The organism is Streptomyces polygonati (assembly GCF_042650325.1).
GTDB lineage: Bacteria > Actinomycetota > Actinomycetes > Streptomycetales > Streptomycetaceae > Actinacidiphila > Actinacidiphila polygonati.
The window spans coordinates 251,474-309,144 of sequence record NZ_JBHSBB010000009.1 but is presented as its reverse complement, the minus strand read 5'-3'; the positions used below and the strand labels follow the sequence as shown (position 1 = coordinate 309,144).

The window sequence follows — 57,671 nt, the reverse complement described above, 5'->3', positions numbered from 1 at the left end:
CAACTACGCCTACGGGATGAGCGAGGACGAGAAGCCCTCGGGCGGCTTCGACGGTCCGACGACCGCCTCGGTGGTCGACGGCCTGACCGCGCGCACCAGCACCCAGAGCAACATCTACTTCGACATCGACGACTCGATCGCCCACTCGGGCTTCTACTCGGCGACGTTCACCATCTCCTACTTCGACCAGGGGTCCGGCTCGTTCGCCGTGCACTACGACAACGGCTCCTCCGACCCGTACAAGTCCACCTCCAGCATCCCGCTGACCGGGACCAACACCTGGAAGACCGCCACCGTGAGCGCCTCGGACGCCTTCTTCGGCGGCTCCGAGCACTCCGGCGCCGACTTCCGGCTCCGCAACGGCGGCGGTCAGGTGACGGTGCACAGCGTCACCGTGAAGATCAGCGGTGACGGCGTGCCCGACGCCGTCCACTTCGCCCCGCCCGTGACGATCACCTCCCCGGCGGCCGGCGCGACCGTCACCTCCACCCCGACCGTCTCGGGAACCGCCGAGCCGGACGCCACGGTGACCGTGAAGGCCGAGGGGACGACGCTCTGCACCACACCGGTGGCGGACGACGGCACCTGGACCTGCGCCTCGTCGGCCACGCTGGCCGCCGGAGCGCACACCCTCACCGCGAGCGCCGCCGACGTAACCGGCAGCAGCGCGGCGGCCGCCTCCGCCGCGGTGACCGTGCAGTGACCGACCGCTGACCGATCGCACACGTCAGCGCGACTCCCCAACGGCCGGGGCCCCGCCCACCCGGGGCCCCGGCCCGCTGCGCCGGACGCACTGCCGACACATATGACTTGCCGGGCTCGGTACGATTCGAAGGTACGGCGGCCGTCGCGGCCGTCCGTCACCCGTCACGTATCACCCATGTCAGGAGCAGACCGGTGTCAGACCTCCGTGTGATCATCAAACGCGATTCCGCCGAACCGGAAGAGCGAGTGGTCACGACGGGCACGACCGCCGCCGAACTGTTCCAGGGCGAGCGCTCCGTGATCGCCGCCCGGATCGCCGGCGCGCTGAAGGACCTCGCGTACGAGATCGCCGACGGCGACGAGGTCGAGCCGGTGGAGATCACCAGCCAGGACGGCCTCAACATCCTGCGGCACTCCACCGCGCACGTGATGGCCCAGGCCGTCCAGGACATCTTCCCGGACGCCAGGCTCGGCATCGGCCCGCCGATCAAGGACGGCTTCTACTACGACTTCGACGTCGAGAAGCCGTTCACCCCCGAGGACCTCAAGGCCATCGAGAAGCGCATGCAGGAGATCCAGAAGCAGGGGCAGCGCTTCGCCCGCCGGGTGGTGACCGACGACGACGCCCGCGAGGAGCTCGCCGCCGAGCCGTACAAGCTGGAGCTCATCGGCATCAAGGGCTCATCGGCCGGCTCCGAGGACGGCGCGGACATCGAGGTGGGCGGCGGCGAGCTGACCATCTACGACAACCTCGACCCGAAGACCGGCGACCTGTGCTGGAAGGACCTCTGCCGCGGCCCGCACCTGCCCACCACACGCGCCATCCCGGCCTTCAAGCTGATGCGGAACGCCGCCGCCTACTGGCGCGGCAGCGAGAAGAACCCGCAGCTCCAGCGGATCTACGGCACCGCCTGGCCGACCAGGGACGAGCTCAAGGCCCACCTGGAGTTCCTGGCCGAGGCCGAGAAGCGCGACCACCGCAAGCTCGGCGCCGAGCTGGACCTGTTCTCCTTCCCGGACGAGCTGGGCTCCGGCCTGGCGGTCTTCCACCCCAAGGGCGGGGTGATCCGCAAGGAGATGGAGGCCTACTCGCGGATGCGCCACGAAGAGGCCGGCTACGAGTTCGTCAACACCCCGCACATCAGCAAGGCCAAGCTCTTCGAGACCTCCGGCCACCTGCCGCACTACGCCGAGGGCATGTTCCCCCCCATGGAGTTCGAGGGGCAGGACTACTACCTCAAAGCCATGAACTGCCCGATGCACAATCTGATCTTCGACGCGCGCGGCCGCTCCTACCGCGAGCTGCCGCTGCGGCTGTTCGAGTTCGGCACGGTCTACCGCTTCGAGAAGTCCGGCGTGGTGCACGGCCTGACCCGGGCCCGCGGCTTCACCCAGGACGACTCGCACATCTACTGCACCAAGGAGCAGGTGCCCGACGAGCTGGACTCGCTGCTCACCTTCGTGCTGAACCTGCTGCGGGACTACGGGCTGAACGACTTCTACCTGGAGCTGTCCACCCGCGGCGACTCCGACAAGTTCATCGGCTCGGCCGAGGAATGGGCGGAGGCCACCGAGCAGCTGCGCCAGGCGGCCGGCAAGCAGGGCCTCGAACTCGTCATGGACCCGGGCGGCGCGGCCTTCTACGGTCCGAAGATCTCGGTGCAGGCCAAGGACGCCATCGGGCGCACCTGGCAGATGTCCACGATCCAGGTCGACTTCCAGCAGCCGGCCCGCTTCCACCTCGAATACACCGCGGCCGAAGGCTCACGGCAGCAGCCGGTGATGATCCACCGGGCGCTGTTCGGCTCCATCGAGCGCTTCTTCGCGGTGCTGCTGGAGCACTACGCGGGCGCCTTCCCGGCGTGGCTGGCCCCGGTCCAGGCGGTCGGCATCCCGGTCGGCGACGCGCATGTGCCCTACCTCCAGGAGTTCGCCGCCGAGGCGAAGCGCAAGGGGCTGCGGGTCGAGGTGGACGCGTCCTCGGACCGGATGCAGAAGAAGATCAGGAACCACCAGAAGCAGAAGGTGCCGTTCATGATCATCGTGGGCGACGAGGACATGACCGGCGGCACGGTCTCCTTCCGCTACCGGGACGGCACCCAGGAGAACGGCATCGCCCGTGACGCGGCGCTGGCCAAGCTCGTCGACGTGGTGGAGCGCCGGGTCCAGGTCTGAGCCCGGCCAGGTCCCCGCGGCCCCCGGCTCGCTGCTCGCTCAGCGCGCCGGGGGCCGTTCGTCGTCGCGGGTGAAGATCTGGATCAGCCAGGAGGAGAACGCACCGGTGACGGCGCCCAGCAGCGCGAGGCCGCCGAACATCATGAAGCTCGCGATGGTGCGGCCGCCCGCGGTGACCGGGGTGACATCGCCGAAGCCGACCGTGGACAGCGTCGAGCACGCCCACCAGACCGAGTCGCCGAAGGTGCGGATGGTGGAGCCGGGGGCATCGCGCTCCAGCTGGTAGACAGCGAGCGCGCCCGCGAAGCCCAGCAGGACGGCGCTGACGCCCGCGTAGGCGATGACCCGGCTGTAGAGGCTCAGCAGCGGCCGGTCCAGCCGGGCCTGGACGGCGTCGTAGAGCCGGACCATCCGCAGCGGACGCAGCAGCGGCAGCGCCACCACCACCGTGTCCAGCAGATGGTGGCGCAGATAGGACGGGCGCAGCGGGTGGCCGCCGAGCCGCCAGCGGACCACGTAGTCGAGGACGAACAGCGCCCAGGTGGCGAAGATGACGGCCAGCCAGAAGGCGCGCCAGCCGTCCGGCAGGCCCCGGGCCAGGACGTGCACGGTGTAGGAGCCGAGGAAGACCAGCGAGGCCACGAACAGCGGGATCTCGGTCCGGGCGATCCACCGGGACAGGCGGCTGTCGGCGTCCATCCGGTCAGGATCGTCGCAGCTTCCCGCGCGGGGCCCGCCGACACGCTTCCGTGGGGTGAAGTCCTATGCTTCTCGGCATGACGAGTGAGCCGGAACACCAGAACGGGGTGGGGGAGCCGGACGCCTTCCAGCGGCTGTGGACCCCGCACCGGTTGGCGTACATCCAGGGTGAGAACAAGCCCACCGGCCCGGGCGCCGGCGACGGTTGTCCGTTCTGCGCGATCCCGGCGAAGTCGGACGAGGACGGCCTGGTCATCCACCGCGGCGCGCAGGTGTACGCGGTGCTCAATCTGTACCCGTACAACAGCGGGCACCTGATGGTGGTGCCGTACCGGCACGTCGCCGACTACACCGAGCTGGACACGGCCGAGACGGTGGAGCTGGCCGAGCTGACGAAGCACGCGATGACGGCGCTGCGGGCGGCGTCGGGGGCGCACGGCTTCAACATCGGGATGAATCAGGGCGCGGTGGCGGGGGCCGGGATCGCCTCGCATCTGCACCAGCACGTGGTGCCGCGCTGGGGCGGGGACATGAACTTCATGCCGGTGGTGGGGCACACGAAGGTGCTGCCGCAGCTGCTGGCGGACACCCGCAAGATCTTGGCTGACGCCTGGCCGGAGTAGCCGTCGGCCCAGCGACTCGCGGTCGTCGCCGGATCTTCCACCGGTGGCGGGCCGGTCGCGCGGTTCCCCGCGCCCCTGATGTGACCGGCCTTCGCGACCAAGGCTCACCACCCAGGGGCGCGGGGAACCGCGCGACCAGCCACGACGGGGCGCACCCGGATCGCGCACCCCGGGCGGGCAGCCCTACGCGTCGTAGGCGTCGGCCTTCCGCGGCTCCACGCCCTGGACCATGCCGCCCAGGACCATCGAGCGGTTGGTGAACTGTGAGGTGTCCACGCCGTTCTCCTGCATGACGTGGATCGCGGCCCCGTGCACGGCCCGCAGGACCGGGGTGGCGGCGCGCAGCGCGTCGTCGGCCATGAAGCGGTGCTGCCAGGGCTTGTCGGCCCAGGTGTGGCGCAGTCCGAAGGGCTCGGGCAGCTTCAGGGAGCCGCCGAGGTAGTTCAGGATCCCGGGGAAGCGGGTCAGCGGCGCGCGGGCGGCCAGGCGTACGACCTCACCGGTGTCGATCAGCGGCAGCGATACGGTCTTGGTCTCCCAGAACTTCACCGGCTTGGTGATGGTCTTCTCCTTGGCCGGCGGCCCGGAGGTGAACAGGCCGTCGATCGGCCCGAGGGCGTGCCCGGTGACCTCGACCCGCAGGGTGTGGGCCAGGACGGTGACCGTGACCATGAGGGTGATGACCAGATTGCCGTCCCAGAGCACGAACTGGATGCCCAGGTAGTGGCGGCTGCCCTTGCCGAACTGCTGCTCGTTGCATATCCGCTGGATCTCGAAGTCCTTGACGGAGTAGCCCTCGACCTCCGAGCCGCTGGGGCGGGAGATCTTGCCGGCGCCCGCGCCGGTCGGCACCACGACCCAGTGGCGTATCGAGGCCTTGGGGAAGCCGCCGGTGTGCAGCGGACCGCGTTCGAGCATCCGCAGCCGGTCGTGGATGGCGCGGATCACGTCCCAGCTGCGGAACGGGTGGATCTCGGCCAGGCCCTCGCGGGGGACGAGCTCCTCGGCCATGTGCCAGGAGCCCCAGCGGCTGCCCATGCCGAGTATGCCCTTGGGGCCGGCGTAGAAGACCACGTTGCTGTTCTGCTCGGCGGACAGCTTGGCCAGGCTCTGCCGCAGCGACTCGGCGCGGATCTGGTCGGGATTGCGGGGGACCGCCTGGGGGATCTTGGCGCCGACGCCGCTGCCCTTGACCAGGCCGTCCCAGCGGTCGCGCAGATCCTTGGCGGTGCGCTCGCAGATCCGCTTGGACCAGTACCAGCCGATGACGGGGGCGATCATCACCACCCGGAAGTACTCGTGCCAGAAGCCGGTGAAGGGCGGCCGGATGGCCAGCAGCACGGCGAAGCCGACCGCGACGGCGAGCACGATGCCGCCGAAGGCGCCGGCGCCCTTGCGCTTGCCGCTGAGCGCCGACAGCGTCTTGCGCAGCTGGAAGGCGCCCAGCCACACCAGGACGCCCGGCAGGAAGAGGACGCCGAAGACGATCATCAGGACCGACAGCCGGTCGTCACGCTCTTTGCGGATGCGGTTGGCGGCCAGGCAGTGCTCGACGACCGACTGGGGCTCCACACCGAAGGACTGGACGAGCTCGTTGCGCGAGGCGCCGAGCATCCGGGTCTGGACCGCGTGCGCCCACGCCTCGCCGAGATTGGGCTGGAACAGCGACATGCGGGGCGCCGAGACGGCCGCGCCGTCGTTGATGCCCACCAGGGCCTCGACGGGGGAGTCCCGATACGCCGCCGAGGCGAGCGCCTGGGTGGCGGCGGTGCCGCCGTCCATGCCCGTCAGCGGGACCTGCGCCCCCGGGCTGAAGTCGAACCCGTTCGTCACCGCGGCCCCCAGCCGGTCCGATTCCGCCCACTGCCTGCCAGCATTCCTACAGTGCTTCCGACCGGCCCATTCCCCACAGACCGTCACATCACACGTTCGGAGCACCCACCACATTAGCGGCGCGGCGGCCCGCGAGGTGGCCGCGAGCCGCCGATTGGCCGGTGGAGGATGCCGATCTGCCGTGCGGAGGCGCCGAGTTGGGGCGTATCCCGCCAGGGGCTGACGTATTTTCGGCCGTTCACCCCGCCCGCCGGGTCTCCTCCTGTCGCGGCTTCGCGGCGAGCCCCGCGGGCATGGGGCTCGTGGCGGGTGTAGTGCCCGCTGAACCGTCCGGTGCCGGGGGGGAGGGGGGAGAGAGCGGGCGCAGGTGCACCGCGCGGCGGCCGATCCCGATCCCGGGAACGCCGGCGCGGACCACCGACCGGCCGGGACCGCCCGGGCCGTCGTCGCACGGGGGTCTTTCGACCCTCCCGTCCCCGCCGCGGCCCGTCCGTACACGGGCGGGGAGCGGTGGAGGCGGTGCCACAGGTGTTCGGCGACCGGGGGCTGGCTACGATGGGCCATCCGGCGGCCGGCCAGGTCGCCACGCTCCACCGCTGTGCTCGTCGTCCCACCGCTCCACCTCGTCGTCCGTCGCCGCCCGCCGTCGCCTTTCGTCATCCCCCGGCGGGGTGCGTCGCCGTTCGTTCCGATCCACCGACCCGTCGGGAAGGCCATGCTGAACAAGTACGCGCGTGCGTTCTTCACGCGTGTTCTCACGCCGTTCGCCGCGTTTCTCATCCGCAGGGGGGTCAGCCCGGACACGGTGACCCTGCTCGGTACCGCGGGAGTCGTCGCGGGCGCGCTGGCCTTCTACCCCAGGGGCCAGTTCTTCTGGGGCACCGTGGTGATCACCCTGTTCGTCTTCTCCGACCTGGTCGACGGCAACATGGCCCGCCAGATGGGCCGCTCCAGCCGCTGGGGCGCCTTCCTGGACTCCACCCTGGACCGGCTCGCCGACGCGGCCGTCTTCGGCGGCCTGGCCCTGTGGTACGCGGGCCACGGCGACGACCAGGTGCTGTGCGCGGTGTCCATCTTCTGCCTCGCCAGCGGCCAGGTGGTCTCCTACACCAAGGCGCGCGGCGAGGCGATCGGCCTGCCGGTGAACGTCAACGGTCTGGTGGAGCGCTCCGAGCGGCTGGTGATCACCCTCGTGCTGTGCGGACTGTCCGGCTTCCACCGGACGTTCGGGGTGCCCGGCATCCAGTGGCTGCTGCCGGTCGCGCTGTGGGTCGTCGCGGTGGGCAGCGCCGTCACCCTGGTCCAGCGGGTGGTCACGGTCCGCCGGGAGTCCGCCGAGGCGGACGCCGCGCTGGCCCGTGAGACCGCGGACCACGGGAGCGGCGTGTGAGGGAACGCGGACCGGGGGAGCGGCGCGTGCGGGAACGCCAGTTGGAGGAACGCCTCACCGACGGCCTTTACGGACTCGGCTGGAGCGCCGTCAAGACGCTCCCCGAGCCGGCCGCCCGGGCGTTCGGCCGCCGCGCCGCCGACCTGGCGTGGCGGCGGCGCGGCAAGGGCGTCCAGCGGCTGGAGGCGAATCTGGCGCGCGTGGTGCCGGACGCGACCCTCGAGGAGCTGCGGGAGCTGAGCAGGCAGGGCATGCGCTCGTACCTGCGCTACTGGATGGAGTCCTTCCGGCTGCCGACCTGGAGCAAGGACCGTATCCGGGCCGGCTTCGACCCCCTCGACGTCCGCTATCTGACCGACGGGCTGGCCGCCGGACGCGGGGTGATACTCGCGCTGCCGCACATGGGGAACTACGACCTGGCCGGCGCCTGGGTCACCACCAAGCTGGAGACGCCCTTCACCACCGTCGCCGAGCGGCTCAAGCCGGAGACGCTCTACGACCGGTTCGTCGCCTACCGCGAGGGCCTGGGCATGGAGGTGCTGCCGCACACCGGCGGCGCCGCCTTCGGCACCCTCGCCCGGCGGCTGCGGGCCGGCGGCCTGGTCTGCCTGGTGGCCGACCGGGACCTGTCGGCCGGCGGCGTCGAGGTGGACTTCTTCGGCGAGCGGACCCGGATGCCGGCCGGCCCGGCCATGCTCGCCCAGCAGACCGGCGCGCTGCTGCTCCCGGTCACCCTCTGGTACGACGAGACCCCCGTCATGCGCGGCCGGGTCCATCCGCCGGTGCCGGTGCCGGACGGCGGCGACCGCGCGCACCGCAACCGGGTGATGACGCAGGCGCTGGCCGACGCGTACGCCTCCGGGATCGCCGAGCACCCGCAGGACTGGCACATGCTGCAGCGCCTGTGGCTCGCCGACCTCACCCCCCGCCCGCCCGCGGCCGGCGGGGCCGCGCCGCCGGTGGCCACCCCGGTGGACCCCGAGGGGGCGGACCCGGGCAGCGGCAGCGGCCGTTCCCCCGACCCCGCAGCCGACCCCGCGTCAGACCGCTCCTCCGACCGCCCCTCCCACCGCCCCGGATCGGAGAACCGTTGAGGATCGGGATCGTCTGCCCGTACTCCTGGGATGTCCCCGGCGGCGTCCAGTTCCACATCCGCGATCTCGCCGAGCATCTGATCGGCCTCGGGCACGAGGTCTCGGTGCTCGCCCCCGCCGACGACGAGACACCGCTGCCGCCCTACGCGGTCTCGGCCGGACGGGCCGTACCGGTGCCGTACAACGGCTCGGTGGCCCGGCTCAACTTCGGCTTCCTGTCCGCCGCGCGGGTCCGGCGCTGGCTGCACGACGGGAACTTCGAGGTCGTGCACATCCACGAGCCGACCTCGCCGTCGCTCGGCCTGCTCGCCTGCTGGGCCGCGCGGGGCCCGATCGTGGCCACCTTCCACACCTCCAACCCGCGCTCGCGGGCGATGATCGCCGCGTACCCGATCCTGCAGGCCGCGCTGGAGAAGATCCGGGCCCGGATCGCGGTCAGCGAGTACGCCCGGCGCACGCTGGTGGAGCACCTCGGCGGCGACGCGGTGGTCATCCCCAACGGGGTCGACGTGGACTTCTTCGCCCGCGCCGAGCCGCGCGCGGAGTGGCAGGGCGACACGATCGGCTTCATAGGGCGGATCGACGAGCCGCGCAAAGGCCTGCCGGTGCTGATGAAGGCGCTGCCGAAGATCCTTGCCAGCCGTCCCGGGGTCCGGCTGCTGGTGGCCGGCCGGGGCGACACCGAGGAGGCGGTGGCGTCGCTGCCCGCGCGGGCCCGGGACCGGGTGGAGTTCCTCGGCATGGTCAGCGACGAGGACAAGGCGCGGCTGCTGCGCAGCGTTGACCTGTATGTGGCGCCCAACCTGGGCGGCGAGAGCTTCGGGATCATCCTGGTCGAGGCGATGTCGGCGGGAGCGCCGGTGCTCGCCAGCGACCTCGACGCCTTCGCCCAGGTCCTCGACCAGGGCGCGGCCGGTGAGCTGTTCGCCAACGAGGACGCCGACGCGCTCGCCGAGGCGGCGGTGCGGCTGCTCGGCGACCCGGTCCGCCGCGCCGAGCTGAGCGGGCGGGGCCGGGCGCATGTGCGCCGCTTCGACTGGTCGGTGGTCGGCGGCGACATCCTCGCGGTGTACGAAACGGTCACCGACGGCGTGGCCCGCGTGGTGACCGACGAGCGCACCAGCTTCCGGGCGCGCTTCGGCCTGGCCCGGGACTGACAGCGGGGCCGCGACCCGCTGCCCGGGACCGACGCCGGGCCCCGGCCCGCCCTCCGCCCGGTACCGGACCGGCCGTCCGGCCCGCCGGGGGCCCGGCCGCCGCCGCGGGCAGGGGTAGCCTTCCGCCCGTGAGCACCATCATCTGGGTCGCGGTGGCGATCATCGCGATCGGCCTGTATCTGAGCTGGACCGCCGGGCGCCTCGACCGGCTGCACGCGCGGATCGACGCGGCCCGGGCCGCCCTGGACGCGCAGCTGCTGCGACGCGCCTCGGTGGCCCAGGAGTTGGCGACCGCCGGCGTACTCGATCCGGCCGCCTCGATCGTGCTCTACGAAGCCGCGCACGCGGCCCGGCAGGCGGACGCCGAGCAACGCGAAGTGGCCGAGAGCGAGTTGAGCCAGGCGCTGCGGGCGGTCTTCCCGGAGGTCGCGGCCGTCGCCGAGGTACGGGAGGCGCCCGGCGGCACCGCGGCCATCGGCGAACTCACCCAGGGCGTACGGCGGGTGCCGCTGGCCCGGCGCTTCCACAACGACGCGGTACGCGCCGCCCGGGCGGTCCGCAGGCACCGGGTGGTGCGGTGGTTCCACCTGGCGGGCCACGCCCCCTTCCCGCTGGCCTTCGAAATGGACGACGAACCGCCCGCCGCGCTGACCACCGAGGGCGGCGCGACCGCGTTGTGAGCCACCCGGGGAGCCACTCGCGGCGGATTGGCCCTTTCCGCTCCCGGCCGGTGGACGCAGGATGGTAGGAAAGGCTTTTTCAGCCAGGAGCAGCCAGGAGTGAGGTCACCGTGTCCACCACACCGTCCACCAGCACGACCCCCGAGACCGGCACCGCGCGGGTCAAGCGCGGCATGGCCGAACAGCTCAAGGGCGGCGTGATCATGGATGTCGTCACCCCTGACCAGGCCAGGATCGCCGAGGACGCCGGCGCGGTGGCCGTCATGGCGCTGGAGCGGGTGCCCGCCGACATCCGCAAGGACGGCGGGGTGGCCCGGATGTCGGACCCCGACATGATCGAGGGCATCATCGCCGCGGTCTCCATCCCGGTGATGGCCAAGTCCCGTATCGGCCATTTCGTCGAGGCCCAGGTCCTCCAGGCGCTCGGCGTCGACTACATCGACGAGTCGGAGGTGCTCACCCCCGCCGACGAGGTCAACCACGCCGACAAGTTCGCGTTCACCACCCCCTTCGTCTGCGGTGCCACCAACCTCGGCGAGGCGCTGCGCCGGATCACCGAGGGCGCGGCGATGATCCGCTCCAAGGGCGAGGCCGGCACCGGCAATGTCGTCGAGGCGGTGCGCCACCTGCGCCAGATCAAGGGCGAGATATCCCGGCTGCGCGGCCTGGACCACAACGAGCTGTACGCCGCCGCCAAGGAGCTGCGTGCCCCGTACGAACTGGTCAAGGAAGTCGCCGAACTGGGCAAGCTGCCGGTCGTGCTGTTCTCCGCCGGCGGCGTGGCCACTCCCGCCGACGCCGCCCTGATGCGGCAGCTCGGCGCCGAGGGCGTCTTCGTCGGCTCGGGCATCTTCAAGTCCGGCGACCCGGCCAAGCGCGCCGCGGCCATCGTCCGCGCCACCACCTTCTTCGACGACCCCAAGGTGATCGCGGACGCCTCCCGCAACCTCGGCGAGGCCATGGTCGGCATCAACATCGACACGCTGCCGGACGCCGAGCACTACGCCAACCGCGGCTGGTAGTCCGCCATGACCCGCACTCCCACCATCGGTGTCCTGGCCCTCCAGGGCGACGTCCGGGAGCACCTGACGGCGCTGGCCGCGGCGGACGCCGCGGCCGTGCCGGTCCGGCGGCCCGAGGAACTCGCCGCGATCGACGGCTTGGTGCTCCCCGGCGGCGAGTCCACCACCATCTCCAAACTGGCCGCGCTCTTCGGGCTGTCCGAGCCGCTGCGCGCCGCCATCTCCGGCGGACTGCCGGTCTACGGCACCTGCGCCGGACTGATCATGCTCGCCGACAAGATCCTCGACCCCCGGTCCGGCCAGGAGACCTTCGGCGGCATCGACATGATCGTGCGCCGCAACGCCTTCGGCCGGCAGAACGAGTCCTTCGAGGCGTTCGTGGACGTGCGCGGCGTCGTCGGCGGGCCGGTCGAGGGGGTTTTCATCCGCGCCCCGTGGGTGGAGTCGGTCGGCGCGCGGGCCGAGGTGCTGGCCGAGCACGAGGGCCATGTGGTCGCCGTCCGGCAGGACCGCGTGCTCGCCACGTCGTTCCACCCGGAGCTGACCGGGGACCACCGGGTCCATGAACTCTTCGTGGACATGGTGCGCACCTCGGGCTGACGCGGTCCCGGTAGGATCGGCGGCGCGACGAAGAACAGCATTGGGTGACGCGAAGGAGACAGTCGGATGTCCGGCCACTCTAAATGGGCTACGACCAAGCACAAGAAGGCCGTGATCGATGCCAAGCGCGGCAAGCTCTTCGCGAAGCTGATCAAGAACATCGAGGTTGCCGCCCGTACCGGCGGCGCGGACCCCGACGGCAACCCGACGCTTTTCGACGCCATCCAGAAGGCGAAGAAGAGCTCGGTGCCCAATAAGAACATCGACAGCGCGGTCAAGCGCGGGTCCGGCCAGGAGGCCGGCGGCGCCGACTACCAGACGATCATGTACGAGGGCTACGGGCCGAACGGCGTCGCGGTCCTCATCGAGTGCCTGACCGACAACCGCAACCGCGCCGCCTCCGACGTCCGGGTCGCCATGACCCGCAACGGCGGCTCGATGGCCGACCCGGGCTCGGTGTCGTACCTGTTCAACCGCAAGGGCGTCGTCATCGTCCCCAAGGGCGGCCTGGGTGAGGACGACGTGCTGGGCGCGGTGCTGGACGCGGGCGCCGAGGAGGTCAACGACCTCGGTGAGTCCTACGAGGTGATCAGCGAGGCCACCGACCTGGTGCCGGTCCGCAAGGCCCTCCAGGAGGCCGGGATCGACTACGACTCGGCCGAGGCGAACTTCCTGCCCACCATGCAGGTCGAGTTGGACGAGGACGGGGCGCGCAAGATCTTCAAGCTGATCGACGCGCTGGAGGACAGCGACGACGTGCAGAACGTCTTCGCGAACTTCGATGTCTCCGACGAGGTCATGGAGAAGGTCGACGCGTAGCGGCGGGCATGCCCGCCGTACCGGGGCGGGCCGAGCGGGAGGAAGACACCCGCTCGGCCCGCCCCGCGCTGTCGGTGCCAGGCGATAGCCTGCGAGAACGGCGGGCACGGGCGGACGACGGTACGGAGGGGAGGGCGCGATGCGGGTACTCGGCGTCGATCCGGGGCTGACCCGGTGCGGGGTCGGCGTGGTGGACGGCACCGCGGGCCGCCCCCTGGCCATGGTCGGCGTCGGTGTGGTGCGCACCCCGGCGGACGCCGAGATCGGCCGCCGGCTGGTGCTGATCGAGCAGGGCCTCGAAGCCTGGCTGGACGAATACCGCCCCGAAGTGGTCGCCGTGGAGCGGGTGTTCAGCCAGCACAACGTACGGACGGTGATGGGCACCGCCCAGGCCAGCGCGGTGGCCATCCTGTGCGCGGCCCGCCGCGGCCTGCCGGTGCATCTGCACACCCCCAGCGAGGTCAAGGCCGCCGTCACCGGCAGCGGCCGGGCCGACAAGGCCCAGGTGGGCGCGATGGTGACCCGGCTGCTGCGGCTGGACGCGCCGCCGAAACCGGCCGACGCCGCCGACGCGCTGGCGCTGGCCATCTGCCACATCTGGCGCGGCACCGCCGCCAACCGCCTCCAGCAGGCCGTCGCCGCGCACAAGTCCGCACGAACCCAGGAGCCCGTCACGTGATCGCCTTCGTCAGCGGCCCGGTCGCCGCACTCGCCCCGGACACCGCGGTCATCGAGGTCGGCGGCATCGGCATGGCCGTGCAGTGCGCGCCCGGCACACTGGCCGCGCTGCGGATCGGCCAGCCCGCGCGGCTGGCCACCTCGCTGGTGGTCCGCGAGGACTCGCTGACGCTGTACGGCTTCGCGGACGACGACGAGCGGCAGGTCTTCGAGCTGCTGCAGACCGTCAGCGGGGTCGGGCCCAGACTGGCGCAGACCATGCTGGCCGTGCATGCCCCGGACGCGCTGCGGACCGCGGTGGCCGCCGGGGACGAGAAGGCGCTGATGGCGGTGCCCGGTATCGGTAAGAAGGGCGCCCAGCGGCTGCTGCTGGAACTCAAGGACCGGCTGGGGGCGCCGACGGGCCCCGCGGGCGCCCGCGGCATCGGCAGCTCGGTGGGTGCTTCCTGGCACGAGCAGCTGCACGCCGCGCTGCTCGGCCTCGGCTACGCCAACCGGGAGGCGGACGAGGCGGTCGCCGCGGTCACCCCGCAGGCCGAGGCCAGCGACCGGCCCAATGTCGGCGCGCTGCTGCGCGCGGCCCTGCAGACCCTCAACCGGACCCGCTGAGCACCCCGGACCCCCGCCCCGCCCGCCGGGTGACCGCGCCGCCACTCCCCGTGGCGGCCCGGCCGCCCGCCGACCCGAGAGACCACGATGAACTGGGACGACGCCACCGCCGAGCCGGAGCGCCTGGTCGCCTCCGCCGCCGACCACGACGACCAGGCGGTCGAAGCGGCGCTGCGCCCGAAGGACCTGGGCGAGTTCATCGGGCAGGAGCGGGTCCGCCAGCAGCTCGACCTGGTGCTCAAGGCCGCCCGCCAGCGCGGCGGCACCGCCGACCACGTGCTGCTCTCCGGCGCCCCCGGCCTGGGCAAGACCACCTTGTCGATGATCATCGCGGCCGAGATGGGGGCGCCGATCCGGATCACCTCAGGCCCCGCCATCCAGCACGCCGGCGACCTGGCCGCGATCCTGTCCTCGCTCCAGGAGGGCGAGGTGCTCTTCCTCGACGAGATCCACCGGATGTCCCGGCCCGCCGAGGAGATGCTGTACATGGCGATGGAGGACTTCCGGGTGGACGTGATCGTCGGCAAGGGACCCGGCGCCACCGCGATCCCGCTGGAGCTGCCGGCCTTCACCCTGGTCGGGGCCACCACCCGGGCCGGACTGCTGCCGCCGCCGCTGCGCGACCGCTTCGGCTTCACCGGCCACATGGAGTTCTACGCGCCCGCCGAGCTGGAGCGGGTGATCCACCGCTCGGCCGGGCTGCTGGACGTCGAGGTGGACCTGGAGGGCGCCGCGGAGATCGCCGGGCGCTCGCGCGGCACCCCGCGGATCGCCAACCGGCTGCTGCGCCGGGTCCGCGACTACGCCCAGGTCAGGGCCGATGGAGTGATCACCCAGGAGATTGCCGGGCAGGCCCTGGAGGTCTACGAGGTGGACGCCAGGGGCCTGGACCGGCTGGACCGGGCGGTGCTGCACGCGCTGCTGAAGCTGTTCGGCGGCGGCCCGGTCGGCCTGTCGACACTGGCGGTCGCGGTGGGTGAGGAGCGGGAGACGGTGGAAGAGGTCGCCGAGCCGTTCCTGGTCCGCGAGGGCCTGCTGGCCCGTACTCCCCGGGGGCGGGTGGCCACCCGGGCCGCCTGGACGCACCTCGGTCTGGTGCCGCCGCAGGGCGCCGCGGGCCAGCTCTTCGGGGGCCAGGGCCCCGGGGGTCAGGGTTCCGGCGGCCACGGTCCTGGGAGCCAGGGGACAGGTGGGACGGGACCGGGACAGACCGGGCTGTTCGGACCGTGACCGCGGCCGGACTCGCCCATTCAGGAACCCGGGTGCGATGCTTGGCGTTGTTCAGGCGGCGAGCCAGCGCTTAGACTCCGCCGACGCCCTTCCTCCGGATCGGCACCCACATCCCGAAATCCAGGTCGGTCCCCACACCGGCCGCGCGAAGGAACGTCCACACCGTGAATGCTGTCACTCTCCTCCCCTTGATCCTCATCGTCGGCGTCATGTTCCTGATGACGCGGTCGGCGAAGAACAAGCAGCGTCAGGCCTCGGCGATGCGCAACCAGATGGAGCCGGGCGCGGGCGTCCGTACCATCGGCGGTCTCTACGCGGTGGTCAAGGAAGTGAACGACGAGACGGTGCTCCTGGAGCTGACCGACGGCGTGCACGCCCACTTCGCCAAGAACGCCGTCGCCACGGTGCTGAGCGAGGGTGAGTTCAATCGCATCGTGCACGGCATCGAGCCGGAGGAGATCGAGGACGCCGACGCCGACGACGCGGTGGTCGAGGACGACGCGACACCGGAGGCCGTGTCCGGCTCCGAGGACGCCCGCCCCGACCTCCTGAAGAAGGGCGCCGAGGACGGTCCCGTCGAGCTGAGCAAGGCCGGGGAGGCGCAGGAGCAGGACGGCTCCGGCGCCGGCTCCAAGTAGGGTCCGGAACACTCGTGGCCACCCCCTGAGCGCGCAGGCTCGGGGGCGGTAGGACAGGGAGAATCAAGAAGGTGGCAGCAGCCAATAAGGGCCGCAGGTCCTCGGGGAGCCAGGGGTATCCCGGGCGCGCACTGGCCGTGATCCTCATCGCCCTGGTGGCGCTGACCGGAGGGATCTTCCTCTCCGGCCACAAGACACCGCGGTTGGGCATCGACCTCGCCGGCGGTGTCAGCATCACGCTGACCGCCAAGCCCCACCAGGGCAGCGCGGTCACCAAGGCCAACATGGACACCGCGGTGAACATCATCAACCAGCGCGTCAACGCGCTGGGCGTCTCCGAGGCCGAGGTGCAGACCCAGGGATCGAACACGATCATCGTGGACATCCCCAAGGGCACCAACGCCGCCCAGGCCGAGAAGCAGGTGGGCACCACCGCGCAGCTCTACTTCCGGCAGGTGCTCCAGCAGGTCGCGGGCACGCCCACCAAGCCCGCTCCCGCCCCGAGCCCCTCGGGCGCCGCGACGCCGAAGCCCTCCGGGACGGCCACACCCAAGCCCTCCGGCTCGGCCACCCCCTCCGGCTCGACGTCGTCGTCGAAGTCCACCGCCACCCCGTCGTCCGGGTCCACCCCGCAGGGCCGGGCGCTCAGTGACGCGCTGAAGGCCCCCACGCCGGTCCCGACGAGCCCCGCGTCCACCCCCGGCGCCGCGGACACACCGCCGCCGGCCACCACGCCCACCGCTCCGACGACCAACACCACCCTGCCGGCCGCCCTGCAGACCAAGATGGACAATCTGGACTGCACCAACGCCGAGCAGCGCGCCAACGCCAGCGGGGTCAACAACCCCAAGGACCCGGTCATCGCCTGCGGCCAGCAGGGCAAGCAGTGGATCAAGTACGCGCTCGGCCCGTCCCTGATCGACGGCAAGAACGTCTCCAGCGCCAGCTCCGGCTTCGACACCCAGCAGGGCAACGGCTGGGTCGTCAACCTCAGCTTCGACCACACCGGCGCCAGCAAGTTCACCACGGTCACCGGTAACCTCGCCTCGCAGGCGCCGCCGAACAACCAGTTCGCCATCGACCTCGACGGCAATGTGATCTCGGCCCCCTCGGTCTCCCAGGCCCTGGTCGGCGGCAGCGCCCAGATCTCCGGCAGCTTCACCCAGCAGAGCGCCGACGACCTGGCGAACGTGCTGAAGTTCGGTTCCCTGCCGCTGTCCTTCAACATCTCGGACACCACCAGCGTCTCCGCCGCCCTCGGCGGTGAGCAGCTGCGCGGCGGCCTGATCGCCGGCGCCGTCGGCCTGGCCCTCGTGGTGCTCTACATGTTCGCCTACTACCGCGGCCTGGCCGGGGTGGCGATCGTCAGCCTCCTGGTCTCGGCCGCGCTGACCTACACGATCATGTGCCTGCTCGGCCAGGCGATCGGCTTCGCGCTCAACCTGCCGGCGGTCTGCGGCGCCATCGTGGCCATCGGTATCACCGCCGACTCCTTCATCGTGTTCTTCGAGCGGATAAGGGACGAGTTGCGGGAGGGACGCTCGCTCCAGCCGGCGGTCGCCCGCGGCTGGCCGCGCGCCCGGCGCACCATCCTGGTGTCGGACTTCGTGTCCTTCCTCGCCGCCGCGGTGCTGTACGTGGTCTCGGTCGGCAAGGTCCAGGGCTTCGCCTTCACCCTCGGCCTGACCACGGTGCTCGACGTCGTGGTGGTCTTCCTGTTCACCAAGCCGCTGATGACGATCCTGGCCCGGCGGCCGTTCTTCGCCCAGGGACACAAGTGGTCCGGCCTCGACCCGAAGAGCCTCGGTGTCAAGGCCCCGCTGCGCCGTGTCCGCCGCATGCCCAGCTCCGAGACGAAGGAAGCCTGATGTCCAAGCTCGGCAATCTCGGTCACCGGCTGCACCGGGGCGAGATCAGTTACGACTTCGTCGGCAAGCGCCGGATCTGGTACGGGGTCTCGATCCTGATCACGATCACCGCGATCATCGGCCTGGCCGTCAACGGTCTGAAGGAGGGCATCGAGTTCTCCGGCGGTGCCGTCTTCAACACCCACAAGACGTCGATGTCCGTCACCGAGGTGCAGAACAAGATCGCCGGCGACACCGGCGGCAACGACGCGACCGTGCAGAAGCTCGGCAACGGCAGCGTCCGCATCCAGGTCGGCGGGGTGTCCACCCAGCAGTCCCACACGATCCAGGACGCCATCGCCAAGGACCTGGGGGTGTCCTCGACCACGATCGACGCGGAGATCGTCGGCCCGAGCTGGGGCAAGGAGATCTCCAACAAGGCCCTGGAAGGCCTGATCATCTTCCTGGTGCTGGTGGTCATCTATCTGGCCATCGCCTTCGAGTGGCGGATGGCCGCGGCGGCGCTGGTCGCGCTGCTGCACGACCTCACCATCACCACCGGTGTCTACGCCATCGTGGGCTTCGAGGTCAGTCCGGGTACGGTCATCGGTCTGCTGACGATCCTCGGTTACTCGCTCTACGACACCGTCGTCGTCTTCGACGGTCTCAAGGAAGCCAGCAAGGACATCACCAAGCAGAACCGCTGGACGTACAGCGACATCGCCAACCGCAGCCTCAACAGCACCCTGGTGCGGTCGATCAACACCACGGTCGTGGCGCTGCTGCCGGTCGGCGCGCTGCTGTTCATCGGCGGCGGCATCCTCGGCGCCGGCACGCTCAACGACATCGCGCTCGCGCTGTTCGTCGGCCTCGCCGCCGGTGCGTACTCCTCGATCTTCATCGCGACCCCGATCGTGGCGGACCTCAAGGAGCGCGACCCGCAGATCAAGTCCCTGCGCAAGCGGGTGCTGGCCAAGCGGGCCTCGGACGCGGCCAAGGCCAAGCAGGCGCTCGCCAACGGCGAGCCGGCGCCCGACGAGGACCTGGACGACGGTCCGCTGGGCGACGAGCTCGCGGGCGACGAGGAGGGCACCCCGGCTGCGGCCGGTGTGGTCGGCCAGCGCGGCCAGGGCCCGGCGGCCGGCGTCAGCCGTACCGCCCGCACCCAGCCCACCAACCGCGGCAACCGGGGCGGTCGCGGCCGCCCCTCCGGCAAGCGCCGCTGACCGCGGGCCGCTCCCGCCACCCGTCACCGCTCGCCACTGTCCGTCGCCGCCCGGTCCGCCACTGGACCGGGCGGCGACGGCCGTTCCGGGGGCCGTGAGCCGGACGGCGACCCGGTACGTTGTCCCAGCCGACGGAACCGACGAGCACCGACGAACACCGACGAACACCGAAAGAGGTTCGATGACCACGACGGAAGCCGCCTCCGTGGAGCTGCGGGACCTGCTGCTCTCCCGGATCAGGGACGTGCCGGACTACCCCCAGCCCGGCGTGACCTTCAAGGACATCACCCCGCTGCTCGCCGACCCGGTCGCCTTCAACGCGCTGGTGGACGCCCTCGCCGGGCTGTGCCGCCGGCACGCCGCCACCAAGGTGGTCGGCCTGGAGGCCCGCGGCTTCATCCTGGCCGCGCCCGCCGCCGCCCGGGCCCACCTGGGCTTCGTGCCGGTCCGCAAGGCCGGCAAGCTGCCCGGGGAGACGCTGGGCAAGACCTACGACCTGGAGTACGGCACCGCCGAGATCGAGGTGCAGACCGACGCCTTCGCGCCGGACGACCGGGTGCTGGTGATCGACGACGTGCTGGCCACCGGCGGTACCGCGGAGGCCGCACTGGACCTGGTCCGCCGGGCCGGGGCCACCATCGCCGGAGTGGCCGTACTGCTGGAGCTGGAATTCCTGGACGGCAGGGCGCGGCTCGCCCCGGCCCTCGGCGGCGCCCCGCTGGAGGCCCTGATCACCGTCTGACCTGCCCGGACACCTCGGGAGGCCCGATCCGGAGCCGGGGGGCGGGCATCGCGGCGCGATACCGGTGCCCGCCCGCGGTCCCCCGCGCCCTCGGCCGCCCGTCTCGCGCCGCGGGTCGATACGATGGAAGTTCCACCGCGTGAGGAGTGCTCTTGCCAGACCAGGCCCAGCCTCGCGACGCCACGGACGGGACAGAACCGGCGGCCGGCCGGACGGACATCCCCGCCGACAGCGCCGGGACGAAAAGCCAGGCCCCGCCGGCGACTCCCGCCGTGCGCCCTGTCCGCACGCCCGGCAGCGTGGCCCCGACCCGCCCCGGCGCCTCCTCCAGCCGGGTCCGCGCCCGGCTGGCGCGGCTCGGCGTCCAGCGCTCCAGCCCGTACAACCCGGTGCTGGAGCCGCTGCTGCGCGTCGTGCGGGGCAACGACCCCAAGAGCGACAGCACGCAGCTGCGGCAGATCGAGGCGGCCTACCAGGTCGCCGAGCGCTGGCACCGCGGCCAGAAGCGCAAGAGCGGCGACCCGTACATCACCCACCCGCTGGCCGTGACGACCATCCTGGCCGAGCTGGGCATGGACTCCGCCACCTTGATGGCGGGGCTGCTGCACGACACCGTCGAGGACACCGAATACGGCCTGGACACCCTGCGCCGCGACTTCGGCGACCAGGTGGCGCTGCTGGTGGACGGCGTGACGAAGCTGGACAAGGTCAAGTTCGGCGAGGCCGCGCAGGCCGAGACGGTCCGCAAGATGGTCGTCGCGATGGCCAAGGACCCGCGGGTGCTGGTCATCAAGCTCGCCGACCGGCTGCACAACATGCGCACCATGCGCTATCTCAAGCGGGACAAGCAGGAGAAGAAGGCCCGCGAGACGCTGGAGATCTACGCCCCGCTGGCCCACCGGCTGGGCATGAACACCATCAAGTGGGAGCTGGAGGACCTCGCGTTCGCGATCCTCTACCCCAAGATGTACGACGAGATCGTCCGGCTGGTCGCCGAGCGCGCCCCCAAGCGCGACGAGTATCTGGCGGTCGTCACCGACCAGGTGCAGCAGGACCTGCGGGCGGCCAGGATCAAGGCCACCGTCACCGGGCGCCCCAAGCACTACTACAGCGTGTACCAGAAGATGATCGTCCGGGGCCGCGACTTCGCGGAGATCTACGACCTGGTCGGCATCCGGGTGCTGGTGGACACGGTGCGTGACTGCTACGCGGCGCTCGGCACCATCCACGCGCGGTGGAATCCGGTCCCCGGCCGGTTCAAGGACTACATCGCGATGCCCAAGTTCAACATGTACCAGTCGCTGCACACCACGGTCATCGGCCCCAGCGGCAAGCCCGTCGAGCTGCAGATCCGTACCTTCGACATGCACCGCCGCGCCGAGTACGGCATCGCGGCGCACTGGAAGTACAAGCAGGAAGCGGTGGCCGGCGCCTCCAAGGTGCGCACCGACAGCCCGCGCTCGGACAAGAAGGACGACGCGGTCAACGACATGGCGTGGCTGCGCCAGCTGCTGGACTGGCAGAAGGAGACCGAGGACCCCGGCGAGTTCCTGGAGTCGCTGCGCTTCGACCTCTCGCAGAGCGAGGTCTTCGTCTTCACCCCCAAGGGAGACGTGATAGCGCTGCCGGCCGGGGCCACCCCGGTCGACTTCGCCTACGCGGTGCACACCGAGGTCGGCCACCGCACCATAGGCGCCCGGGTCAACGGCCGGCTAGTGCCGCTGGAGTCCACCCTGGACAACGGCGACACGGTCGAGGTCTTCACCTCCAAGGCGGCCGGCGCCGGGCCGTCCCACGACTGGCTGGGCTTCGTCAAATCACCGCGGGCCCGCAACAAGATCCGCGCCTGGTTCTCCAAGGAGCGCCGCGAGGAGGCCGTCGAGTCCGGCAAGGAAGCCATCGCCCGCGCGATGCGCAAGCAGAACCTGCCGATCCAGCGGGTGCTCACCGGCGACTCGCTGGTCACCCTGGCGCACGAGATGCGCTACCCGGACATCTCCGCGCTCTACGCGGCGATCGGCGAGGGCCACATCACCGCCCAGTCCGTGGTGCAGAAGCTGGTGGACGCGCTCGGCGGCGAGGAAGGCGCGACCGAGGACATCGCGGAGATCACCACTCCGACCCAGGGCCGCAGCAAACGGCGGGCCAACGCCGACCCCGGCGTCATCGTCAAGGGCGTCAGCGATGTGTGGGTCAAGCTGTCCCGGTGCTGCACCCCGGTACCCGGCGACCCGATCATCGGATTCGTCACCCGGGGCAATGGCGTCTCGGTGCACCGCGCGGACTGTGTGAACGTGGAGTCGCTGTCCCACCAGCCCGAGCGGATCATCGACGTCGAATGGGCGCCCACCCAGTCCTCGGTCTTCCTGGTCGCCATCCAGGTCGAGGCGCTGGACCGCTCCCGGCTGCTGTCCGACGTCACCCGGGTGCTGTCCGACCAGCACGTCAACATCCTCTCGGCGGCCGTGCAGACCTCCCGGGACCGGGTGGCCACCTCCCGGTTCACCTTCGAGATGGGCGACCCCAAGCACCTGGGCCACGTCCTGAAGGCGGTCCGCGGGGTCGAGGGCGTCTACGACGTCTACCGGGTCACCTCGGGCCGGCACTGAGCCGGCACCGACCCGCCGGACGCGGACGAACGGCCGCATGGCTGCGGGGCGGGACCGAAAAGGTCCCGCCCCGCAGCCATACGATGCCGTGCCGGTCAGCCGCCGAACTCCTGCATGCCCTTGAGGGCGGAGTCCAGCAGCGCCTGCCGCCCGTCGAGCTCCGCCTGCAGCTTGTCCGCCTTGGCGTTGTTGCCGGCCGTCCGGGCCGTCTCGATCTGCTGGTGCAGCTTCTCGACGGCCGCCTGGAGCTGCCCGGTCAGGCCGGCCGCCCGCGCCCGCACCTCCGGGTTGGTCCGGCGCCACTCGGCTTCCTCGGACTCCGCCAGCGCCCGCTCGACGGTGTGCATCCGCGCCTCGATCCGCGGCCGGGCGTCGCGCGGTACGTGGCCGATGGCCTCCCAGCGCTCGTTGAGCGTGCGGAACGCGGCCCGCGCCGACCTCAGATCGGTCACCGGCAGCAGCTTCTCCGCCTCGGTGACCAGCTCCTCCTTCAGCGCCAGATTGTCGCGCTCGGAGCTGTCCCGCTCGGCGAACACCTCGGAGCGCGCCGCGAAGAACACGTCCTGGGCGCCGCGGAAGCGGTTCCACAGGTCGTCCTCGGCCTCACGCTGGGCGCGTCCGGCCGCCTTCCACTCCGCCATCAGCTCGCGGTAGCGGGCCGCGGTAGGCCCCCAGTCGGTCGAGTCCGACAGCGACAGGGCCTCGGTGACCAGTTTCTCCTTGGTCCGCCTGGCCTCCTCGCGCTGCGCGTCCAGCGACGCGAAGTGCGCCTTGCGGCGCTTGGAGAACACCGAACGGGCGTGGCTGAAGCGGTGCCACAGCTCGTCGTCGGCCTTGCGGTCCAGCCGCGGCAGGCCCTTCCAGGTGTCCACCAAGGCCCGCAGCCGCTCGCCGGCGGTGCGCCACTGCTCGCTCTCGGCCAGCTGCTCGGCCTCGGCGACCAGGATCTCCTTGGCGCTCTTGGCCTCCTCGGTCTGCTTCGCCTTGGCGGCCTTGCGCTCCTCGCGCCGGGAGTCCACCAGCGCGACCAGGGCGTCGAGACGCTCGCCCAGTGCTGCCAGATCCCCCACCGCGTGCGCTTCGGTCACGCTGGCCCGCAGATGCTCGATCGCGGCCAGGGCCTCCTTCGGGGCGAGGTCGGTGGTCCGCACCCGCCGTTCCAGGAGGCCGATCTCGACGACGAGCCCCTCGTACTTGCGCTCGAAGTAGGCGAGGGCCTCCTGGGGGGAGCCCGCCTGCCACGAACCGACCTCCTTCTCCCCCTCGGCCGTACGCACGTACACGGTCCCCGTCTCATCGACGCGGCCCCACGGGTCGCTGCTCACAGCGCCTCCTCCACGTGATGCCCCCACCGAATCGCACCCGGCGGGCATCGTCCACAGTTTCTCTCCGGCCGGGCCGCACGCCCTGACCGGTTCAACGCCAACATAGGCGACCGGCGGCCCGGCTGTCCGCATCCGATACGGGGCCCGATCGTGATTCAGATACCGATCAGGTCTCGGCGCCGTGCGTCCCGCGCGGGGGCCGGTCCGCCGCCGGCCGCCCGCGGTCCCGCTCCCGGGGGATCAGGACTTGGTGACGGTCGCCTTGTTGATCACCACGGTGGCGTTCGGGTGGCCGTCGCCCTGGCCGGAGTCCTCACCGGCGCCGGCGATCTTGGTGAGCACCTTCAGGCCGTCCGGGCCGATGGTGCCGAAGGGGGTGTAGCTGGGGGCCAGCGGGCTGTCCTTGTAGACCAGGAAGAACTGGCTGCCGCCGGTGTGCGCCTGGCCGGTGTTCGCCATCGCGATGGTGCCCGCCGGGTAGGTGACGCTCCCACTGGCGTCGGCCTTGCCGAACGCGGTCAGGTTCTCGTCGCCGATGGTGTAGCCGGGGCCGCCGCTGCCGCTGCCGGTCGGGTCGCCGCACTGGAGCACGTAGATACCGGTGGTGGTCAGCCGGTGGCACTTGGTGTGGTCGAAGAAGCCCTTGGCCGCCAGGAAATTGAAGGAGTTGACGGTCTCCGGCGCCTTCGCCGCGTCCAGCGCGATCGGGATGGCGCCGCAGGTGGTCTGCAGGGTGAAGGTGTACTTCGCTGTCTTGTCGATCGACATCGCCGGTTCGGTCTTCCACTGCTGCGTCCCCGGCGAGCCCGGCGCGGGCTTGCTGCACGGGTCCTTGACCGCGGCGGCCTTGGTGGCGGGGGCGGACGCGGACGGGCTGGCGGCCTTCGCGGCGGTGGTCTTCTTGCCGTCGCTGTCGAAGGCGCCGCCGAGCCACGCGCCGCCGACGGCGGCGATGACGACCACGGCGACCGCGGCGATGATCGAATTGCGCATCCGCGACTTGTGCCGCAGCTGCACCCTGCGCTGCTGCTGACGCTCGAACTTCTCCCGGGCGAGCTGCCGCCGCCGCTGGTCCTTGGTGACCACTTCGCCGTCTCCGTCGTTAGTGTCGTGTGTGCCGTCTGTCCGGCACGCCGTCTGTGGCTTTCCTCTGTGGCTGTCCGTGCCGTCCGGCGCCGTCTGATGTCGTCTGGTTGTCGTACGTGTCGTCTGTGCCCTGTGCCGCAGATCTTCGCGTTCCGCAAGCGCGCAGTCCAGTCCGCGTACCAGCCGACGCGCGCACGATACGAGTTCGCGGCCGTCGTACGGTCGCCGGTAGGCTCCTTCAACGGATCGTGCACCACCGAGCTGTGAATCGGCGATCTTGACGCGACCCCCGATCCGCCGGGCGGTCGACACTTCCCGCGGACGACAGAAGGACGAACGTGCTCATTGCCGGGTTCCCCGCCGGGTCGTGGGGCACCAACTGTTATGTGGTCGCCCCCGCCGCCGGTGAGGAGTGCGTGATCATCGACCCGGGTCACCTCGCGACCCAGGGCGTCGAGGAGACCCTCGCCCGGCACCGGCTCAAGCCCGTCGCCGTGATCCTCAGCCACGGCCACATCGACCATGTCGCCTCCGTCGTGCCGGTCTGCGGCGCCCATGACGTCCCCGCCTGGATCCACCCCGAGGACCGCTACATGCTCAGCGACCCCGAGAAGGCCCTCGGCCGGGCCATCGGGGAGCAGCTGATGGGCGAGCTGACCGTGGGCGAGCCGGCCGACCTGCGGGAGCTGACCGACGGCTCGGCGCTGCGGCTGGCCGGCCTGGAATTCTCCGTCGCGCACGCGCCCGGCCATACGAAGGGGTCGGTGACGTTCCGGCTGCCCGAGGCCACCGACATCCCGTCGGTGCTGTTCTCCGGTGACCTGCTCTTCGCCGGCTCCGTCGGACGCACCGACCTGCCCGGCGGCTCCACGGCCGAGCTGTACGAGTCGCTGGCCCGTGTGTGCCTGCCGCTCGACGACTCGACCGTGGTGCTGTCCGGCCACGGCCCCCAGACGACCATCGGCCGCGAGCGCGCCGCCAACCCCTACCTGGGTGAGGCGGCCCGCGGCCCCGGCGCCGGCGACCCGGCTCCGCGACGAGGATTGTGACTCCCGCTGTGACTTCCCCTGTGACCCCCCCTGCGACCTCGCCCATGAGAACGTTCCAGGCCCCCAAGGGCACCTACGACCTGCTGCCGCCCGACTCCGCGACCTTCCTCGCGGTGCGCGAGGCGATCGCCGCGCCGGTGCGGCGGGCCGGCTACGGCTATGTCGAGACCCCCGGATTCGAGAACGTCGAACTCTTCTCCCGCGGTGTCGGCGAGTCCACCGACATCGTGACCAAGGAGATGTACACCCTCACCACCAAGGGCGGCACCGAACTCGCCCTGCGCCCCGAGGGCACCGCCTCGGTGCTGCGCGCGGCCCTGGAGGCCAATCTGCACAAGGCCGGCAATCTGCCGGTCAAGCTCTGGTACTCCGGCTCCTACTACCGCTACGAACGGCCGCAGGCCGGCCGCTACCGGCACTTCTCGCAGGTCGGCGCCGAGGCGATCGGCGCCGAGGACCCGGCACTCGACGCCGAGCTGATCATCCTGGCGGTGGACGCGTACCGCTCGCTCGGCCTGAGCGGCTTCCGGCTGCTGCTGAACTCGCTGGGCGACAAGGACTGCCGACCGGCCTACCGGACCGCCCTCCAGGACTTCCTGCGCGGCCTGGACCTGGACGACGAGACCCGCAAGCGGATCGAGATCAATCCGCTGCGGGTCCTGGACGACAAGCGCGAGTCCGTCCAGCGTCAACTGGCCGATGCCCCGCTCATCCGTGATCACCTGTGCGAGGCCTGCCGGGAGTACCACGAGCAGGTGCGCGGGCTGCTGACCGGGGCCGGGGTGGCCTTCGAGGACGATCCGCGGCTGGTCCGGGGCCTGGACTACTACACCCGCACCACCTTCGAGTTCGTGCACGACGGGCTCGGCTCGCAGTCGGCGGTCGGCGGCGGCGGGCGTTACGACGGCCTGTCCGAGATGATCGGCGGCCCGTCGCTGCCCTCGGTCGGCTGGGCGCTGGGCGTGGACCGCACCGTGCTGGCGCTCCGGGCGGAGGGCATCGAGCTCCCGCTGCCGGCCGCCACCGATGTCTACGCGGTGCCGCTCGGCGAGGAGGCGCGGCGGGCGCTGTTCGGCGCGGTCACCGCGCTGCGCAGGGCCGGTGTCGCCGCCGACTTCGCCTACGGTGGCAAGGGCATGAAGAACGCCATGAAGTCGGCCAACCGGTCCGGCGCCCGCTTCGCGCTGGTCGCGGGGGAGCGGGATCTGGCCGAGGGCGTGATCCAGCTCAAGGACCTGGTGACCGGGGAGCAGGGTCCGGTGGCGCTCGACGAGATCGTCGTCACGGTCACGGAACGGCTGGCCTGAACACCGCGTCAGCGCCGCGTCGCGGGAAACCGGGGCGGTCAGGACTTATTCCGTCCTGACCGCCCTGGTGCACAATGAGGGGTGCCCGCCCCACGGCCCCAACAGAGATCGGCGATCATGACGACTTCCGCTCTTGACGAGACGCGAACCGACGGAGAACCGGAACCGCGCCCCGCCGACGGCATCGCCGCGGGACGCGCGTACAGCTGGCTGCTGGTGATCTGCGGCGCGCTCGGCACCCTCGCCGCGTTCGTGATCACCTACGACAAGTTCCGGCTGCTGGAAGACCCCAGCTTCGTGCCCGGGTGCAGCCTGAACCCGATCATCTCCTGCGGCAACATCATGCAGAGCAAGCAGGCGGCGGCCTTCGGCTTCCCCAACCCGATGATCGGCCTGATCGCCTACCCGGTCATGATCTGCGTGGCCGTGGGTGTGCTGGCCGGTGCCCGCTACCGCCCCTGGTTCTGGCTGGGCCTGCAGGCGGGCACCCTCTTCGGGGTCGGTTTCTGCACCTGGCTGCAGTACCAGTCGCTCTACAGCATCGGCTCGCTCTGCCTGTGGTGCAGCCTGGCCTGGGTCGTGACGATCGCCGCTTTCTGGTACACCGCCGTGCACAACATCAAGCACCGGATCATCAAGGTGCCGGAGGGCGCCCGCGCCCTGGTGCTGGAGTTCCACTGGGTGGTGCCGGTGCTGTGGTACGGCGTCATCGCCACCTTGATCCTGCTGCGCTGGTGGGCGTACTGGAAGACGCTCGTCTGATCGGGCCGGCCGCACTGTCGTACCGGTGACCTAGGCTTCGAGGTGTGGAGCCAGATCTGTTCACCGCCGCCGCGGAAGACCGTCAGGAGCGCGACCCCAGCAGCAGTCCGCTCGCCGTGCGGATGCGCCCGCGCACCATCGACGAGGTGGTGGGCCAGAAGCATCTGCTGCGGCCCGGCTCGCCCCTGCGCCGGCTGGTGGGGGAGGGCGCCGGCGGGCCGGCCGGGGCCTCCTCGGTGATCCTGTGGGGTCCGCCCGGCACCGGCAAGACCACCCTGGCGTATGTGGTGAGCAAGGCCACCAACAAGCGGTTCGTGGAGCTGTCCGCGATCACCGCCGGGGTCAAGGAGGTCCGCGCGGTCATCGAGAGCGCCAAGCGCCAGGCCGGCGGCTATCAGCGCGAGACCGTGCTGTTCCTGGACGAGATCCACCGCTTCAGCAAGGCCCAGCAGGACTCGCTGCTGCCCGCGGTGGAGAACCGCTGGGTGACGCTGATCGCGGCCACCACCGAGAATCCCTACTTCTCGGTGATCTCCCCGCTGCTGTCCCGCTCCCTGCTGCTCACCCTGGAACCGCTCACCGACGACGACCTGCGCGATGTGCTGCGCCGCGCGCTGACCGAGGAGCGCGGTCTGGGCGGCGCGGTCACCCTGCCCGAGGACACCGAGAGCCACCTTCTGCGGGTCGCGGCCGGCGACGCCCGCCGGGCGCTGACCGCGCTGGAGGCCGGGGCGGGCTCGGCGATCTCCCAGGGCGAGGACGTCATCACCCTGGCCACCCTGGAGGAGTCCGTCGACCGGGCCGCGGTGGCCTACGACCGGGACGGCGACCAGCACTACGACGTGGCCAGTGCGCTGATCAAGTCCATCCGCGGCTCCGATGTGGACGCGGCGCTGCACTATCTGGCCCGGATGATCGACGCGGGCGAGGACCCGCGCTTCATCGCCCGCCGGCTGATGATCTCGGCCAGCGAGGACATCGGCCTGGCCGACCCCACGGCGCTGCCGACCGCGGTCGCCGCGGCGCAGGCGGTGGCCATGATCGGCTTCCCCGAGGCGTCGCTGATCCTCAGCCACGCGGCGATCGCGCTGGCGCTGGCCCCCAAGTCCAACGCGGCCACCACCGCGATCGGCGCCGCGCTGGCGGACGTACGGGCGGGGAAGGCGGGCCCGGTGCCGCCGCATCTGCGGGACGGGCACTACAAGGGCGCGGCCAAGCTCGGCCACGCCAAGGGCTATGTGTATCCGCACGACGTGCCCGGCGCCATCGCCGCCCAGAACTACCTCCCGGACGAACTGCTCGGCCGCCACTACTACAACCCGACCCGGTACGGCGCGGAGGCACGCTACTTCGACGTGCTGGAGCGGGTCAGGGAGCGGCTGGGCGGTGGCGGCGAGTGAGCCGCGGCAGTGACCCGCGGCGCGGTCCGCGCGGGCCGGAATGCCGCGCGCAAGGGACGGGTTAGCCTTGACGCGTGCGCGTGCGCCGCGGCGGCCGAGGGCCGCCGGGGCGCTTCCTCCACTTCGGGACGCGGCTGACTGAGCGCCGACGGGTTCGTCCCGCGGGCAAGGGGTTCCCGGGACGAAGCACGCGCGCCGGTCCGTCATGGCAATGGGCTAAGGTAAGCCTTACCTAACTTATTCGGAGGTTTGACGCAGGTGAATCAGTCGCGTCCCAAGGTCAAGAAGTCCCGGGCGCTGGGCATCGCGCTCACCCCCAAGGCGGTCAAGTACTTCGAGGCACGCCCCTACCCGCCGGGTGAGCACGGGCGTGGTCGCAAGCAGAACAGCGACTACAAGACCCGCCTGCTGGAGAAGCAGCGGCTGCGTGCCCAGTACGACATCAGCGAGCGGCAGATGCGCCGCGCCTACGACCGCGCGAAGAAGGTGTCGGGGCAGCGGACCGGTGAGGCGCTGATCATCGAGCTGGAGCGCCGCCTCGACGCGCTCGTGCTGCGCTCCGGGCTGGCCCGCACGATCTACCAGTCCCGCCAGATGGTGGTCCACGGCCACATCGAGGTCAACGGCCGCAAGGTGGACAAGCCGTCCTTCCGGGTGCGCCCCGAGGATGTCGTCCAGGTCCGCGAGCGCTCCCGCGAGAAGACCCCCTTCGCGGTCGCCCGCGAGGGCGGCTGGGCCGGCGAGGGCGAGACCCCGCGCTATCTCCAGGTCAACCTCAAGGCGTTGGCGTTCCGCCTGGACCGCGACCCCAACCGCAAGGAGATCCCCGTCCTCTGCGAGGAGCAGCTCGTCGTGGAGTTCTACGCCCGCTGACCCCTCCGGGGGTCCCCCGGTGCCAGGCCCGCCTGCCGCCCCGGCGGCGCCCTTCCCGGGCGGCCGGGTCCGGGCCCGCGTGCGCTGGGCGGTGCCTCATGGGGGCGCGGGGAACTGCGCGGCCGGCCACGGTGTTGCCGCGGGTCGTCAGCGGCCCGAAGGGGCTGTTGCTGTCGTTGCCGGGCCGCGGGCCGGTGGTGGGTTCCTCGCGCGGTTCCTAACTCGTGGGCCCGGCCGAGGCGTTGCGGTGCGGCCGGGCGGTCGCACCGCGCCGCACCCCGTCGCGGCGCGTTGCGGGTGCGCAGGCCCGGCGCGATAAGGTCGAAGTCCCATCGGCGCGGTGGGACGACAGGGCGAACAGCGAGGAGAGCGGCAGCGTGTCCGGTGGAGAGGTGGCCGGCCTCATCGTGGCGGTCTTCTGGGCGATCCTGGTGTCGTTCCTCGCCGTGGCGTTGGCCCGGCTCACCCAGACGCTCAAGCGCACCACCGCGCTCGTGGCCGGGATCACCGAGCAGGCCGTACCGCTGCTCGGCGAGGCCTCCGAGGCGCTGCGCACCGCCCACACCCAGCTGGACCGGGTGGACACCATCACCTCCGACGTGGCCGAGGTGACCGCCAACGCCTCCGCGCTCTCCTCCACCGTCGCCTCCGCGTTCGGCGGCCCCCTGGTGAAGGTCGCCGCCTTCGGCTACGGGGTGCGGCGCGCGGTCGGCCTGCAGACCGGCGACGCCGGCCGGGCCCGGGCCAGGACCGTCAAGGGCAAGGTGGTGCCCGCCGCCCGGCGTGGCCGCCGCCGCAACCGCACCGAGGACTGAGGGCTGAGGTTCTATGTTTCGCCGCCTGTTCTGGTTCTTCACCGGCGCCACCACCGGTGTCTGGGCCACCGTCAAGGTCAACCGCGCGCTGCGCCGGCTCAGCCCGGACAGCCTGGCCGCCACCGCCGCCGACCGCGCGCTGGAGACCGGCGCCCGGCTGCGGCTGTTCGCGCACGATGTACGGGCCGGGATGACGCAGCGCGAAGGCGAACTCCACGACGCCCTCGGCCTGCGGGGCAAGACCGACACCCCGGGCCTGCCCCCCGCCCGCAAGGAGACCCGGGCGCTGTCCGCCCAGGACCCCGACTTCCCGGCACCGCGCCGGGGCATCACGCACGACGCTGCGAACGAGACGTATCGCGGGTACGAAAACCGGAAGGACGAACACTGATGGAGTCGGCAGAAATCCGCCGCCGCTGGCTGCGCTTCTTCGAGGAGCGCGGGCACACCGTCGTGCCGTCGGCGTCCCTCATCGCCGACGACCCGACCCTGCTGCTGGTCCCGGCCGGCATGGTCCCCTTCAAGCCGTACTTCCTCGGTGAGGTCAAGCCCCCCTTCAAGCGCGCCACCAGTGTCCAGAAGTGCGTCCGCACCCCGGACATCGAAGAGGTCGGCAAGACCACCCGGCACGGCACGTTCTTCCAGATGTGCGGCAACTTCTCCTTCGGCGACTACTTCAAGGAAGACGCCATCAAGTTCGCCTGGGAGCTGCTCACCACGCCCCAGGACAAGGGCGGTTACGGCCTGGAACCGGACCGGCTCTGGATCACCGTCTACGAGCGGGACGACGAGGCCGAGGCCATCTGGCGCGACGTCGTCGGCGTCCCCGCCGAGCGCATCCAGCGTCTCGGCATGGGCCCCAACTTCTGGTCCATGGGCGTACCGGGACCCTGCGGGCCCTGTTCCGAGATCAACTACGACCGCGGCCCCGAGTTCGGCGTCGAGGGCGGCCCGGCCGTCAACGACGAGCGGTACGTGGAGATCTGGAACCTGGTCTTCATGCAGTACGTGCGCGGCGCCGGCGAGGGCAAGGAGGACTTCCCGATCCTCGGCGAGCTGCCCGCCAAGAACATCGACACCGGCCTCGGCCTGGAACGCCTGGCGATGATCCTCCAGGGCGTGCAGAACATGTACGAGACCGACACCCTGCGTGTCGTCATCGACAAGGCCACCGAACTCACCGGCGTCCCCTATGGACGGGCCCACGACTCCGATGTGGCGCTGCGGGTCGTCGCCGACCACATGCGTACGTCCATGATGCTCATCGGCGACGGCGTCACCCCCGGCAACGAGGGCCGCGGCTACGTCCTGCGCCGCATCATGCGCCGCGCGATCCGCAACATGCGGCTGCTGGGCGCCACCGACCCGGTCGCCGCCCAGCTGATCGACGTGGTGCTCTCCACCATGGGCGAGCAGTACCCAGAGCTGCTCACCGACCGCAAGCGGATCGAGACGGTGGCACTGGCCGAGGAGGCCGCCTTCCTCAAGACCCTCAGGGCCGGCACCAACATCCTGGACACCGCCGTCAGCGAGACCAAGGCGGGCGGCGGCAGCGTCCTGTCCGGCGCCCAGGCCTTCCTGCTGCACGACACCTGGGGCTTCCCGATCGACCTCACCCTGGAGATGGCCTCGGAACAGGGCCTGTCCGTGGACGAGGACGGCTTCCGCCGGCTCATGAAGGAGCAGCGGGACCGGGCCAAGGCCGACGCCCGCGCCAAGAAGACCGGCCACGCGGACCTGTCCGCCTACCGCGAGGTCGCCGACCGCTCCGGCACCACCGAGTTCACCGGCTACACGCGGACCGACAGCGAGGCCACCGTCGTCGGCCTGCTGGTGGACGGCCTGCCCTCGGCCGCCGCCACCGAGGGCGACGAGGTCGAGATCGTGCTGGACCGCACCCCGTTCTACGCCGAAGGCGGCGGTCAGCTCGCCGACACCGGCCGGATCAGGCTGGACTCCGGCGCCGTGGTCGAGATCCGCGACGTCCAGCAGCCGGTGCCCGGCGTCAGCGTGCACAAGGGTGTCGTCCAGGTCGGCGAGGTCACCCTGGGCGCCGTCGCCGACGCCCGGATCGACCTGGTGCGCCGCCGCGCCATCGCCCGCGCGCACAGCGCCACCCACCTGACCCACCAGGCGCTGCGCGACGCGCTCGGCCCCACCGCCGCCCAGGCCGGCTCGGAGAACTCACCGGGCCGCTTCCGCTTCGACTTCGGCTCGCCCACCGCCGTGCCCGGCAGCGTCCTCACCGATGTCGAGCAGAAGATCAACGAGGTGCTGGCCCGCGAACTCGACGTCACCGCCGAGGTGCTGCCGATCGCCGAGGCCAGGAGGCAGGGCGCCATCGCCGAGTTCGGCGAGAAGTACGGCGAGCAGGTCCGCGTCGTCACCATCGGCGACTTCTCCAAGGAGCTGTGCGGCGGCACCCATGTCGCCAACACCGCCCAGCTGGGGCTGGTCAAGCTGCTCGGCGAGTCCTCGATCGGCTCCGGAGTGCGCCGTGTCGAGGCCCTCGTCGGCGTCGACGCCTACAACTTCCTGGCCCGCGAGCACGCCGTGGTCGCCCAGCTCACCGAGCTGGTCAAGGGCAGCCGTCCGGACGAGCTGCCCGACCGGATCTCCGGGATGCTCGCCAAGCTCAAGGACGCCGAGAAGGAGATCGAGCGGTTCCGCGCCGAGAAGGTGCTCCAGGCCGCCGCCGGTCTGGCCGCCTCCGCCGCCGACGTCAAGGGCGTCGCCCTGGTCACCGCGTCGGTCCCGGACGGCACCGGCGCCGACGACCTGCGCCGGCTGGTGCTGGACGTCCGGCAGCGCGTCCCGGGCGACCGCCCGGCCGTGGTCGCCCTGTTCGCGGTGTCCGACGGCCGCCCGCTGACCGTGATCGCCACCAACGAGGCCGCCCGGGGGCGCGGGATCAAGGCCGGCGAGCTGGTCCGGGCCGCCGCCAAGACCCTCGGCGGCGGTGGCGGCGGCAAGGAGGACATGGCCCAGGGCGGCGGCCAGGACCCCGCCGCCGTGCCGGAAGCGATCGAGGCCGTACGGCGGCTCGTCGCCGAGAAGGCATGACGGCCCCCGGGGTGGCGGAGGAGAGCCCCGGCGCGGGCGGGCGGCCCGAGCCCGGTATGCGGCGCGGGCGCCGGATCGCCCTCGATGTCGGGGACGCCAGGATCGGCGTCGCGTCCTGCGACCCCGACGGCATCCTCGCCACCCCGGTGGAGACGGTGCCCGGCCGGGACACCGCCGCGGCGCTGCGCAGGCTCGCCGCGATCGTGGCGGAGTACGAGCCGATCGAGGTCGTCGTCGGCCTGCCCCGGTCCCTCAACGGGACCGAGGGCCCGGCGGCGGCCAAGGTCCGGAGCTTCGCCCAAAGTGTGGCGAAAGTCATCACACCCGTGCCGGTGCGCCTGGTGGACGAGCGGATGACGACGGTGAGTGCCACTCAGGGGCTGCGCGCGTCCGGTGTGACGTCGAAAAAGGGACGCTCCGTGATCGACCAGGTGGCGGCGGTCATCATCCTGCAAAGTGCCCTGGAGACCGAGCGCGTGTCTGGTAAAGCTCCGGGCGAGGGCGTCGAAGTAGTCATCTGATCGCGATACGGTAACGTTCCGCGCGACACGGCGGCACCCTCAGGGTGCCGCCCGTTTCGCAGGGTCGGCAGGCCCAGTGCCGACCGCTCACCAAGGGGATCGATGACCGACTATGGCCGGGGCTCCGGCTCCGAACCGTGGCACCCCGAGGACCCGCTCTTCGGTGATGTGTACGACCAGGGCCACGGCTACCCGCAGCAGCCCCAGCATCCGCAGCAGGATCCTCAGCAGCAGCCCCCGCATCAGGAGGACGGCGGCTGGCAGGACCCGTATGCCACCGGTCAGCAACCCCCGTACCCCCCGCAGCAGGGATACCCCCAGCAGCCGTACCCGCAGCAGGGGCAGTACCCGCAGCAGCCGCACCAGCCCCAGCAGCCGCAGAACCAGCCGTACGGTCAGGGCCAGCCCCAGCAGCCGTACCCGCAGGGCCAGCCGCAGCAGCCGTACCCCCAGCAGGGCTACCCGCAGCAGGCCGGCTACGACCCGTACGACACCGGCTCGCACCAGACCGGCGGCTACGGCCAGCAGGACCCGTACGGCGGGCAGCAGCAGCCGCAGGACCCCTACGGCCAACCCGACTTCTACGGGCAGAACGGCTATCCGCCGCCGCAGCAGCCGCAGTACCGGCAGCAGCAGATGCCGCAGCAGCAGGGGCAGGGCGCTCCGGGGCAGGACCAGGGCCTCGGCCAGCCGGTGCCGGGCCAGCCGGTGCATCCTCAGCAGGGCCAGCAGGCCGGGCAGTCCGTGCCGTCGCAGGCCCAGCCGGGCCACCCGCAGGAGGCCGGCGCCCGGCCATCGCGCACCGCGCCCGCCGACCCGGGCGGTTGGGACCCGGAGGAGGAGGGCGACCCGCGCGAGCACGCCTTCTTCGCCGACCGCCACGAGGACGACGACGCCGGCTCCGTCGCCCCGGCGGACACCGGCCGGCGGTCGGGCAAGTCGCAGCCGAAGGGCGGCAAGAAGCGGCGCAGCGGCTGCGCCTGCCTGGTCCTCGTCGTGGTGATGGTCGGTGGTCTCGGCGGCGTGGGCTACTTCGGCTACAGCTTCTACCAGAGCCACTTCGGCCCGGCGCCGGACTACACCGGAGCCGGTACCGCCACCGATGTCCAGGTGACGGTCCCCACCGGTGCCACCGCCGCCGTGATCGGCCGCCTGCTCAAGGACGCCGGCGTCGTCAAGAGCGTCGACGCCTTCGTCTCGGCGGCCGACAAGAACACCAAGAGCCGCGGCATCCAGTCGGGTGTGTACGTCCTCAAGTCGCAGATGTCCGCCGCCGCGGCGGTCACGCTGATGCTCGACCCCTCGTCGCAGAACGCGTTCATCATCCCCGAAGGGACCCGCGACCAGCAGATCTACGCCATGGTCGACAAGCGTCTCGGCCTGGCCGCCGGCAGCACCGCCAAGGCGGCCAGGGCCCAGGTCAAGAACCTCGGTCTGCCCGCCTGGGCCGACACCAGCAACCGCGTCAAGGACCCGCTGGAGGGCTTCCTCTTCCCGTCCCGCTACAGCGTCGCCAAGGGCATGAAGCCCGAAGCGCTGCTGCGCCAGATGATCGGCGAGGCCAAGAAGCAGTACGCGCAGTTCGACATGGCCGCCGAGGCGCGGAAGCAGGGCCTCACATCGCCGCTGCAACTGCTCACCGTCGCCAGCCTCGTGCAGGCCGAGGGCAAGACCGACGACGACTTCCGGAAGATGGCCAAGGTCATCTACAACCGGAAGGACCCGTCCAACACGGTGACCAACGGACTGCTCCAGTTCGACTCGACCTACAACTACATCCGGGGCGCCAGCAGCACGAAGATCTCCCTCCAGGACATCAAGACGCTCAAGGACACGTACAACACCTACGTGTACAGGGGCCTGCCGCCCGGGCCGATCGGGAACCCCGGCATCGACGCGCTCAAGGCCGCGATGAACCCGGACACCGGCAACTGGTGGTGGTTCATCTCGCTGGACGACAAGACCACGAAGTTCACCGAGACCAAGGCCGAGTTCGACAAGCTCTACGCGCAGTACAACGCCAAGTAGGACCAGGACGCCCTTCCGTGGAAACGACCGGACAACCGGGCCGGCGCCGCGCGGCCGTGCTCGGCTCGCCCATCGCGCACTCGCTGTCACCGGCGCTGCACCGTGCCGCCTACGCCGCCCTCGGGCTGGACGGCTGGCGGTACGACCGGTTCGAGGTGGACGAGGCCGGGCTGCCCGCCTTCGTCGAGGGGCTCGACCCGGCGCTGTGGGCGGGTCTGTCGCTGACCATGCCGCTGAAGCGGGCGATCATCCCGCTGCTGGACGGGATCAGCGACACCGCCGCCTCCGTCGAGGCCGTCAACACCGTGGTGCTCGGCGCCGACGGCGGTCGCCGGGGCGACAACACCGATATCCCGGGCATGATCGCCGCCCTGGGCGAGCGGGGGGTCACCTCGGTGCCCTCCGCCGCGGTGCTCGGCGCCGGCGCCACCGCCTCCTCCGCGCTGGCCGCGCTGGCCAGCATCTGCGACGGCGAGGTGACCGCCTATGTCCGCGGTCCGGCCCGCGCCGCCGAGATGCGGCGGTGGGGCGAGCGGCTCGGCGTCACCGTACGCACCGCCGACTGGGCCGACGCCGCCAAGGCGCTGGCCGAGCCGCTGGTGATCGCCACCACCCCGGCCGGGGCCGCCGACCATCTCGCCGGAGCCGTCCCCGACCACCCGGGCGCGCTCTTCGACGTGCTCTACGATCCCTGGCCGACCGCGCTGGCCGCCGCCTGGTCGGCCCGCTCCGGCGCCCTCATCGGCGGCCTCGACCTGCTGGTCCACCAGGCCGTCTTCCAGGTCGAGCGGTTCACCGGCCGCGCTCCGGCCCCGCTCGCTGCCATGCGCGCGGCCGGTGCGGCGGCGCTGGCCGGCCGGCGCCCCGGGCCGTAGGGGCGGACCGGCCGCCGTCCGTACGCTGGACCGGCGTCCGGCGGCGGGCGGCGGGCGTGGGAGGATCGGAAGGCAGTACCGGGACGCCGACGGGGGCGGACAAACCCGGCTTTGTCGAGTCGAAGGAGCACCGTTGAGCAGGTTGCGCTGGCTGACCGCGGGGGAGTCGCACGGCCCCGCGCTCGTCGCGACACTGGAAGGGCTGCCGTCCGGCATCCCCGTCACCAGTGACATGGTGGCGGACGCCCTCGCCCGGCGGCGGCTCGGCTACGGACGCGGCGCCCGGATGAAGTTCGAGCGGGACGAGGTGACCTTCCTCGGCGGCGTCCGGCACGGCCTGACGATGGGCAGCCCGGTGGCCGTGATGGTCGGCAACACCGAGTGGCCCAAGTGGGAGCAGGTGATGGCGGCCGATCCGGTGGACCCGGAGATCCTCGCGAGTCTGGCCCGCAACGCGCCGCTGACCCGGCCGCGCCCCGGCCACGCCGACCTGGCCGGTATGCAGAAGTACGACCTGGACGAGGCCCGCCCGGTGCTGGAGCGGGCCAGCGCCCGCGAGACCGCCGCCCGGGTCGCGCTCGGCGCCGTCGCCCGCTCCTACCTCAAGGAGACCGCGGGCGTCGAGATCGTCTCCCACGTGGTGGAACTCGCCGGGGCCAGGGCGCCCTACGGCGTCGTCCCGGTCCCCGCCGACCAGGAGCGGCTGGACGCCGACCCGGTGCGCTGCCTCGACGCCGACGCCAGCAAGGCGATGGTCGCCGAGATCGACCAGGCCCACAAGGACGGCGACACTCTCGGCGGCGTCGTCGAGGTGCTCGCCTACGGAGTGCCGGTCGGCCTCGGCTCCCATGTGCACTGGGACCGCCGGCTCGACTCGCGGCTGGCCGGCGCCCTGATGGGCATCCAGGCCATCAAGGGCGTCGAGATCGGCGACGGCTTCGAACTCGCCCGGGTGCCCGGCTCGCGGGCCCACGACGAGATCGTGCCCACCCCTGACGGCGTCCGTCGCGCCACCGGCCGCTCCGGCGGCACCGAGGGCGGCATGTCCACCGGCGAGGCGCTGCGGGTGCGCGCCGCGATGAAGCCCATCGCGACGGTGCCGCGCGCGCTGGCCACCATCGACGTCACCACCGGCGAGGCCGCCCAGGCCCACCACCAGCGCTCCGACGTCTGCGCGGTCCCGGCGGCCGGCATCGTCGCCGAGGCGATGGTGGCGCTGGTGCTCGCCGACGCGGTCGCCGAGAAGTTCGGCGGCGACTCGGTGGCCCAGACCCGGCGCAATGTGGCCGACTTCCTCGACCACCTGGCCATCCGGTGACCGCCGCCGCGGGCGGACCGCCCGCCGTCGTCCTGGTCGGCCCGCCGGGAGCCGGCAAGACCACCGTCGGCCGGGCGCTGGCCGAACGCCTCGGCCTCGGCTACCGGGACACCGACGCCGACATCGAGGCGCTGGCCGGCAAGCCCATCGCCGAGATCTTCATCGAAGAGGGTGAGGCGCACTTCCGCGAGCTGGAACGCACCGCCGTCCGCGACGCGCTCGCCGGACACGACGGGGTGCTCTCGCTCGGCGGCGGCGCCATCCTGCACGACGGCACCCGGGCCCTGCTGGCCGGCCTGCCGGTGGTCTTCCTCGACGTCAGCCTGCGCGACGCGGTCCACCGGGTGGGCCTGGACGCGCCCCGGCCGCTGCTGGCCGTCAACCCCCGGCAGCGCTGGCGCGAGCTGATGGAGCAGCGCCGCCCGCTCTACACCGAGGTCGCCCGCGCCGTCGTCAGCACCGACGACCGCACCCCGCAGGACGTGGCCGCCGCCGTCCTGGACGCACTCCAACTGAAGGACGCATGAGCGAGAACCCCCTGGCCGCCCCGCCCACCCGGATCACGGTCGGCGGCACCGCGGGCACCGAGCCGTACGACGTGCTCGTCGGCCACCAGCTGCTCGGTGAACTGCCCGGGCTCATCGGGCCCAAGGCGCTGCGGGTGGCCGTACTCCACCCCGAGGCGCTGGCCGGCACCGGTGAGGCGATCCGCGAGGACCTGGCCGAGCAGGGCTACCAGGCCATCGCCATCCAACTGCCCAACGCCGAGGAGGCCAAGACCGCCGAGGTCGCCGCCTACTGCTGGAAGGCGCTCGGCCAGACCGGCTTCACCCGCACCGACGTCATCGTCGGTGTCGGCGGCGGGGCCACCACCGACCTGGCCGGCTTCGTCGCGGCCAGCTGGCTGCGCGGGGTGCGCTGGATCGCGGTGCCCACCACGGTGCTCGGCATGGTGGACGCGGCGGTCGGCGGCAAGACCGGCATCAACACCGCCGAGGGCAAGAACCTGGTCGGCGCCTTCCATCCGCCCACCGGGGTGCTGTGCGACCTGGCCGCGCTCGACTCGCTGGCGGCCAACGACTACGTCAGCGGGCTCGCCGAGGTCATCAAGGCCGGCTTCATCTCCGACCCGGCGATCCTCGACCTGATCGAAGCGGACCCGGCCGCCGCCCGGGACCCGCGCGGGCCGCACACCGCCGAACTCATCGAGCGGGCCATCCGCGTCAAGGCGGAGGTCGTCTCCGCCGACCTCAAGGAATCCGGGCTGCGGGAGATCCTCAACTACGGGCACACGCTCGCGCACGCCATCGAGAAGAACGAGCGCTACAACTGGCGGCACGGCGCGGCCGTCTCCGTCGGCATGGTCTTCGCGGCCGAACTCGGCCGCCTGGCCGGGCGGTTGGACGACGCGACCGCCGACCGGCACCGCAGCGTGCTGGCAGCGGTGGGGCTGCCGTTGACCTACCGCGGCGACCAGTGGCCCAAGCTGGTGGAGAACATGAAGGTCGACAAGAAGTCGCGGGGCGACCTGCTCCGCTTCATCGTCCTCGACGGCCTGGCCCGGCCCACCGTCCTGGAGGGCCCCGACCCGGCGATCCTGGTCGCCGCCTACGGCGAGGTCTCCTCGTGACCCGCCCGGTCCTCGTCCTCAACGGCCCCAACCTCGGCCGGCTCGGCTCCCGCGAACCCGATGTCTACGGCGCCACCTCGTACGCCGGCCTGGTCGAGGAGTGCCGGACCTTTGGCGCGGAACTCGGCCTCGACGTCGAGGTCCGCGAGACCAACGACGAGGCGGAACTCATCGGCTGGCTCCATGAAGCCGCCGACGGCCGCATCCCGGTGGTCCTCAACCCCGGCGCCTTCACCCACTACTCCTACGCGATGCGTGACGCCGCGGCCCAGCGTACCGCCCCCCTCATCGAGGTCCACATCTCCAACCCCTACGCCCGCGAGGAGTTCCGCCACACCTCCGTCCTGGCGGCGGTCGCCTCCGGCACGGTGGCGGGCTTCGGCCTCGCCTCCTACCGCCTCGCCCTCCGCGCCTTGGCCGAGGCCCCACCCACCCGCTAGCCATCCTGCGGGGCTCGCCGGGCTGCGTGGCTGCGGTTTCGTTCCCACGTGCGGGTCCGTCGTGCCTGGCCGCGCAGTTCCCCGCGCCCCTGGGGGGTGGGTGGTGTGGTTCGTTGTCGGGTGCGGGTGCGTTGTGCCTGGTCGCGCAGTTCCCCGCGCCCCTGCGGGGCTCGGCCGGGCGATTGCCCCAGGTCTCGCCGGACGGCGCCCGTTGGGGGCGCGGGGAACTGCGCGCTCAGCCCTCCACCGGCCGGTGGCCCGGAAACGGCCGTAACCCGTCCCGGCGGGGCCGGGCGCGCGGCAAGCAGCCAGCGGGGAACCGCGCGCTCAGCCCTCCACCGGCCGGTGGTCCGCGAGCGGCCGTCGGCCGGCGGAGGCAGGGGTCCGGGCCCCTGGGGCCCGGGGGTTCATGGAGGCCCCGCCCGGGGCATGTACCGTTCGGTGTCGAACGGTGAGTCACCGGCGGAGCCTGGAGTGGGGCGAGATGCAGCAACCTGTGGGGGCGGCCGGGGGGAACGGGACCGGGCACTTTCCGCTGGGGGCGCCCACGCCCGTGCAGGCGCCCGGGTCGCCGGGGCCGATAGCCGTGCTGCTGATCGGCCCGGCGGGAGCCGGCAAGACGACCATCGCCCGGCACTGGGCGGACACCCGCGGCGCCCCGACCGCGCACATCAGCCTGGACGACGTACGCGAGTGGGTCCGCTCCGGCTTCGCCGACCCGCAGGCCGGCTGGAACGAGCACTCCGAGGCGCAGTACCGGCTGGCCCGCCGCACCTGCGGCTTCGCCGCCCGCAACTTCCTGGCCAACGGCGTGTCCTGCATCATCGACGACGCCGTCTTCCCGGACCGCCCCGCCGTCGGCCTCGGCGGCTGGAAGCGGCATGTCGGCCCCGGCCTGCTGCCGGTCGTCCTGCTGCCCGGGCTGGATGTCGTCCTCACCCGCAACGCCGCCCGCTCCGGCAACCGCCGCCTCTCCGACGAGGAGGTCGCCCGTATCCACGGCCGGATGGCCGGCTGGTACGGCTCCGGGCTGCCCATCATCGACAACTCCCAGTTCGACGTCGCCTCCGCCGCGGCCGCCCTCGACCAGGTGGTGGCCCGGGCCGCCCAGGGCCCGCCGGTCCGCTGACCGGGAAGGCGCCACGGCGCCCCGCCGGGATTCGCACGGTCGGCGCATACCGCAAGCCCCGCCCGGAGCGAAGCCTTACGCTCACGACATGGCTGACGTGCATACGACCCGCAGGGCCCGGCTGCGCGACCGGTGCGCGGCAACCGGGGTCACCGCCGCCCTGGTGACCGGACCAGCCAATGTGCGCTACCTCACCGGCTGCGCCCCGCAGGGCGCCGCACTGCTGGTCGGACCCGGCCCCGAGGACACCCTGGTGCACCTGCGCCCGCCGCCGGAGGACCCGGACCGGGACGAGCCGCCGGACGACCTGCGCTCGATCGTGCTGCCCACCCCGGACGGCGACGCGGCGGTGGCCGCCGCCGAGCTGGCCGGGGAGCAGCGGGCCGGCTCACTGGCCGTCGAGGAGCACCACCTCACCGTCACCCGCCACCGCGCGCTGCGCTCGGTGACCGCCGGCCTGCCGCTGTCCGACCTCGGCGGCGCGGTCGAACAGCTCCGGCTGGTCAAGGACGAGCACGAGATCGCCGCGCTGCGGATAGCGGCCGAGATCGCCGACCAGGCCCTCGGCGAGCTGCTGGAGTCCATCCTGGTCGGCCGTACCGAGCGGCACCTCGCGCTGGAGCTGGAACGCCGGCTGGTCGACCACGGCGCCGAGGGCCCCGCCTTCCCCACCTCGGTCGGAACCGGCCCGAACTCCGGCACCGCCCGCCACCTGCCCAGCGACCGCCGGGTCGAGGAGGGCGACTTCCTCACCGTCCGGCTCGGCGCCCGCTACCGCGGCTACCGCTGCGAAGTCGGCCGTACCTTCGTCATCGGAACCGCTCCCGCCTCCTGGCAGATCGAGCTCTACGAGCTGGTCTTCGAGGCCCAGCGGGCCGGCCGCGAGGCGCTGGCACCCGGTGTGGCCTGCCGCGACGTCGACCGGGCCACCCGGCAGCCGCTGATCGCGGCCGGCCACGGCGAGGGTCTGGCGCCCTGGTCGGGCCACGGTGTGGGTCTCGAAATCGACGAGGACCCTCGGTTGTCCCCTGCGGCCATGGGTAAGCTGGACGCTTGCGTGCCGGTCACCGTCGAACCGGGAGTCCACCTTCCGGGCCGCGGCGGCGTTCGGATCGACGACACGCTCGTCGTACGCCCCCTGGCGGACGGCGGACCGGAGCTACTCACCATCACGACCAAGGAACTGCTCGCTCTGTGACGGGCGCGGGATTTCCTGGTCCCGAAGCAGCATTTTCAGGAGATTCCGCAACCGTGGCCACCACGAACGACCTCAAGAACGGCCTCGTGCTCAAGCTCGACGGCGACCAGCTCTGGACCGTGGTCGAGTTCCAGCACGTCAAGCCCGGCAAGGGCCCCGCCTTCGTGCGCACCAAGCTGAAGCACGTGCTCTCCGGGAAGGTCGTCGACAAGACCTTCAACGCGGGCCTGAAGGTGGAGACCGCCAACGTCGACAAGCGCGGCATGCAGTTCTCCTACAAGGACGGCACCGACTTCGTCTTCATGGACACCGAGACCTACGACCAGATCAACGTCACCCCCGAGGTCGTAGGCGAAGCCGCCAACTACCTGCTGGAGGGTTTCGAGGCGGTCGTCGCGATGTACGAGGGCGCGCCCCTCTACATCGAACTGCCCGCCTCCGTCGAGCTGGTCATCGAGTACACCGAGCCCGGCGTGCAGGGCGACCGCTCCACCGGCGGCTCCAAGCCCGCCCGCCTGGAGACCGGTTATGAGATCGGTGTCCCGCTGTTCATCACCACGGGTGAAAAGGTCAAGGTCGACACCCGTACGGGCGACTACCTCGGCCGGGTGAACAGCTAACCGTGGCTGCCCGGAACAAGGCCCGAACGCGCGCTTTCCAGATCATGTTCGAGGCGGAGCAGCGGGGTGCCGCCCCCACGTCCGTCATGGCGGACTGGATCAGGCTCGCCCGGACCGACGACCGGCAGCCGCCGGTCACCGAGTACACGCGGCAACTGGTCGAGGGCTACGAGGCGCACGCCTCGCGGATCGACGAACTGCTGGCCGGCCACTCGGTCGGCTGGACGCTCGACCGGATGCCGGTGGTGGACCGCAGCCTGCTCCGGCTCGGCGCCTATGAGCTGCTCTGGGAGGACGACGTCCCGGACGCGGTGGTGCTGGACGAGGCGGTCCAGCTCGCCAAGGAGTTCTCCACCGACGACTCGCCGTCCTTCGTCAACGGACTGCTCGGCCGGCTGATGGAGCTGAAGCCGACGCTCACGCTCTAGCCGACGCTCACGCTCCAGCCGACGTTCCGGCTCCGCCCGGCCCACTCGGCGGAGCCGTCACCAGGCCCGACAGCAGAAGGTGAACATTCTTCTGCTTCGGGCCTGGTGTCCGTCCGCGTCCCTGGCCTAGATTCCGGCGCATGCCGAACGCCCACGACCCGGACGGCCGCACCCCGGACGACGACGCCGTCCTGGACCGCCTCGCCGCGCTGCGGACCGCCGACCTGCCGGTGCGCGGCGGCCGGACCATGGCGTATGTCTACGACTCCGGGCTCGCCGGTCTCGATGAGCTGGCCGCCCGCGCGCAGGCCGCCTTCGCGGGCGTCAACGGCCTCGACATGACGGTGTTCCCGAGCGTGGTCGCGCTGGAGAACGACGTGGTGGGGCGGGCCGCCGCGCTGCTCGGCGGCGGTCCGGCGACGGCCGGCACCTTCACCAGCGGCGGCACCGAGAGCTGTCTGCTGGCCGTGCTCACGGCCCGGGAGTACGCGCGGAGCACCGCGGGGGTGACCCGGCCCGAGATCGTCCTGCCGGTCACCGCGCACCCCGCCTTCCACAAGGCCGCCCTGCTGTTCGGGCTGACCCCGGTGACCGTACCGGTGGACCCGCTGACCTTCCGGGTACGGGCCGCGGACATGGAGGCCGCGCTGACCGGCCGCACCGCGCTCGCCGTGGTCTCCGCGCCCTCGTACGCGCACGGTGTCGTCGACCCGGTGGCCGAGGTGGCGGCGGTCGCCGCGGCGCGCGGGGTGCTCTGCCATGTGGACGCCTGTATCGGCGGCTGGTATCTCGGGCACCGCCGGCTGGCCGGTGACATCGCGCCGCCGCCCGCCTTCGACCTGGGCGTGCCCGGGGTGACCTCGCTGTCGGTGGACCTGCACAAGTACGCGTACACGCCCAAGGGCGCGTCGGTGCTGCTGTTCCGGGACACCGAGCTGCGCCGGCACGGGTGGTTCGCGCACGCCTCCTGGCCGGGCTACCCGGTGGTGAACCCGACGCTGCAGGGCACCAGATCGGCCGGGCCGCTCGCCGCCGCCTGGGCGGTGCTCCAGCGGGTGGGCCCCGGCGGATACACCGAGCTGGCCCGGCGGGTGCACAGGGCGACGGGCCGGCTGGTGGAGGGGGTCGGGCGGATTGAGGGGCTGCGCGTACTCGGCGCGCCGGAGGCGTCGCTGGTCGCGGTGGCCTCCGCCGACCCCGGCCTCGACCCCTTCGTGGTCGCCGACGAGATGCGGCCGCGCGGATGGTACTTGCAGCCGCAGCCCGCCGCGGCCGGGTCACCGGCCAATCTGCATCTGACGGTGACGGCCGCGGTCGCCTCCGACGAGCGGATCGACGAACTGCTGGCCGAACTGGCCGCGGCGGTGACCCGGGCCCGCGCCCACGGCCCGGCCGCGGTGGATCCCGCCATGGTGGAGCTGGCGGCGGCGCTCGATCCGGACACCCTCGGTCCGGCCGAGGTCGCCCTCGCCCTGGAGTTCGCCGGTGTCGCCGCGGACGGCGCGCTGCCGGAGCGGATGGCTCCGGTGCTGGCCGTGCTCCAGGCCCTGCCGCCCCGTCTGACCGAACGGCTGCTGCCCGAGGTGGTCTCCCGGCTGTACCGGGCTTCCGGGGCCGCTGGGGCCGACTGAGGGCCCGCGCCGGGCGTCCGGGGCGCCGCCGCCCGAGGACTCCCGGGCGGCGGGACGTTTCTGCAAGTCAGGCGGTGAGCCGCCGGCTCACGCCTCTTCGTGCTGGACCGCGCGGCGGGCGTCCGTGTCCAGCACGCCCCAGGCGATCAGGTGCTCGGTGAGGACCGAGGGCGACTGGTCGTAGATCACCGCGAGGGTGCGCAGGTCGTCCTGGCGGATGGAGAGCACCTTGCCGTTGTAGTCACCGCGCTGGCTCTGGATGGTGGCCGCGTAGCGCTGCAGCGGGCCGGCCTTCTCCGGCGGGACCTGGGACAGCCGCTCCAGGTCGAGCACCAGCTTCGGCGGCGGCTCGGCGGCGCCGCCGGGGGTGGTGCCGGGCAGCAGTTCCTGGACCGGCACCCCGTAGAAATCGGCGAGCTCGGCGAGGCGCTGCACGGTCACGGCGCGGTCGCCGCGCTCGTAGGACCCCACGACCACTGCCTTCCAGCGGCCCTGGGACTTCTCCTCGACACCGTGCAGTGACAGCCCCTGCTGCGTGCGGATAGCGCGGAGCTTTGCTCCGAGCTGCTTGGCGTAATCGCTGGACATATGGCTCCCCGGACGAAACTCGGTGACTCACTGTGAGGTTACGCAGCGTAATCCGTGCTCGTCAAGCCGAAAGGGTCCGTCTGGTCTCTGACCTGGGCGGCTCCGGGTCACGAGGCGCCCACCTGATACGGTGGTCGCGTACCTCTGACGTCCTTTAATGCCCGTCCCGTGAGGCGGGGAAGGAGGTCCCCGGCCCATGGCCGAAGACCGCACTACCACCGTACCCGCATCCGCCCGTCCGGTGCTGGAAGCGCCGGACATCGCGCGCGTCATCACCCGCATCGCCCACGAGATCGTCGAACGCGCCAAGGGCGCCGACGACGTGGTGCTGCTCGGCATCCCGACCCGCGGTGTCTTCCTCGCCCGCCGGCTCGCGGACAAGCTCGCCGAGATCACCGGCCGCGGCGCCGCCGTCGGCTCGCTGGACATCACGATGTACCGCGACGACCTGCGGCTGCACCCGCCGCGCGCGCTGGCCCGTACCGAGATCCCCGGGGACGGCATCGACGGCCGCCTGGTCGTCCTGGTGGACGACGTGCTCTTCTCCGGCCGGACGATCCGGGCCGCCCTGGACGCCCTCAACGACATCGGCCGCCCCCGCGCCGTGCAACTCGCCGTCCTCGTCGACCGCGGTCACCGCGAGCTGCCGATCCGGGCCGACTACGTGGGCAAGAACCTGCCCACCTCGCTGCGCGAGACCGTCAAGGTCCTGCTCACCGAGGAGGACGGCCGCGACAGCGTCCTGCTCGGCCAGCAGGCCCCGCGGCGGGATGTCCCGGCCGACCCCGAGGAACGGCAGGACACCGCGCGTCAGGACACCGCGCCGCCCGCGGGGTCCGCGGCGGACCAGTAGCGCCCTCCCGCCGGCCCCGGTAAGGGTCCGGCGCTTCCGCGTGCCCTCGTCCCGCCCGCCGCCCTCCTCGCACACCCACGCCATATCCCGGAGCACCCTGTGAAGCGCCATCTGATCTCGGCCGCCGACCTCACCCGCGACGACGCCCTCCTCGTCCTCGACACCGCCGAGGAGATGGCCCGCGTCGCCGACCGCCCCATCAAGAAGCTGCCCACCCTGCGCGGCCGGACCGTGGTCAACCTCTTCTTCGAGGACTCCACCCGGACCCGGATCTCCTTCGAGGCCGCCGCCAAGCGGCTGTCCGCCGACGTCATCAACTTCTCCGCCAAGGGGTCCTCGGTCTCCAAGGGCGAGTCGCTGAAGGACACCGCGCTCACCCTGGAGGCGATGGGCGCCGACGCGGTCGTCATCCGCCACCACACCTCCGGCGCCCCGCACCGGCTGGCCACCTCCGGCTGGATCAACTCCTCGGTGGTCAACGCCGGCGACGGCACCCATGAGCACCCCACGCAGGCACTGCTGGACGCCTTCACCATGCGCCGCCACCTGTCCGGGGTGGGCCGGGACCTCGACGGGCGCCGGATCACCGTCGTCGGCGACGTGCTGCACAGCCGGGTGGCCCGGTCCAACGTGCTGCTGCTCACCACGCTCGGCGCCCGCGTCACCCTGGTCGCGCCGCCCACCCTGCTGCCGATCGGCGTCGAGAACTGGCCGTGCGAGGTGTCCTACGACCTGGACGCGGTGCTCGCCACGTCCGACGCGGTGATGATGCTGCGGGTCCAGCGGGAGCGGATGAACGCCGCCTTCTTCCCCACCGAGCGCGAGTACGCCCGCCGCTACGGCCTGGACGGCGGCCGGATGGCCGTACTGCCCGAGCACGCCATCGTGATGCACCCGGGGCCGATGAATCGCGGCATGGAGATCACCGCCGAGGTCGCCGACTCCCCGCGCTGCACCGCCGTCGAACAGGTCGCCAACGGCGTCAGCACCCGGATGGCCGTGCTCTACCTGCTGCTCGGCGGCTCCGAGCCCGCCATCTCCGCCGCCCGCACCGACAACTCCCGCGCCGACCGCGCCGACCGCACGGACCGCGCCGACACCGCCCGTACCGAGGAGAGCCAGTAACCATGAGCGATACGAACAGGACGCTGCTCCGCGGGGTGCGGGTCCTCGGCGGTGAGCCGCGTGACGTCCTCATCGAGGGCGGGAACATCGCGGAGATCGGGACCGGGCTGCCGGACCGGGGCGTGCCGACCGTCGTCGAGGGCGACGGCGAGGCGGTGCTGCTGCCCGGCCTGGTGGACCTGCACACCCACCTGCGCGAGCCCGGCCGCGAGGACTCCGAGACCGTGCTGACCGGTACCCGCGCCGCCGCGGTCGGCGGGTACACCGCCGTGCACGCCATGGCCAACACCTTCCCGGTGGCCGACAGCGCCGGTGTCGTGGAGCAGGTGTGGCGACTCGGCCGCGAATCCGGCTACTGCGACGTCCAGCCGGTCGGCGCGGTCACCGTCGGCCTGGGCGGCAAGCAGCTCGCCGAGCTGGGCGCGATGGCCGACTCCGCGGCCCGGGTCCGGGTCTTCTCCGACGACGGCAAGTGCGTCGACGACGCGGTGATCATGCGCCGCGCCCTGGAGTACGTGAAGGCGTTCGACGGGGTGATCGCCCAGCACGCCCAGGAGCCGCGGCTCACCGAGGGCGCCCAGATGAACGAGGGCGTGGTCTCCGGCGAGCTGGGCCTGACCGGCTGGCCGGCCGTCGCCGAGGAGTCGGTCATCGCCCGCGATGTGCTGCTCGCCGCGCACGTCGGCTCCCGGGTGCACATCTGCCACCTGTCCACGGCCGGCTCGGTGGAGATCGTCCGCTGGGCCAAGTCCAAGGGCTGGGACGTCACCGCCGAGGTCACCCCGCACCACCTGCTGCTCACCGACGAGCTGGTGCGTTCGTACGACCCGGTCTACAAGGTGAACCCGCCGCTGCGCACCGAGGCCGATGTACTGGCCCTGCGCGAGGCGCTGGCCGACGGCACCATCGACTGCGTGGCCACCGACCACGCCCCGCACCCGCGCGAGGACAAGGACTGCGAGTGGGTCGCCGCCGCCATGGGCATGGTCGGCCTGGAGACCGCGCTGTCGGTGGTGCAGCACACCATGGTGGACACCGGGCTACTGGACTGGGCGGGCGTCGCCGACCGCATGTCGGCCCGGCCGGCGGTCATCGGGCGGCTGGCCGGACACGGCCGGCCGATCGCGGTGGGAGAGCCCGCCAACCTCGTCCTGGTGGATCCCGCATACCGTGGAACGGTCAATCCCGCGGGCTTCGCCTCGCGCAGCCGCAACACCCCCTACGCGGGGCGCGAACTGCCGGGCAGGGTGCTCGCCACCTTCCTGCGGGGCCACGCGACGGTCATCGACGGGAAGCTCACGTGACACCCTCGACTCTGCTGACACCCCTGGCGGCCGGCGCCGCCCAGGCCGCGGGCAAGCACTCCGCCAAGGTCACCCACTGGACCGACCGGATCGGCTGGATCGTCGGGCTCGCGCTGTTCGTCGCGCTCGTCTACTGGCTGATGCGGCAGGGCTGGCAATGGCGCCGCACCCTCCAGGGCGGCCTGCCCGAACTGCCGCAGGCCACCGAGGAGACCGGCCCGCCGCTGCTGGAGTTCGACGGCCGCTACCACGGCAGCACCACCGCCGGCCGCTGGCTGGACCGGATCGTGGCGCACGGCCTCGGCGTGCGCAGCAAGGTCCACCTGGTCCTGACCGAGCAGGGGCTGGACGTGGACCGCACCGGCGCGCCCGGCTTCTTCGTCCCCACCGCCGCCCTGCGCGGCGCCCGGCTGGACAAGGCCATCGCCGGCAAGGTGCTGACCGAGGGCGGCCTGCTCGTGGTGACCTGGGAGCACGGCGGCATCCTCGTCGACTCCGGTTTCCGCTCCGAGCGCGCCGCCGACCACCCCGCGTGGGTCGAGCGCCTCAACGCCCTCAGCGGCGACCGGGCCGTGACCTTCACCGACACCGAGCAGCACGACAAGAGCGAGCAGCACGACGAACGCGACAAGGAAGGCGCACGATGACGACCTCCGCCCGGGCGGGCAGCCCGCCCGCCGTACTCGTCCTGGAGGACGGCCGCACCTTCCGCGGCCGCGCCTACGGAGCGGTGGGGGAGACCTTCGGCGAGGCCGTCTTCTCCACCGGTATGACCGGCTACCAGGAGACCCTGACCGACCCCTCCTACCACCGCCAGGTCGTCGTGATGACCGCGCCGCACGTCGGCAACACCGGGGTCAACGACGAGGACGCCGAGTCGAGCCGTATCTGGGTGGCCGGCTATGTCGTACGCGACCCCGCCCGGGTCCCCTCCAACTGGCGCTCCCGGCGGACGCTGGACGACGAACTGACCGCCCAGGGCGTCGTCGGCATCAGCGGCATCGACACCCGCGCCCTGACCCGCCACCTGCGCGAGCGCGGCGCGATGCGGGTCGGCATCTTCTCCGGTCCCGCGCTCGGCGCCGCCGCCGACGACGGCGCCCTGCTCGCCCGGGTCCGGCAGGCCCCGGAGATGACCGGCGCCCACCTGTCCGCCGAAGTCGCCACCCGGCAGCCGTACACCGTCCCGGCGATAGGCGGGAAGCGCTTCACCGTCGTCGCCCTCGACCTCGGGATCAAGGGCATGACCCCGCACCGGATGGCGCAGCGCGGCATCGAGGTACGGGTGCTGCCCGCGACCGCGAGCGTCGAGGACGTCTACGCGGCGGATCCCGACGGGGTGTTCCTGTCCAACGGCCCCGGTGACCCGGCCACCGCCGACCTCACCGTCGTCCAGGCCGTGCTGGAACGCGGCACGCCACTGTTCGGCATCTGCTTCGGCAACCAACTGCTGGGCCGGGCCCTCGGCTTCGGCACCTACAAGCTCAAGTACGGCCACCGCGGCATCAATCAGCCGGTGCGGGACCGCGTCACCGGCAAGGTGGAGGTCACCGCCCACAACCACGGCTTCGCGGTGGACGCGCCGCTGGACCGGGTCAGCGACACCCCGTACGGCCGCGCCGAGGTCAGCCATGTCTGCCTCAACGACGACGTGGTCGAGGGCCTGCGGCTGCTCGACCGGCCGGCCTTCAGCGTCCAGTACCACCCCGAGGCGGCCGCCGGCCCGCACGACGCCGCGTACCTCTTCGACCGCTTCGCCGACCTCATGGAGGGCCAGCGTGCCTAAACGCACCGATATCCAGTCCGTCCTGGTCATCGGCTCCGGCCCGATCGTCATCGGCCAGGCCGCCGAGTTCGACTACTCCGGCACCCAGGCCTGCCGGGTGCTCAAGGCCGAGGGCCTGCGGGTGGTGCTGGTCAACTCCAACCCGGCCACGATCATGACCGACCCGGAGATCGCCGACGCCACGTACATCGAGCCGATCACCCCGGAGTTCGTCGAGAAGATCATCGCCAAGGAGCGGCCGGACACCCTGCTGCCCACCCTGGGCGGCCAGACCGCGCTCAACACCGCGATCGCCCTGCACGAGGGCGGTGTGCTCGCCAAGTACGGCGTCGAGCTGATCGGCGCCAATGTCGAGGCCATCCACAAGGGCGAGGACCGCGAACTGTTCAAGGGCGTGGTGGCCGCGGTCCGGGAGAAGATCGGCCACGGCGAGTCCGCCCGCTCGGTGATCTGCCACACCCTGGACGACGTCGTGAACGGCGTCGAGACCCTCGGCGGCTATCCGGTCGTGGTCCGCCCCTCCTTCACCATGGGCGGCGCCGGCTCCGGCTTCGCCCACGACGAGGAGGAACTGCGCCGGATCGCCGGCCAGGGCCTGACGCTGTCGCCGACCACCGAGGTGCTGCTGGAGGAGTCCATCCTCGGCTGGAAGGAGTACGAGCTGGAGCTGATGCGCGACAAGCACGACAACGTGGTGGTCGTCTGCTCCATCGAGAACTTCGACCCCATGGGCGTGCACACCGGCGACTCCATCACCGTCGCCCCCGCGATGACGCTCACCGACCGCGAGTACCAGGTGCTGCGCGACATCGGCATCGCGGTGATCCGCGAGGTCGGTGTCGACACCGGCGGCTGCAACATCCAGTTCGCGGTCAACCCCGAGGACGGCCGGGTCATCGTCATCGAGATGAACCCCCGGGTCTCCCGCTCCTCCGCGCTGGCCTCCAAGGCCACCGGCTTCCCGATCGCCAAGATCGCCGCCCGGCTCGCGGTGGGCTACACCCTGGACGAGATCCCCAACGACATCACCGAGCAGACCCCGGCGTCCTTCGAGCCCACCCTCGACTACGTGGTGGTCAAGGTGCCCCGGTTCGCCTTCGAGAAGTTCCCGGCCGCCGACGCCACCCTCACCACCACCATGAAGTCGGTCGGCGAGGCGATGGCCATCGGCCGCAACTTCACCGAGGCGCTGAACAAGGCGCTGCGCTCGCTGGAGAAGAAGGGCTCGCAGTTCGACTTCGTGAGCCCGGTGGACCCGGCGGACAAGGACGCACTGCTGGCCACGGCCGCCGTCCCCACCGACGGCCGGATCAACACCGTGATGCTCGCGATGCGGGCCGGCGCCACCGCGCGGGAGGTCTTCGAGGCCACCAGGATCGACCCCTGGTTCGTCGACCAGCTCTTCCTGATCAAGGAGTACGCGGACGAACTGGCCGCCGCCGACCGGCTCGACCCGGAGCTGCTGGCCGAGGCCAAGCGGCACGGCTTCTCCGACGCCCAGATCGGCGGCATCCGCGGCCTGCGCGAGGACGTGGTCCGCGAGGTCCGGCACGCGCTCGGCATCCGCCCGGTCTACAAGACGGTGGACACCTGCGCCGCCGAATTCGCGGCCCGCACGCCGTACTTCTACTCCTCCTACGACGAGGAGAGCGAGGTCGCGCCGCGGGAGAAGCCCGCGGTGATCATCCTCGGCTCCGGCCCCAACCGCATCGGCCAGGGCATCGAGTTCGACTACTCCTGCGTGCACGCCTCCTTCGCGCTGCACGACGCCGGCTACGAGACCGTGATGGTCAACTGCAACCCGGAGACGGTCTCCACCGACTACGACACCTCCGACCGGCTCTACTTCGAGCCGCTCACCCTGGAGGACGTGCTGGAGATCGTGCACGCCGAGACCCTGGCCGGGCCGGTCGCCGGGGTCATCGTCCAGCTCGGCGGGCAGACCCCGCTGGGCCTGGCGCAGGCCCTCAAGGACAACGGCGTGCCGGTCGTCGGGACCCCGCCCGAGGCGATCCACCTCGCCGAGGACCGCGGCGCCTTCGGCCGGGTGCTGGACGAGGCGGGCCTGCCCGCGCCCAAGCACGGCACCGCGATCTCCTTCCCCGAGGCCAAGGCCATCGCCGACGAGATCGGCTACCCGGTGCTGGTCCGCCCCTCCTACGTGCTCGGCGGGCGCGGTATGGAGATCGTGTACGACGAGACGCGGCTCGCCTCGTACATCGCCGAGTCCACCGAGATCGGCCCCGACCGGCCGGTGCTGGTCGACCGCTTCCTGGACGACGCCATCGAGATCGACGTGGACGCCCTCTACGACGGCCACGAGCTCTACCTCGGCGGCGTCATGGAGCACATCGAGGAAGCCGGCATCCACTCCGGCGACTCGGCGTGCGCGCTGCCCCCGATCACCCTCGGCGGCCACGACATCAAGCGGCTGCGGACCTCCACCGAGGCGATCGCCCGCGGGGTCGGGGTGCGCGGGCTGATCAACATCCAGTTCGCACTGGCCGGGGACGTCCTCTACGTCCTGGAGGCCAACCCGCGGGCCTCCCGGACGGTGCCCTTCACCTCCAAGGCGACCGCGGTGCCGCTGGCGAAGGCGGCCGCCCGGATCTCCCTGGGCACGACCGTCGCCGAACTGCGGGCCGAGGGCCTGCTGCCGGCCACCGGCGACGGCGGTGAACTCCCGCTGGACGCGCCGATCTCGGTCAAGGAGGCGGTGCTGCCCTGGAGCCGCTTCCGCGACGTGCAGGGCCGCGGGGTGGACACCGTGCTCGGCCCGGAGATGCGGTCCACCGGTGAGGTGATGGGCATCGACGCGGTGTTCGGCACCGCCTACGCCAAGTCCCAGGCCGGTGCGTACGGTGCGCTGCCGACCAAGGGCCGCGCCTTCATCTCGGTGGCCAACCGCGACAAGCGCGCGCTGATCTTCCCGGCCCGCGCGCTGATCGAGCACGGTTTCGAACTGCTCGCCACCTCGGGCACGGCGGAGGTGCTGCGGCGCAACGGCGTCGAGGCGCGCGTGGTGCGCAAGCAGAGCGAGGGCGTCGGGCCCGGCGGCGAGCCCACCGTCGTCACCCTCATCCACGAGGGCGAGGTCGACCTCATCGTCAACACCCCCTTCGGCACCGGGGGCCGCCTCGACGGCTACGACATCCGCACGGCCGCGGTCGCCCGCGGCATCCCCTGCCTCACCACCGTCCAGGCCCTCGCGGCGGCCGTCCAGGGCATCGACGCGTTGACGCGTGGCGACATCGGGGTCCGCTCCTTGCAGGAGCACGCGGAGCGGCTGATCGCGGCCCGAAGCCTGTGACCTGCGGTCAGCTCGCCCCCGGGTGCCGCCGCGGCCCGCGGGGCGGGCTCGGGGTGTGCGGTGCGCCTCAGGGGCGCGGGGAACTGCGCGGCCGGCCGTCGACGGGTTGCGGGTCGTCACCGGCTGACAGGGGCTGTTTCTGTCGTGTCCGGGCCGCTGGCCGGTGGTCGGTTGCTCGCGCAGTTCCCCGCGCCCCTGGGGGGCGCCCGCGCGGCGGCGGCCGCAAGGAGGACGCACAGGCCCGCGCCCCCGGAGGGGGCGCATTGGATGACGTAGAGGCGAAGCCATGTACCCCCTTTTCTTTCGGCTCGTGTTCCGGCGGATGGACCCCGAGCGCGCGCATCACCTCGCGTTTCGGTGGATCCGGCTGGCCGTGCGGATCCCGGGGCTGCGGGACGTCGTGGGCGCGGTGCTGGCGCCGCGGTACGAAGCGCTGCGGACGGACGCGCTGGGGCTGCGGATGAGCGGGCCGTTCGGGCTGGCCGCGGGGTTCGACAAGAACGCCGTGGCGATCGACGGCATGGCGATGCTCGGCTTCGACCATGTCGAGATCGGGACCGTCACCGGGGAGGCCCAGCCGGGGAACCCGAAGCGGCGGCTGTTCCGGCTGCTGCCGGACCGCGCGCTGATCAACCGGATGGGGTTCAACAACGACGGCTCGGCCGTCGTCGCCGCCCGGCTGGCCGCCCGGCGGGAGATCGTCCGCACCACCGTCGGGGTCAACATCGGCAAGACCAAGGCGGTCACCGAATCGGGTGCCGTCGCCGACTATGTGACCTCCACCGAGCGGCTGGCGGCCCACGCCGACTACCTGGTGGTGAATGTGTCCTCGCCGAACACCCCGGGCCTGCGTGATCTGCAGGCCACCTCGGCGCTGCGCCCGCTGCTCACCGCCGTCCGCGAGGCCGCCGACCGCACGGTCACCGACCGCCGGGTGCCGCTGCTGGTGAAGATCGCCCCCGACCTCGCCGACGAGGACGTGGACGCGGTGGCCGACCTCGCCCTCGAACTCGGCTTGGACGGCATCATCGCCACCAACACCACCATCGCCCGCGAGGGGCTCGGCCTGCGGTCGGCGCCCGACCTCGTCCGGCAGACCGGCGGCCTGTCCGGCGCCCCGCTCAAGGAGCGCTCGCTGGAGGTGCTGCGGCGGCTGTACGCCCGGGTCGGCGACCGGCTGGTGCTGGTCGGCGTCGGCGGGATCGAGGACGCCGAGGACGCCTGGCAGCGGATCCTGGCCGGCGCCACCCTCGTCCAGGGCTACAGCGCCTTCATCTACCGCGGTCCGTTCTGGATGCGCGCGATGCACCGGGGCCTGGCCGCCCGGCTGGCGGCCGGCCCGTACCCCACCCTCGCCGACGCGGTCGGCGCCGACACCTGGAAGGCAACCGTATGACCGCCGCTGAACCGGCCCCGGACTCCCCGCTCGGCCCGGAGCCCGGCCCCGAACCCTTCGGCGCCCGGCTGCGCCGCGCCATGGACGCCCGCGGGCAGCTCTGCGTCGGTATCGACCCGCACGGCTCCCTGCTGACCGACTGGGGCCTGAACGACGACGTGGCGGGCCTGGAGCGCTTCTCCCTGACCGTGGTGGAGGCGCTGGCCGGCAGCGTCGCCGTGCTCAAACCGCAGTCCGCCTTCTTCGAGCGCTTCGGGTCGCGCGGCGTGGCCGTGCTGGAGCGGACGGTGGCCGCGGCCCGGCAGGCGGGCGCGCTGGTGCTGATGGACGCCAAGCGCGGCGACGTCGGCTCCACCATGGCCGCCTACGCCGCCGCGTATCTCGACCAGGACGCGCCGCTGTTCTGCGACGCGGTGACGGTCAGCCCGTTCCTCGGCTTCGGCTCGCTGCGGCCCGCGCTGGACGCGGCCAGGATCTCCGGTGCGGGCGTCTTCGTCCTGGCGCTGACCTCCAATCCGGAGGGCCCCGAGGTGCAGCGGGCGATCGCGGACGACGGCCGGAGCGTCGCCCAGGTGGTCCTGGACCACATCGCGGCCGAGAACGCCGGCGCCGAGCCGCTCGGATCGGTCGGCGCGGTGATCGGTGCCACCCTCGGCGAGGCCGGTGCTGACCTCGCGGTGAACGGGCCGCTGCTGGCTCCCGGTATCGGCGCCCAAGGGGCGACCCCGGCCGGCCTGCCCCGGGTATTCGGCGACGCGGCGCCGAATGTGCTCCCGAGTGTCAGCCGCGATGTGCTCCGGCACGGCCCCGATCCGGTGGCACTGCGGAATGCGGCCGCGGCATATGCCGAAGAGGTGCGGACGGCGATCACCGGAGCGCGCGCAAAGCACCGGAACGGAGCCGGTGACGGGGAAAATACCGTCCGGTGAGGCAGCCGGAAAACGCCGGGAAAAAGGGCCGGATTCAACCACTTGGCCCATTGGCCCGGAAACCTGTTCCGCTTTGCCCCAAATATCCCGCCGGATCAAGGCTGACCAGGACTTTTCGTCTGTTCTCGCTGACTTGGACCGTTCGGACCGCTAGTCTCCGACAGGAGCGCGCCGCCCAGGCGCGCCGCGTGTCGCCCCGTAACTGCGGGGCGGACAACGGTCCATATCCGATTGCTCTACATCCGAGGTGACGTAGGCGTGGCACTTCCGCCCCTTACCCCTGAACAGCGCGCTGCCGCGCTCGAAAAGGCCGCCGCGGCTCGCCGGGAGCGCGCCGAGGTCAAGAACCGGCTCAAGCACTCCGGCGCATCGCTGCACGAGGTCATCAAGCAGGGCCAGGAGAACGACGTCATCGGCAAGATGAAGGTCTCCGCACTGCTGGAATCCCTTCCCGGCGTCGGCAAGGTTCGCGCCAAGCAGATCATGGAGCGGCTCGGCATCTCCGA

The 57,671-nt window shown here is 72.0% G+C and carries 52 protein-coding genes (2 of these 52 running past the window's edge); 47 read left to right on the top strand and 5 right to left on the bottom strand.

Annotated elements, in window-relative coordinates; all coding sequences use genetic code 11:
- Both ACFO3J_RS11505 and thrS read left to right on the top strand, forming a co-directional pair.
- Positions 1–703, top strand: partial view of an Ig-like domain-containing protein gene (locus ACFO3J_RS11505; protein WP_386428798.1) — the end only. It extends 3,296 nt beyond the left edge of the window; only the last 703 of its 3,999 coding nucleotides appear in the window; its start codon lies beyond the left edge, outside the window; its stop codon occupies positions 701–703.
- 194 nt (positions 704–897) lie between these two features.
- A complete protein-coding gene (gene thrS, locus ACFO3J_RS11500; protein WP_386428796.1) occupies positions 898–2,880 on the top strand; it encodes a threonine--tRNA ligase in 1,983 nt (660 codons plus the stop codon).
- A gap of 39 nt (positions 2,881–2,919) precedes the next feature.
- On the opposite strand, the gene ACFO3J_RS11495 is transcribed toward thrS, so the two are convergent.
- On the bottom strand, positions 2,920–3,579 hold the full coding sequence (locus ACFO3J_RS11495) for a potassium channel family protein (protein WP_386428795.1): 660 nt from the start codon (positions 3,577–3,579) through the stop codon (positions 2,920–2,922).
- Positions 3,580–3,644: 65 nt separating this feature from the next.
- Here ACFO3J_RS11495 and ACFO3J_RS11490 point away from each other — a divergent pair, with 65 nt between their 5' ends.
- Complete coding sequence (locus tag ACFO3J_RS11490) at positions 3,645–4,202, top strand: HIT family protein (RefSeq protein WP_386428794.1); 558 nt, start codon at positions 3,645–3,647, stop codon at positions 4,200–4,202.
- A 183-nt stretch (positions 4,203–4,385) separates the two neighbouring features.
- On the opposite strand, the gene ACFO3J_RS11485 is transcribed toward ACFO3J_RS11490, so the two are convergent.
- The gene (locus ACFO3J_RS11485) at positions 4,386–6,035 is read right to left on the bottom strand and encodes a hypothetical protein (protein ID WP_386428792.1); all 1,650 of its coding nucleotides are present in this window, start codon (positions 6,033–6,035) and stop codon (positions 4,386–4,388) included.
- 715 nt (positions 6,036–6,750) lie between these two features.
- Between ACFO3J_RS11485 and pgsA the strand changes: the two genes are divergently transcribed.
- From pgsA to ACFO3J_RS11410, 15 genes are all read left to right on the top strand, one after another.
- Complete coding sequence (pgsA, locus tag ACFO3J_RS11480; RefSeq protein WP_386428790.1) at positions 6,751–7,425, top strand: phosphatidylinositol phosphate synthase; 675 nt, start codon at positions 6,751–6,753, stop codon at positions 7,423–7,425.
- 41 nt (positions 7,426–7,466) lie between these two features.
- The gene (locus tag ACFO3J_RS11475; protein ID WP_386429198.1) at positions 7,467–8,519 is read left to right on the top strand and encodes a phosphatidylinositol mannoside acyltransferase; all 1,053 of its coding nucleotides are present in this window, start codon (positions 7,467–7,469) and stop codon (positions 8,517–8,519) included.
- Positions 8,516–9,676 (top strand): glycosyltransferase family 4 protein, encoded by a 1,161-nt coding sequence (locus ACFO3J_RS11470; RefSeq protein ID WP_386428788.1) that lies wholly within the window; start codon positions 8,516–8,518, stop codon positions 9,674–9,676. The genes ACFO3J_RS11475 and ACFO3J_RS11470 overlap by 4 nt, the downstream gene beginning before the upstream one ends.
- Positions 9,677–9,804: 128 nt before the next feature.
- On the top strand, positions 9,805–10,356 hold the full coding sequence (locus tag ACFO3J_RS11465) for a hypothetical protein (RefSeq protein WP_386428786.1): 552 nt from the start codon (positions 9,805–9,807) through the stop codon (positions 10,354–10,356).
- Between the two features lie 110 nt (positions 10,357–10,466).
- Positions 10,467–11,378 carry a pyridoxal 5'-phosphate synthase lyase subunit PdxS gene (pdxS, locus tag ACFO3J_RS11460; RefSeq protein ID WP_386428784.1) on the top strand — a complete coding sequence of 304 codons (912 nt, stop codon included), beginning with the start codon at positions 10,467–10,469 and terminating at the stop codon, positions 11,376–11,378.
- A gap of 6 nt (positions 11,379–11,384) precedes the next feature.
- A complete protein-coding gene (gene pdxT, locus ACFO3J_RS11455; protein WP_386428782.1) occupies positions 11,385–11,978 on the top strand; it encodes a pyridoxal 5'-phosphate synthase glutaminase subunit PdxT in 594 nt (197 codons plus the stop codon).
- Positions 11,979–12,044: 66 nt separating this feature from the next.
- Positions 12,045–12,797 (top strand): YebC/PmpR family DNA-binding transcriptional regulator, encoded by a 753-nt coding sequence (locus ACFO3J_RS11450; RefSeq protein ID WP_386428781.1) that lies wholly within the window; start codon positions 12,045–12,047, stop codon positions 12,795–12,797.
- Between the two features lie 139 nt (positions 12,798–12,936).
- Complete coding sequence (gene ruvC, locus ACFO3J_RS11445) at positions 12,937–13,476, top strand: crossover junction endodeoxyribonuclease RuvC (RefSeq protein WP_386428779.1); 540 nt, start codon at positions 12,937–12,939, stop codon at positions 13,474–13,476.
- Positions 13,473–14,084, top strand: coding sequence for a Holliday junction branch migration protein RuvA (gene ruvA / locus ACFO3J_RS11440; protein WP_386428777.1), 612 nt, complete (start codon positions 13,473–13,475; stop codon positions 14,082–14,084). Before ruvC ends, ruvA begins: the two co-directional genes overlap by 4 nt.
- An 87-nt stretch (positions 14,085–14,171) precedes the next feature.
- Positions 14,172–15,314, top strand: a complete 1,143-nt coding sequence (ruvB, locus tag ACFO3J_RS11435; protein ID WP_386428775.1) for a Holliday junction branch migration DNA helicase RuvB — start codon at positions 14,172–14,174, stop codon at positions 15,312–15,314.
- A gap of 164 nt (positions 15,315–15,478) precedes the next feature.
- Entirely contained in the window at positions 15,479–15,952 is a 474-nt protein-coding gene (gene yajC / locus ACFO3J_RS11430; RefSeq protein WP_386428773.1) for a preprotein translocase subunit YajC, read from the top strand.
- Positions 15,953–16,023: 71 nt separating this feature from the next.
- Positions 16,024–17,820 carry a protein translocase subunit SecD gene (gene secD, locus ACFO3J_RS11425; RefSeq protein WP_386428772.1) on the top strand — a complete coding sequence of 599 codons (1,797 nt, stop codon included), beginning with the start codon at positions 16,024–16,026 and terminating at the stop codon, positions 17,818–17,820.
- The gene (gene secF, locus ACFO3J_RS11420; protein WP_386428771.1) at positions 17,820–19,025 is read left to right on the top strand and encodes a protein translocase subunit SecF; all 1,206 of its coding nucleotides are present in this window, start codon (positions 17,820–17,822) and stop codon (positions 19,023–19,025) included. The genes secD and secF overlap by 1 nt, the downstream gene beginning before the upstream one ends.
- Before the next feature lie 181 nt (positions 19,026–19,206).
- Positions 19,207–19,767 carry an adenine phosphoribosyltransferase gene (locus ACFO3J_RS11415; protein ID WP_386428770.1) on the top strand — a complete coding sequence of 187 codons (561 nt, stop codon included), beginning with the start codon at positions 19,207–19,209 and terminating at the stop codon, positions 19,765–19,767.
- Between the two features lie 218 nt (positions 19,768–19,985).
- Positions 19,986–22,376: a RelA/SpoT family protein gene (locus ACFO3J_RS11410; protein ID WP_386429196.1), complete on the top strand. Its 2,391-nt coding sequence runs from the start codon at positions 19,986–19,988 to the stop codon at positions 22,374–22,376.
- 95 nt (positions 22,377–22,471) lie between these two features.
- Here the strand turns inward: ACFO3J_RS11410 and ACFO3J_RS11405 are convergent, their stop codons facing one another.
- The gene (locus tag ACFO3J_RS11405; RefSeq protein WP_386428768.1) at positions 22,472–23,701 is read right to left on the bottom strand and encodes a DUF349 domain-containing protein; all 1,230 of its coding nucleotides are present in this window, start codon (positions 23,699–23,701) and stop codon (positions 22,472–22,474) included.
- A gap of 240 nt (positions 23,702–23,941) precedes the next feature.
- Positions 23,942–24,787: a peptidylprolyl isomerase gene (locus tag ACFO3J_RS11400; protein ID WP_386428767.1), complete on the bottom strand. Its 846-nt coding sequence runs from the start codon at positions 24,785–24,787 to the stop codon at positions 23,942–23,944.
- A gap of 338 nt (positions 24,788–25,125) precedes the next feature.
- Here ACFO3J_RS11400 and ACFO3J_RS11395 point away from each other — a divergent pair, with 338 nt between their 5' ends.
- From ACFO3J_RS11395 to ACFO3J_RS11300, 20 genes are all read left to right on the top strand, one after another.
- Positions 25,126–25,836, top strand: coding sequence for an MBL fold metallo-hydrolase (locus ACFO3J_RS11395; RefSeq protein ID WP_386428765.1), 711 nt, complete (start codon positions 25,126–25,128; stop codon positions 25,834–25,836).
- A gap of 44 nt (positions 25,837–25,880) precedes the next feature.
- Entirely contained in the window at positions 25,881–27,143 is a 1,263-nt protein-coding gene (gene hisS, locus ACFO3J_RS11390; RefSeq protein ID WP_386428764.1) for a histidine--tRNA ligase, read from the top strand.
- Positions 27,144–27,260: 117 nt separating this feature from the next.
- Complete coding sequence (locus ACFO3J_RS11385) at positions 27,261–27,905, top strand: vitamin K epoxide reductase family protein (RefSeq protein WP_386428762.1); 645 nt, start codon at positions 27,261–27,263, stop codon at positions 27,903–27,905.
- A 44-nt stretch (positions 27,906–27,949) separates the two neighbouring features.
- Positions 27,950–29,305: a replication-associated recombination protein A gene (locus tag ACFO3J_RS11380; protein WP_386428760.1), complete on the top strand. Its 1,356-nt coding sequence runs from the start codon at positions 27,950–27,952 to the stop codon at positions 29,303–29,305.
- Between the two features lie 258 nt (positions 29,306–29,563).
- A complete protein-coding gene (rpsD, locus tag ACFO3J_RS11375; protein WP_386428759.1) occupies positions 29,564–30,178 on the top strand; it encodes a 30S ribosomal protein S4 in 615 nt (204 codons plus the stop codon).
- 377 nt (positions 30,179–30,555) lie between these two features.
- Positions 30,556–30,993: a DUF948 domain-containing protein gene (locus ACFO3J_RS11370; protein ID WP_386428757.1), complete on the top strand. Its 438-nt coding sequence runs from the start codon at positions 30,556–30,558 to the stop codon at positions 30,991–30,993.
- A 13-nt stretch (positions 30,994–31,006) separates the two neighbouring features.
- Positions 31,007–31,384 carry a DUF6167 family protein gene (locus ACFO3J_RS11365; protein ID WP_386428755.1) on the top strand — a complete coding sequence of 126 codons (378 nt, stop codon included), beginning with the start codon at positions 31,007–31,009 and terminating at the stop codon, positions 31,382–31,384.
- Positions 31,384–34,056, top strand: coding sequence for an alanine--tRNA ligase (alaS, locus tag ACFO3J_RS11360; protein WP_386428754.1), 2,673 nt, complete (start codon positions 31,384–31,386; stop codon positions 34,054–34,056). Before ACFO3J_RS11365 ends, alaS begins: the two co-directional genes overlap by 1 nt.
- Positions 34,057–34,112: 56 nt before the next feature.
- Entirely contained in the window at positions 34,113–34,577 is a 465-nt protein-coding gene (gene ruvX, locus ACFO3J_RS11355; protein WP_386429195.1) for a Holliday junction resolvase RuvX, read from the top strand.
- A gap of 102 nt (positions 34,578–34,679) precedes the next feature.
- The gene (gene mltG / locus ACFO3J_RS11350) at positions 34,680–36,605 is read left to right on the top strand and encodes an endolytic transglycosylase MltG (protein ID WP_386428752.1); all 1,926 of its coding nucleotides are present in this window, start codon (positions 34,680–34,682) and stop codon (positions 36,603–36,605) included.
- Between the two features lie 17 nt (positions 36,606–36,622).
- The gene (locus ACFO3J_RS11345; protein WP_386428750.1) at positions 36,623–37,480 is read left to right on the top strand and encodes a shikimate dehydrogenase; all 858 of its coding nucleotides are present in this window, start codon (positions 36,623–36,625) and stop codon (positions 37,478–37,480) included.
- 133 nt (positions 37,481–37,613) lie between these two features.
- Positions 37,614–38,798 (top strand): chorismate synthase, encoded by a 1,185-nt coding sequence (gene aroC, locus ACFO3J_RS11340; protein ID WP_386428747.1) that lies wholly within the window; start codon positions 37,614–37,616, stop codon positions 38,796–38,798.
- The gene (locus ACFO3J_RS11335) at positions 38,795–39,325 is read left to right on the top strand and encodes a shikimate kinase (RefSeq protein ID WP_386428744.1); all 531 of its coding nucleotides are present in this window, start codon (positions 38,795–38,797) and stop codon (positions 39,323–39,325) included. The genes aroC and ACFO3J_RS11335 overlap by 4 nt, the downstream gene beginning before the upstream one ends.
- Positions 39,322–40,428, top strand: a complete 1,107-nt coding sequence (aroB, locus tag ACFO3J_RS11330) for a 3-dehydroquinate synthase (RefSeq protein WP_386428741.1) — start codon at positions 39,322–39,324, stop codon at positions 40,426–40,428. The genes ACFO3J_RS11335 and aroB overlap by 4 nt, the downstream gene beginning before the upstream one ends.
- Positions 40,425–40,868 (top strand): type II 3-dehydroquinate dehydratase, encoded by a 444-nt coding sequence (gene aroQ / locus ACFO3J_RS11325; protein WP_386428738.1) that lies wholly within the window; start codon positions 40,425–40,427, stop codon positions 40,866–40,868. The genes aroB and aroQ overlap by 4 nt, the downstream gene beginning before the upstream one ends.
- A gap of 409 nt (positions 40,869–41,277) precedes the next feature.
- Complete coding sequence (locus ACFO3J_RS11320) at positions 41,278–41,997, top strand: AAA family ATPase (RefSeq protein WP_386428736.1); 720 nt, start codon at positions 41,278–41,280, stop codon at positions 41,995–41,997.
- 88 nt (positions 41,998–42,085) lie between these two features.
- Complete coding sequence (locus ACFO3J_RS11315; RefSeq protein ID WP_386428733.1) at positions 42,086–43,195, top strand: aminopeptidase P family protein; 1,110 nt, start codon at positions 42,086–42,088, stop codon at positions 43,193–43,195.
- Positions 43,196–43,248: 53 nt separating this feature from the next.
- Positions 43,249–43,815 carry an elongation factor P gene (efp, locus tag ACFO3J_RS11310; protein WP_386428730.1) on the top strand — a complete coding sequence of 189 codons (567 nt, stop codon included), beginning with the start codon at positions 43,249–43,251 and terminating at the stop codon, positions 43,813–43,815.
- Between the two features lie 2 nt (positions 43,816–43,817).
- Entirely contained in the window at positions 43,818–44,243 is a 426-nt protein-coding gene (gene nusB, locus ACFO3J_RS11305) for a transcription antitermination factor NusB (protein ID WP_386428728.1), read from the top strand.
- 140 nt (positions 44,244–44,383) lie between these two features.
- Positions 44,384–45,874, top strand: a complete 1,491-nt coding sequence (locus ACFO3J_RS11300; protein ID WP_386428725.1) for a pyridoxal phosphate-dependent decarboxylase family protein — start codon at positions 44,384–44,386, stop codon at positions 45,872–45,874.
- An 87-nt stretch (positions 45,875–45,961) separates the two neighbouring features.
- Here the strand turns inward: ACFO3J_RS11300 and bldD are convergent, their stop codons facing one another.
- Positions 45,962–46,462: a transcriptional regulator BldD gene (gene bldD, locus ACFO3J_RS11295; protein WP_386428722.1), complete on the bottom strand. Its 501-nt coding sequence runs from the start codon at positions 46,460–46,462 to the stop codon at positions 45,962–45,964.
- A 196-nt stretch (positions 46,463–46,658) separates the two neighbouring features.
- On the opposite strand from bldD, the gene pyrR reads away from it, so the two are divergent.
- The 9 genes from pyrR to ACFO3J_RS11250 all read left to right on the top strand — a co-directional run.
- Entirely contained in the window at positions 46,659–47,315 is a 657-nt protein-coding gene (pyrR, locus tag ACFO3J_RS11290) for a bifunctional pyr operon transcriptional regulator/uracil phosphoribosyltransferase PyrR (protein ID WP_386428719.1), read from the top strand.
- Positions 47,316–47,414: 99 nt separating this feature from the next.
- Complete coding sequence (locus tag ACFO3J_RS11285) at positions 47,415–48,440, top strand: aspartate carbamoyltransferase catalytic subunit (protein WP_386428717.1); 1,026 nt, start codon at positions 47,415–47,417, stop codon at positions 48,438–48,440.
- Between the two features lie 2 nt (positions 48,441–48,442).
- A complete protein-coding gene (locus tag ACFO3J_RS11280; protein ID WP_386428714.1) occupies positions 48,443–49,744 on the top strand; it encodes a dihydroorotase in 1,302 nt (433 codons plus the stop codon).
- 14 nt (positions 49,745–49,758) lie between these two features.
- On the top strand, positions 49,759–50,391 hold the full coding sequence (locus tag ACFO3J_RS11275) for a PH-like domain-containing protein (RefSeq protein WP_386429193.1): 633 nt from the start codon (positions 49,759–49,761) through the stop codon (positions 50,389–50,391).
- Positions 50,388–51,530, top strand: coding sequence for a glutamine-hydrolyzing carbamoyl-phosphate synthase small subunit (carA, locus tag ACFO3J_RS11270; protein WP_386428712.1), 1,143 nt, complete (start codon positions 50,388–50,390; stop codon positions 51,528–51,530). The genes ACFO3J_RS11275 and carA overlap by 4 nt, the downstream gene beginning before the upstream one ends.
- Entirely contained in the window at positions 51,523–54,840 is a 3,318-nt protein-coding gene (gene carB, locus ACFO3J_RS11265; RefSeq protein WP_386428709.1) for a carbamoyl-phosphate synthase large subunit, read from the top strand. Before carA ends, carB begins: the two co-directional genes overlap by 8 nt.
- A gap of 286 nt (positions 54,841–55,126) precedes the next feature.
- Positions 55,127–56,236 carry a quinone-dependent dihydroorotate dehydrogenase gene (locus ACFO3J_RS11260; RefSeq protein ID WP_386428706.1) on the top strand — a complete coding sequence of 370 codons (1,110 nt, stop codon included), beginning with the start codon at positions 55,127–55,129 and terminating at the stop codon, positions 56,234–56,236.
- A complete protein-coding gene (gene pyrF, locus ACFO3J_RS11255; protein ID WP_386428703.1) occupies positions 56,233–57,165 on the top strand; it encodes an orotidine-5'-phosphate decarboxylase in 933 nt (310 codons plus the stop codon). The genes ACFO3J_RS11260 and pyrF overlap by 4 nt, the downstream gene beginning before the upstream one ends.
- Positions 57,166–57,423: 258 nt before the next feature.
- On the top strand, positions 57,424–57,671 hold the 5' portion of the coding sequence (locus ACFO3J_RS11250) for an integration host factor (RefSeq protein WP_014157387.1). Its footprint extends 76 nt past the window's final position; 248 of the gene's 324 nt are visible here — the first part of the coding sequence; the start codon lies at positions 57,424–57,426; the stop codon falls past the right edge of the window.

Coding starts and splice junctions, on each gene's coding strand:
- ACFO3J_RS11495 (WP_386428795.1), bottom strand. CDS start 3,579: ATGGACGCCGACAGCCGCCTGTCCCGGTGGATCGCCCGGACCGAGATC.
- ACFO3J_RS11490 (WP_386428794.1), top strand. CDS start 3,645: ATGCTTCTCGGCATGACGAGTGAGCCGGAACACCAGAACGGGGTGGGG.
- pgsA (WP_386428790.1), top strand. CDS start 6,751: ATGCTGAACAAGTACGCGCGTGCGTTCTTCACGCGTGTTCTCACGCCG.
- pdxT (WP_386428782.1), top strand. CDS start 11,385: ATGACCCGCACTCCCACCATCGGTGTCCTGGCCCTCCAGGGCGACGTC.
- ACFO3J_RS11450 (WP_386428781.1), top strand. CDS start 12,045: ATGTCCGGCCACTCTAAATGGGCTACGACCAAGCACAAGAAGGCCGTG.
- ruvC (WP_386428779.1), top strand. CDS start 12,937: ATGCGGGTACTCGGCGTCGATCCGGGGCTGACCCGGTGCGGGGTCGGC.
- ruvB (WP_386428775.1), top strand. CDS start 14,172: ATGAACTGGGACGACGCCACCGCCGAGCCGGAGCGCCTGGTCGCCTCC.
- secF (WP_386428771.1), top strand. CDS start 17,820: ATGTCCAAGCTCGGCAATCTCGGTCACCGGCTGCACCGGGGCGAGATC.
- ACFO3J_RS11415 (WP_386428770.1), top strand. CDS start 19,207: ATGACCACGACGGAAGCCGCCTCCGTGGAGCTGCGGGACCTGCTGCTC.
- hisS (WP_386428764.1), top strand. CDS start 25,881: ATGAGAACGTTCCAGGCCCCCAAGGGCACCTACGACCTGCTGCCGCCC.
- ACFO3J_RS11385 (WP_386428762.1), top strand. CDS start 27,261: ATGACGACTTCCGCTCTTGACGAGACGCGAACCGACGGAGAACCGGAA.
- ACFO3J_RS11365 (WP_386428755.1), top strand. CDS start 31,007: ATGTTTCGCCGCCTGTTCTGGTTCTTCACCGGCGCCACCACCGGTGTC.
- alaS (WP_386428754.1), top strand. CDS start 31,384: ATGGAGTCGGCAGAAATCCGCCGCCGCTGGCTGCGCTTCTTCGAGGAG.
- ruvX (WP_386429195.1), top strand. CDS start 34,113: ATGCGGCGCGGGCGCCGGATCGCCCTCGATGTCGGGGACGCCAGGATC.
- mltG (WP_386428752.1), top strand. CDS start 34,680: ATGACCGACTATGGCCGGGGCTCCGGCTCCGAACCGTGGCACCCCGAG.
- aroB (WP_386428741.1), top strand. CDS start 39,322: ATGAGCGAGAACCCCCTGGCCGCCCCGCCCACCCGGATCACGGTCGGC.
- ACFO3J_RS11320 (WP_386428736.1), top strand. CDS start 41,278: ATGGAGGCCCCGCCCGGGGCATGTACCGTTCGGTGTCGAACGGTGAGT.
- ACFO3J_RS11315 (WP_386428733.1), top strand. CDS start 42,086: ATGGCTGACGTGCATACGACCCGCAGGGCCCGGCTGCGCGACCGGTGC.
- ACFO3J_RS11300 (WP_386428725.1), top strand. CDS start 44,384: ATGCCGAACGCCCACGACCCGGACGGCCGCACCCCGGACGACGACGCC.
- bldD (WP_386428722.1), bottom strand. CDS start 46,462: ATGTCCAGCGATTACGCCAAGCAGCTCGGAGCAAAGCTCCGCGCTATC.
- pyrR (WP_386428719.1), top strand. CDS start 46,659: ATGGCCGAAGACCGCACTACCACCGTACCCGCATCCGCCCGTCCGGTG.
- ACFO3J_RS11280 (WP_386428714.1), top strand. CDS start 48,443: ATGAGCGATACGAACAGGACGCTGCTCCGCGGGGTGCGGGTCCTCGGC.
- carA (WP_386428712.1), top strand. CDS start 50,388: ATGACGACCTCCGCCCGGGCGGGCAGCCCGCCCGCCGTACTCGTCCTG.
- ACFO3J_RS11260 (WP_386428706.1), top strand. CDS start 55,127: ATGTACCCCCTTTTCTTTCGGCTCGTGTTCCGGCGGATGGACCCCGAG.
- pyrF (WP_386428703.1), top strand. CDS start 56,233: ATGACCGCCGCTGAACCGGCCCCGGACTCCCCGCTCGGCCCGGAGCCC.